Annotated in this window: 53 protein-coding genes, 1 tRNA gene, 1 pseudogene and 2 riboswitches; of the genes and pseudogenes, 35 read left to right on the top strand and 20 right to left on the bottom strand. The window is 72.6% G+C overall.

The genetic code is table 11. From position 1 onward, the window contains the following. Window positions 1-7 precede the first annotated feature (7 nt). From T328_RS20495 to T328_RS20465, 7 genes are all read left to right on the top strand, one after another. The gene (locus T328_RS20495) at window positions 8-1054 is read left to right on the top strand and encodes a transglycosylase family protein (protein ID WP_496497561.1); all 1047 of its coding nucleotides are present in this window, start codon (window positions 8-10) and stop codon (window positions 1052-1054) included. A 208-nt stretch (window positions 1055-1262) separates the two neighbouring features. Continuing rightward, window positions 1263-1427: riboswitch (cyclic di-AMP (ydaO/yuaA leader) on the top strand. 76 nt (window positions 1428-1503) lie between these two features. Beyond that, window positions 1504-2151 (top strand): LysM peptidoglycan-binding domain-containing protein, encoded by a 648-nt coding sequence (locus tag T328_RS20490; protein ID WP_496497560.1) that lies wholly within the window; start codon window positions 1504-1506, stop codon window positions 2149-2151. Between the two features lie 305 nt (window positions 2152-2456). Further along, the gene (eno, locus tag T328_RS20485; RefSeq protein WP_496497559.1) at window positions 2457-3743 is read left to right on the top strand and encodes a phosphopyruvate hydratase; all 1287 of its coding nucleotides are present in this window, start codon (window positions 2457-2459) and stop codon (window positions 3741-3743) included. Between the two features lie 373 nt (window positions 3744-4116). Next, window positions 4117-4584, top strand: coding sequence for an FtsB family cell division protein (locus T328_RS20480; protein WP_496497558.1), 468 nt, complete (start codon window positions 4117-4119; stop codon window positions 4582-4584). An 84-nt stretch (window positions 4585-4668) separates the two neighbouring features. Then, window positions 4669-5205, top strand: a complete 537-nt coding sequence (locus T328_RS20475) for a DUF501 domain-containing protein (RefSeq protein ID WP_496497557.1) — start codon at window positions 4669-4671, stop codon at window positions 5203-5205. Continuing rightward, on the top strand, window positions 5202-6134 hold the full coding sequence (locus T328_RS20470) for a Ppx/GppA phosphatase family protein (RefSeq protein ID WP_496497556.1): 933 nt from the start codon (window positions 5202-5204) through the stop codon (window positions 6132-6134). Before T328_RS20475 ends, T328_RS20470 begins: the two co-directional genes overlap by 4 nt. An 88-nt stretch (window positions 6135-6222) precedes the next feature. After that, complete coding sequence (locus T328_RS20465; protein ID WP_496497555.1) at window positions 6223-6870, top strand: hypothetical protein; 648 nt, start codon at window positions 6223-6225, stop codon at window positions 6868-6870. 30 nt (window positions 6871-6900) lie between these two features. On the opposite strand, the gene T328_RS20460 is transcribed toward T328_RS20465, so the two are convergent. Both T328_RS20460 and T328_RS20455 read right to left on the bottom strand, forming a co-directional pair. Continuing rightward, window positions 6901-7170: a type II toxin-antitoxin system RelE family toxin gene (locus T328_RS20460; protein WP_496497554.1), complete on the bottom strand. Its 270-nt coding sequence runs from the start codon at window positions 7168-7170 to the stop codon at window positions 6901-6903. Beyond that, entirely contained in the window at window positions 7167-7439 is a 273-nt protein-coding gene (locus T328_RS20455; RefSeq protein WP_496497553.1) for a type II toxin-antitoxin system Phd/YefM family antitoxin, read from the bottom strand. The genes T328_RS20460 and T328_RS20455 overlap by 4 nt, the downstream gene beginning before the upstream one ends. Before the next feature lie 76 nt (window positions 7440-7515). Here T328_RS20455 and T328_RS20450 point away from each other — a divergent pair. From T328_RS20450 to T328_RS20420, 7 genes and pseudogenes are all read left to right on the top strand, one after another. Beyond that, window positions 7516-7769: pseudogene (locus tag T328_RS20450) on the top strand (GntR family transcriptional regulator); the annotation flags it as partial. Continuing rightward, the gene (locus T328_RS20445) at window positions 7766-8431 is read left to right on the top strand and encodes a YdcF family protein (RefSeq protein ID WP_496497552.1); all 666 of its coding nucleotides are present in this window, start codon (window positions 7766-7768) and stop codon (window positions 8429-8431) included. The pseudogene T328_RS20450 and the gene T328_RS20445, both read left to right, overlap by 4 nt. Before the next feature lie 299 nt (window positions 8432-8730). Then, entirely contained in the window at window positions 8731-10257 is a 1527-nt protein-coding gene (locus T328_RS20440) for an NAD(P)/FAD-dependent oxidoreductase (RefSeq protein ID WP_496497551.1), read from the top strand. Between the two features lie 195 nt (window positions 10258-10452). Beyond that, complete coding sequence (locus tag T328_RS20435; RefSeq protein WP_496497550.1) at window positions 10453-11739, top strand: class I SAM-dependent methyltransferase; 1287 nt, start codon at window positions 10453-10455, stop codon at window positions 11737-11739. A gap of 383 nt (window positions 11740-12122) precedes the next feature. After that, window positions 12123-13379, top strand: a complete 1257-nt coding sequence (locus T328_RS20430; protein WP_496497549.1) for a helix-turn-helix domain-containing protein — start codon at window positions 12123-12125, stop codon at window positions 13377-13379. 417 nt (window positions 13380-13796) lie between these two features. Then, window positions 13797-14024, top strand: a complete 228-nt coding sequence (locus T328_RS20425; protein WP_496497548.1) for a hypothetical protein — start codon at window positions 13797-13799, stop codon at window positions 14022-14024. Continuing rightward, window positions 14021-14356 carry a hypothetical protein gene (locus T328_RS20420; protein ID WP_496497547.1) on the top strand — a complete coding sequence of 112 codons (336 nt, stop codon included), beginning with the start codon at window positions 14021-14023 and terminating at the stop codon, window positions 14354-14356. The genes T328_RS20425 and T328_RS20420 overlap by 4 nt, the downstream gene beginning before the upstream one ends. A 160-nt stretch (window positions 14357-14516) precedes the next feature. Here T328_RS20420 and T328_RS20415 read toward each other — a convergent pair whose 3' ends face one another. The 5 genes from T328_RS20415 to T328_RS20395 all read right to left on the bottom strand — a co-directional run bounded on the left by T328_RS20415 (window position 14517) and on the right by T328_RS20395 (window position 19025). Continuing rightward, a complete protein-coding gene (locus T328_RS20415) occupies window positions 14517-15185 on the bottom strand; it encodes a hypothetical protein (protein ID WP_496497546.1) in 669 nt (222 codons plus the stop codon). Continuing rightward, a complete protein-coding gene (locus tag T328_RS20410; RefSeq protein ID WP_496497545.1) occupies window positions 15178-15855 on the bottom strand; it encodes a hypothetical protein in 678 nt (225 codons plus the stop codon). Before T328_RS20410 ends, T328_RS20415 begins: the two co-directional genes overlap by 8 nt. Window positions 15856-15893: 38 nt before the next feature. Next, complete coding sequence (locus tag T328_RS20405) at window positions 15894-17228, bottom strand: hypothetical protein (RefSeq protein ID WP_496497544.1); 1335 nt, start codon at window positions 17226-17228, stop codon at window positions 15894-15896. Then, complete coding sequence (locus T328_RS20400; RefSeq protein WP_496497543.1) at window positions 17225-17533, bottom strand: DUF6317 family protein; 309 nt, start codon at window positions 17531-17533, stop codon at window positions 17225-17227. The genes T328_RS20405 and T328_RS20400 overlap by 4 nt, the downstream gene beginning before the upstream one ends. 103 nt (window positions 17534-17636) lie before the next feature. Further along, window positions 17637-19025, bottom strand: coding sequence for a cystathionine beta-synthase (locus T328_RS20395; protein ID WP_496497542.1), 1389 nt, complete (start codon window positions 19023-19025; stop codon window positions 17637-17639). Between the two features lie 340 nt (window positions 19026-19365). Here T328_RS20395 and T328_RS20390 point away from each other — a divergent pair, with 340 nt between their 5' ends. After that, the gene (locus tag T328_RS20390) at window positions 19366-20409 is read left to right on the top strand and encodes an SGNH/GDSL hydrolase family protein (RefSeq protein ID WP_496497541.1); all 1044 of its coding nucleotides are present in this window, start codon (window positions 19366-19368) and stop codon (window positions 20407-20409) included. A gap of 243 nt (window positions 20410-20652) precedes the next feature. On the opposite strand, the gene T328_RS20385 is transcribed toward T328_RS20390, so the two are convergent. Further along, window positions 20653-21504: a MurR/RpiR family transcriptional regulator gene (locus T328_RS20385; RefSeq protein ID WP_496497540.1), complete on the bottom strand. Its 852-nt coding sequence runs from the start codon at window positions 21502-21504 to the stop codon at window positions 20653-20655. A 138-nt stretch (window positions 21505-21642) separates the two neighbouring features. Between T328_RS20385 and T328_RS20380 the strand changes: the two genes are divergently transcribed. Together T328_RS20380 and T328_RS20375 are read left to right on the top strand one after the other, a co-directional pair. Further along, window positions 21643-22059, top strand: a complete 417-nt coding sequence (locus T328_RS20380) for a hypothetical protein (RefSeq protein WP_496497539.1) — start codon at window positions 21643-21645, stop codon at window positions 22057-22059. A gap of 265 nt (window positions 22060-22324) precedes the next feature. After that, complete coding sequence (locus tag T328_RS20375; protein WP_496497538.1) at window positions 22325-23683, top strand: SGNH/GDSL hydrolase family protein; 1359 nt, start codon at window positions 22325-22327, stop codon at window positions 23681-23683. 259 nt (window positions 23684-23942) lie between these two features. On the opposite strand, the gene T328_RS20370 is transcribed toward T328_RS20375, so the two are convergent. Next, a complete protein-coding gene (locus T328_RS20370; protein ID WP_496497537.1) occupies window positions 23943-24527 on the bottom strand; it encodes a hypothetical protein in 585 nt (194 codons plus the stop codon). Between the two features lie 268 nt (window positions 24528-24795). After that, window positions 24796-24877: transfer RNA gene (locus T328_RS20365), tRNA-Leu, on the bottom strand. 348 nt (window positions 24878-25225) lie between these two features. On the opposite strand from T328_RS20365, the gene T328_RS20360 reads away from it, so the two are divergent. Continuing rightward, complete coding sequence (locus T328_RS20360) at window positions 25226-26047, top strand: ABC transporter ATP-binding protein (protein WP_496497536.1); 822 nt, start codon at window positions 25226-25228, stop codon at window positions 26045-26047. Window positions 26048-26112: 65 nt separating this feature from the next. Next, a complete protein-coding gene (locus T328_RS20355) occupies window positions 26113-28680 on the top strand; it encodes an ABC transporter permease (RefSeq protein WP_496497535.1) in 2568 nt (855 codons plus the stop codon). 52 nt (window positions 28681-28732) lie between these two features. Here T328_RS20355 and T328_RS20350 read toward each other — a convergent pair whose 3' ends face one another. Beyond that, window positions 28733-29422 carry a VOC family protein gene (locus T328_RS20350; RefSeq protein ID WP_496497534.1) on the bottom strand — a complete coding sequence of 230 codons (690 nt, stop codon included), beginning with the start codon at window positions 29420-29422 and terminating at the stop codon, window positions 28733-28735. A 135-nt stretch (window positions 29423-29557) separates the two neighbouring features. On the opposite strand from T328_RS20350, the gene T328_RS20345 reads away from it, so the two are divergent. Then, entirely contained in the window at window positions 29558-30481 is a 924-nt protein-coding gene (locus T328_RS20345; RefSeq protein ID WP_496497533.1) for a LysR family transcriptional regulator, read from the top strand. A gap of 183 nt (window positions 30482-30664) precedes the next feature. On the opposite strand, the gene T328_RS20340 is transcribed toward T328_RS20345, so the two are convergent. After that, complete coding sequence (locus tag T328_RS20340; protein WP_047016108.1) at window positions 30665-30895, bottom strand: DUF4287 domain-containing protein; 231 nt, start codon at window positions 30893-30895, stop codon at window positions 30665-30667. A 117-nt stretch (window positions 30896-31012) separates the two neighbouring features. Between T328_RS20340 and T328_RS20335 the strand changes: the two genes are divergently transcribed. Continuing rightward, entirely contained in the window at window positions 31013-31321 is a 309-nt protein-coding gene (locus T328_RS20335; RefSeq protein ID WP_496497532.1) for a hypothetical protein, read from the top strand. A 97-nt stretch (window positions 31322-31418) separates the two neighbouring features. Here the strand turns inward: T328_RS20335 and T328_RS20330 are convergent, their stop codons facing one another. Both T328_RS20330 and T328_RS20325 read right to left on the bottom strand, forming a co-directional pair. Beyond that, entirely contained in the window at window positions 31419-32432 is a 1014-nt protein-coding gene (locus T328_RS20330) for a hypothetical protein (RefSeq protein WP_496497531.1), read from the bottom strand. 204 nt (window positions 32433-32636) lie between these two features. After that, window positions 32637-33869, bottom strand: a complete 1233-nt coding sequence (locus T328_RS20325; RefSeq protein WP_496497530.1) for an acetyl-CoA C-acetyltransferase — start codon at window positions 33867-33869, stop codon at window positions 32637-32639. A 240-nt stretch (window positions 33870-34109) separates the two neighbouring features. Between T328_RS20325 and T328_RS20320 the strand changes: the two genes are divergently transcribed. Beyond that, entirely contained in the window at window positions 34110-35012 is a 903-nt protein-coding gene (locus T328_RS20320) for a Bax inhibitor-1/YccA family protein (protein ID WP_496497529.1), read from the top strand. Between the two features lie 76 nt (window positions 35013-35088). Continuing rightward, window positions 35089-35760: a pyridoxine/pyridoxamine 5'-phosphate oxidase gene (locus T328_RS20315; RefSeq protein WP_496497528.1), complete on the top strand. Its 672-nt coding sequence runs from the start codon at window positions 35089-35091 to the stop codon at window positions 35758-35760. 319 nt (window positions 35761-36079) lie between these two features. On the opposite strand, the gene T328_RS20310 is transcribed toward T328_RS20315, so the two are convergent. Further along, window positions 36080-37450 (bottom strand): type III PLP-dependent enzyme domain-containing protein, encoded by a 1371-nt coding sequence (locus T328_RS20310; RefSeq protein ID WP_496497527.1) that lies wholly within the window; start codon window positions 37448-37450, stop codon window positions 36080-36082. Window positions 37451-37579: 129 nt separating this feature from the next. On the opposite strand from T328_RS20310, the gene hutU reads away from it, so the two are divergent. Genes hutU through hutI form a run of 4 tightly spaced genes read left to right on the top strand, consistent with a single transcriptional unit; the run spans window position 37580 to window position 43202 of the window. Further along, entirely contained in the window at window positions 37580-39247 is a 1668-nt protein-coding gene (hutU, locus tag T328_RS20305; protein ID WP_496497526.1) for a urocanate hydratase, read from the top strand. A 20-nt stretch (window positions 39248-39267) separates the two neighbouring features. Further along, entirely contained in the window at window positions 39268-40515 is a 1248-nt protein-coding gene (locus tag T328_RS20300; protein WP_496497697.1) for an allantoate amidohydrolase, read from the top strand. Then, a complete protein-coding gene (locus T328_RS20295; RefSeq protein ID WP_496497525.1) occupies window positions 40512-41936 on the top strand; it encodes a formimidoylglutamate deiminase in 1425 nt (474 codons plus the stop codon). The genes T328_RS20300 and T328_RS20295 overlap by 4 nt, the downstream gene beginning before the upstream one ends. A gap of 60 nt (window positions 41937-41996) precedes the next feature. Further along, a complete protein-coding gene (gene hutI, locus T328_RS20290) occupies window positions 41997-43202 on the top strand; it encodes an imidazolonepropionase (protein ID WP_496497524.1) in 1206 nt (401 codons plus the stop codon). A 5-nt stretch (window positions 43203-43207) separates the two neighbouring features. On the opposite strand, the gene T328_RS20285 is transcribed toward hutI, so the two are convergent. Together T328_RS20285 and T328_RS20280 are read right to left on the bottom strand one after the other, a co-directional pair. Next, window positions 43208-44572, bottom strand: coding sequence for an alpha/beta fold hydrolase (locus T328_RS20285; RefSeq protein ID WP_496497523.1), 1365 nt, complete (start codon window positions 44570-44572; stop codon window positions 43208-43210). A gap of 73 nt (window positions 44573-44645) precedes the next feature. Beyond that, window positions 44646-45611 (bottom strand): RNA polymerase sigma factor SigF, encoded by a 966-nt coding sequence (locus T328_RS20280; protein ID WP_496497522.1) that lies wholly within the window; start codon window positions 45609-45611, stop codon window positions 44646-44648. A 246-nt stretch (window positions 45612-45857) separates the two neighbouring features. On the opposite strand from T328_RS20280, the gene T328_RS20275 reads away from it, so the two are divergent. Together T328_RS20275 and T328_RS20270 are read left to right on the top strand one after the other, a co-directional pair. Beyond that, a complete protein-coding gene (locus tag T328_RS20275) occupies window positions 45858-46226 on the top strand; it encodes an STAS domain-containing protein (protein ID WP_496497521.1) in 369 nt (122 codons plus the stop codon). A gap of 201 nt (window positions 46227-46427) precedes the next feature. Next, window positions 46428-46988, top strand: coding sequence for an ATP-binding protein (locus tag T328_RS20270; protein ID WP_496497520.1), 561 nt, complete (start codon window positions 46428-46430; stop codon window positions 46986-46988). Between the two features lie 83 nt (window positions 46989-47071). On the opposite strand, the gene T328_RS20265 is transcribed toward T328_RS20270, so the two are convergent. Continuing rightward, on the bottom strand, window positions 47072-48103 hold the full coding sequence (locus T328_RS20265) for an alpha/beta hydrolase (RefSeq protein ID WP_496497519.1): 1032 nt from the start codon (window positions 48101-48103) through the stop codon (window positions 47072-47074). A gap of 223 nt (window positions 48104-48326) precedes the next feature. On the opposite strand from T328_RS20265, the gene T328_RS20260 reads away from it, so the two are divergent. Together T328_RS20260 and T328_RS20255 are read left to right on the top strand one after the other, a co-directional pair. After that, window positions 48327-49001 carry a response regulator transcription factor gene (locus T328_RS20260; protein WP_496497518.1) on the top strand — a complete coding sequence of 225 codons (675 nt, stop codon included), beginning with the start codon at window positions 48327-48329 and terminating at the stop codon, window positions 48999-49001. 27 nt (window positions 49002-49028) lie between these two features. Beyond that, complete coding sequence (locus T328_RS20255) at window positions 49029-50270, top strand: sensor histidine kinase (protein ID WP_496497517.1); 1242 nt, start codon at window positions 49029-49031, stop codon at window positions 50268-50270. Window positions 50271-50391: 121 nt separating this feature from the next. Here T328_RS20255 and T328_RS20250 read toward each other — a convergent pair whose 3' ends face one another. Beyond that, the gene (locus tag T328_RS20250; RefSeq protein ID WP_496497516.1) at window positions 50392-50979 is read right to left on the bottom strand and encodes a GtrA family protein; all 588 of its coding nucleotides are present in this window, start codon (window positions 50977-50979) and stop codon (window positions 50392-50394) included. A 157-nt stretch (window positions 50980-51136) separates the two neighbouring features. Here T328_RS20250 and T328_RS20245 point away from each other — a divergent pair, with 157 nt between their 5' ends. From T328_RS20245 to T328_RS20230, 4 genes are all read left to right on the top strand, one after another. After that, window positions 51137-52285 (top strand): 5-(carboxyamino)imidazole ribonucleotide synthase, encoded by a 1149-nt coding sequence (locus T328_RS20245; protein WP_496497696.1) that lies wholly within the window; start codon window positions 51137-51139, stop codon window positions 52283-52285. A gap of 7 nt (window positions 52286-52292) precedes the next feature. Continuing rightward, window positions 52293-52820 carry a 5-(carboxyamino)imidazole ribonucleotide mutase gene (gene purE / locus T328_RS20240; protein WP_496497515.1) on the top strand — a complete coding sequence of 176 codons (528 nt, stop codon included), beginning with the start codon at window positions 52293-52295 and terminating at the stop codon, window positions 52818-52820. 152 nt (window positions 52821-52972) lie between these two features. Further along, a complete protein-coding gene (locus tag T328_RS20235) occupies window positions 52973-54181 on the top strand; it encodes a dipeptidase (protein WP_496497514.1) in 1209 nt (402 codons plus the stop codon). 240 nt (window positions 54182-54421) lie between these two features. Further along, window positions 54422-54614, top strand: a riboswitch (cyclic di-AMP (ydaO/yuaA leader). Between the two features lie 3 nt (window positions 54615-54617). Next, window positions 54618-55826, top strand: a complete 1209-nt coding sequence (locus T328_RS20230; RefSeq protein WP_496497513.1) for a transglycosylase family protein — start codon at window positions 54618-54620, stop codon at window positions 55824-55826. 158 nt (window positions 55827-55984) lie between these two features. On the opposite strand, the gene T328_RS20225 is transcribed toward T328_RS20230, so the two are convergent. After that, window positions 55985-56278: UDP binding domain-containing protein (locus T328_RS20225; RefSeq protein ID WP_496497512.1), on the bottom strand; the 294-nt coding region annotated here is incomplete at its 5' end.

The following is a 56278-nucleotide window of genomic DNA, read 5'->3' as shown; positions in this document are numbered from 1 at the left end:
CACTCGCATGCGCTCGGGTAACGGACGCCACCGACGTCCCCGCCAGGCCCCCGCGTTCGTCGTCGCCGCCGGTGCGACCGGGGCGGGTCTCGCCCTGCCGCTGCTGGGCGCGAGCGGCGCGAGTGCCGCCGACGCCGGTACGTGGGACCGGGTCGCCGAGTGCGAGAGCGGCGGGCTGTGGAGCGCCGACGAGGGCAACGGGTACTACGGCGGCCTGCAGTTGACCATGCAGATGTGGCAGGAGTACGGCGGCGAGGAGTTCGCCTCGCAGCCCGACTTCGCCAGCCGGGCGCAGCAGATCACGGTCGCCGAGCGCATCCTCGCCGGCATGGGCGCCGACAAGGCATGGCCCGAGTGCGCCGACGACGCCGGGCTGGCCGGCGACGACACGCAGCCGGAGGTCAACCCCGGCGCCGAGCTGCCGCTGCCGCCCACGACGCCGCCCACGCTCGCCCCCGACCCCGGGGCCACCGACGACGCGGGCGGCTCGCAGGACGAAGACGAGAACGCAGACGCAGACGAGAACGAGGACGAGGCCGGGCGTACGGACGGCGAGGGCGACCGCGAGGACGGCGGCGGCAAGCACCGCGGCTCTCAGGACCCGTCCGAGGAGCCCAGCGAGGACGCCGAGGGCGCCGAGGGCGCAGACGCCTCCGAGGGCACCGGCCGGCACCGCGCCCCGGACTCCTCCGCGACCCCCACCCCCACCCCGTCCGACGCCCTGCCGTCGACCGGCGCCCCCGAGCCCCCGCGCGAGGCCGTCGAGACCCCGGGCACCTCCCAGTCGCCCGACGCGACGGAGCTGCCCGGCCCGGGCCGGGAGTGGATCGCCGAGATCCCCGGCGACGTGGAGGAGCCCGAGGACGACAGCGAGGCCGGCGAGTCCGGCGACAGCAGTTATACCGTCCGACCGGGTGACACCCTCACCGAAATCGCCACGGAGCATTCGCTTGATGGCGGATGGTCCGAGTTGTACGACGGAAACAAGAACTCCCTCGGCACGGACCCCGACAACATCCAGCCTGGTCAGGAACTCGAATTGAGCGGCAACTGACCCGGTAACAGGAGAAGTCCACGCGGATTAGTCATATTTGACGTAATCGGCTGACCGGGCTAGCTGACGGGCGGAAAACCGGGCGCGGCGCTTTCCGAGGTCTTTGAATCGCACACGCCTATGTGCTTACCGTCACATCGCTCGCCAACGCGAGCCCCGGTGATCGCCTCACGCCGAATCCTGTCGGCGTTCACCCGGGCCATCTGTGCTTGAAGCACCGCTGACAGGAGCGGGGGACCCACGGTAGGTGCCGGACCGGTCCAACGAGAAGGCGGACCGGACGGCTTGGGGTCAAGCCGCACGCTCGACGTACGGCCGGGCACTCACAGCCCGCACCCGACAGCTCACCTCGCAGGCGTCGGTGAGAAAAGAGCATCATGCTTATTCCTGCCGGAACGGGTAAGCACCGCCGCCCCGCCGCCGAGGCCCGCCTTGGCGCACACTCCCGCATGGCCGTTCTCGTGAGCGCCACCGGAACCGCCATCGGGCTGCCGGTAGTGGGCGCGCACGACACGGTCGCGGCCCCGATCGATACCTGGGAACGGGTGGCCGCCTGCGAGTCCGGAGGAAATTGGGCGACGAATACCGGAAACGGCTATTTCGGCGGCGTCCAGTTCTCCCAGTCGAGCTGGGAGGCCGCCGGCGGCAGCGGTTACGCCCCGCGCGCCGACCTGGCGACGAAAGAGCAGCAGATCGCCGTGGCCGAGCGGCTGCTGACCATGCAGGGTCCGGGGGCGTGGCCCAACTGCGGTCCGCGCGCCGGCCTGGCCGCCGGCGGTCCGGCGACCGGACGGATCGCCCCGCCGGCGCCCCAGGAGGCGCCGGAGCAGCAACCGCAGCAGCCGCAGGCCCCGCAGGAGGCTCCGCAGGAGGCCCCGCAGGGCACCGAGGCCCGCGGCGCCGGCGAGCAGACGCAGCCGGAGTCCCGCACGGTCTTCCGGGGCTTCTACTACGAGGTCCGCGAGGGCGACACCCTCGACGACATCGCCCGGCGGCACGGCGCGGACAGCTGGCAGCAGCTCTACGAGGAGAACAAGTCGGTCGTGGGCGCGGACCCGGACCTGATCCGCCCGGGCCAGAAGCTGAAGGTGAGTTAGTCCCGCGCCGGGCGGGCCGGGCCGGACCGGACCGGACTACGAACCGTGGCCCGCCCGCCCGCCAGCCAGCCGTGGACGCGCCCGCGCGGTGCGGCGCGGCCGTCCCGGCCCGTCCGGTGCGCGGGCCGGGACGACCAGGCCGTACGGCGCCCGCACCGTACGACGACCACGCCGTACGGCGCCCGCCCATACCGTCTCGTACCGCGGAATGCGGCCGGGTACGCGCCGGGTACGCGCCGGGGCCGTCACCCGGGGCGGCTAGGCTCAGGGCGGAACCCGTAGCGAATCGCTCCGAAGGAGACACCGTGCCGTCGATCGACGTCGTCGTAGCCCGCGAGATTCTCGACTCCCGCGGCAACCCCACGGTCGAGGTCGAGGTCGGCCTCGACGACGGCAGCACCGGCCGTGCTGCCGTCCCGTCCGGCGCCTCCACCGGCGCCTTCGAGGCCGTGGAGCTGAGGGACGGGGACAAGGCCCGCTACGCCGGGAAGGGCGTGGAGAAGGCCGTGCTCGCCGTCATCGAGCAGATCGGCCCCGAACTCGTCGGCTACGACGCCACCGAGCAGCGGCTCATCGACCAGGCGATGTTCGACCTGGACGCCACCCCCGACAAGTCGTCCCTCGGCGCCAACGCCATCCTCGGCGTCTCGCTCGCCGTCGCGCACGCCGCCTCCGAAGCCTCCGACCTCCCCCTCTTCCGCTACCTCGGCGGTCCCAACGCGCACGTGCTGCCCGTGCCGATGATGAACATCCTCAACGGCGGCAGCCACGCGGACTCCAACGTCGACATTCAGGAGTTCATGATCGCGCCGATCGGCGCCGAGTCGTTCTCCGAGGCCGTGCGCTGCGGCGCGGAGGTCTACCACCAGCTCAAGGCCGTCCTCAAGGAGCGCGGCCTGTCCACCGGCCTCGGCGACGAGGGCGGTTTCGCGCCGAACCTCGACTCCAACCGGGCCGCGCTGGACCTGATCATCGAGGCGATCCAGAAGGCCGGCTACACCGCCGGCCAGGACGTCGCCCTCGCGCTCGACGTCGCCGCCTCCGAGTTCTACAAGGACGGCGTGTACGTCTTCGAGGGCAAGGAGCGCTCCGCCGCCGAGATGACGGAGTACTACGAACAGCTCGTCGCGGACTACCCGCTGGTCTCCCTGGAGGACCCGCTGTTCGAGGACGACTGGGCCGGCTGGGTCGTGCTGACCGAGCGCCTCGGCGACAGGGTCCAGATCGTCGGCGACGACCTCTTCGTCACCAACCCCGAGCGGCTGCAGCGCGGCATCGACGAGAACGCGGCGAACGCCCTGCTGGTCAAGGTCAACCAGATCGGCTCGCTCACCGAGACCCTGGACGCCGTCGAGCTGGCCCAGCGCAACGGCTTCAAGTGCATGATGTCCCACCGCTCCGGCGAGACCGAGGACGTCACCATCGCCGACCTGGTCGTCGCCACCAACTGCGGCCAGATCAAGTCCGGTGCCCCCGCCCGCTCCGAGCGGGTGGCGAAGTACAACCAGCTGCTGCGCATCGAGGAGATCCTCGACGACGCCGCCGAGTACGCGGGTCGCAGCGCCTTCCCCCGCTTTCGAACGCTTGACTAGTTTTCACGCTTCAGGGTGGAGGCGAAGGGCGTTCTGGCCCTGGCGTCCCGTGGGCCGCGACGCCGCTGCTACGGTCGGCTTGTCTGACAACGGAGTTTGGCGGACCTACCGCCGGACGGGCGGAAAGTAACGCCTGTGGAGGCCCATGTAAGACCCGCTCCTCTCGGGGAGACGGCAAGGGCCCGCGAAGCAGGAACCCAAGGGGGCACCACGCAGTGGTGCCGGCCGAAATCGCCTGCCGCCAGGCAGACGAGGGCGTCAAAAGAACGGCTGACCGGCGACATCGGCGGCGGACGCACCCGGCCCCGGCCGCACCGCGTAAGGTGCGACCGGGGCCGACCACCGCCTGCTGCCCGGGGAGGACGCGACGCACATGGCCAGGGAGCGCTTCTCCACCACCACCCGGCTCAGGCTGCTCGGCGAGCAGGCCGTCAGCCGGGTCTCGGAGCGCGTCTACCGGGCGCGCCCGCCGCGGCGCAGCCGGCTGACGGGGCGGGCCGCGGTGCTCGCGCTCGTCGTCTGCTCGCTGGTGGTGGCGCTCGCGTACCCGCTGCGCCAGTACATCGCCCAGCGCGCCGAGGTCGCCGAGCTGGAGCGGGAGAAGGCGCAGGCCGAGCGGCGGGTGGAGGAGCTGCGGGACGAGAAGGCGCGCTGGGAGGACCCGGAGTACGTACGCCGGCAGGCCCGCGAGCACCTGCACTACGTCCTGCCCGGCGAGACCGGCTACCTCATGCGCGACGGCTCCGGCTCCGCCCGCTCCGGCGACGCGGGGGAGGCGGTGGACCGGCCGTGGTACGAGAACCTGTGGGACGGTCTGGACGCCGCGGACGGCAAGCGCTGAGGCTCGTACCCGTACGCCGTACGCCGTACGCCACGCGAACCCGCCCGCCGCATGCCCCTTGCGGGCACCGGTCGAAGAGGAGAGATGGACAAGCCCCCGCCGCCCACCGAGCACACCCCCGCCACCGCCGCGGACGCCGCGGCCGTGGCCGAGCAGCTGGGCCGCGCCCCGCGCGGCCTGCGCGCCGTGGCGCACCGCTGCCCGTGCGGCAACCCCGACGTGGTGGAGACCGCGCCGCGGCTGCCGGACGGCACCCCCTTCCCGACGCTGTACTACCTGACATGCCCGCGCGCGAACTCCGCGATCGGCACCCTGGAGGCGGACGGCGTGATGAAGGAGATGACGGCCCGGCTGGCGGCGGACCCGGAGCTGGCGGCGGCGTACCGCGCGGCACACGAGGACTACGTCGCCCGCCGCGACGCGATCGCCGAGCTGCCCGGCTTCCCGAGCGCGGGCGGGATGCCGGACCGGGTGAAGTGCCTGCACGTGCTCGTCGCGCACGCGCTGGCGGCGGGGCCGGGGGTGAACCCCCTGGGGGACGAGGCGCTGGAGATGCTGCCGGAGTGGTGGCAGAAGGGCCCGTGCGTCACGGGTGGGACTTCCGGGGAGGATGAGGCATGACCCGAGTGGCAGCCGTCGACTGCGGTACGAACTCCATCCGCCTGCTCGTCGCGGACATCGACGCGGCGGCCGGTGAACTGAAGGACCTGGACCGCCGGATGGAGATCGTCCGGCTGGGTCAGGGCGTGGACCGCACGGGCCGGCTGGCGCCCGAGGCGCTGGAGCGCACCTTCGCCGCGTGCCGCCGGTACGCGGAGATCATCGAGCGGCTGGGCGCGGTCCGTGCCCGGTTCGTCGCCACGTCGGCGTCCCGGGACGCCGAGAACCGCGCGGACTTCGTACGGGGCGTGGAGGAGATCCTGGGCGTCCGGCCCGAGGTCATCAGCGGCGACGAGGAGGCCGCGCTGTCCTTCACCGGCGCCACCGGTGAGCTGGCCGGCAAGGTGCCGGGCCCGTACCTGGTAGTCGACATCGGCGGCGGCTCGACGGAGTTCGTCGCCGGCACCGACCGCGTCGAGGCGGCCCGCTCGGTGGACATCGGCTGCGTCCGCCTCACCGAACGCCACCACCTCGCCGACCCCCCGACCGCGGAGCAGGTCGCGGCGACCCGGGCCGACATCGCCGCCGCCCTCGACACGGCCGAAGCGGCGGTCCCGCTCCGCGACACCGCCACCCTGGTCGGCCTCGCCGGCTCGGTCACCACGGTCGCGGCCATCGCCCTGGGCCTCCCCGCGTACGACTCGGTGGCCCTGCACCACGCCCGCATCCCGGTCGACCAGGTCCGCGAGGTCACGAAGTCCCTGCTCACGGCGGACCACGCGGAACGCGCCGCGATCCCGGTGATGCACCCCGGCCGGGTCGACGTGATCGGCGCGGGGGCGCTGGTGCTGCTGTCGGTGATGGAGCGCACGGGCGCCCGCGAGGTGGTGGTCAGCGAGCACGACATCCTCGACGGCCTCGCCTGGTCTCTGGCGCTGGAACCGCGGTAAGCGGCACCCCTCGACGGGATCGTCGCGGCTGCGAAAATCACCCCGGACCCCACACTCGTCGCATGCGGCGGTCAGCGGAGCGGAGGCCATGGAAGCAGGAGACCTCGCGACCTGGGCGAGCGCCATCGCCGGGTCGGCAGTCGCCGCTCTGGGGGTGGTGGTCGCCGCCAGGATGCTGCGTGTGGAGCGCGACCGGGACGCAGCCTCCGGGAAGTCCGACGCATCGCTGCAGGCAGACCAGGTCTCCGCGTGGATCGAGATGAGCAGGACCAGCGATCCCGATGCGGTGGTGACGACCGCTGCGCTCCCCGACTATCCGGACGTGAAGCTGTTCAACGCCTCACCGCTGCCGGTCTACGACGTCCACGTCTTCCTGTGGGTGCAGATGTCGGCGTCGCCCGGCGGCGGCCCGCCCTGGGAGAACGTGCCGGTGCTCTGGCAAGTGCGGAAGCTCTGCCCGCCGGTCAAGGAGCCCGAAGTGATCAGCCACTACCTCCGGGCAGACCACCGGCAGGCGCATCTCATGCATCACAGCCTGGGGATATCGCTGTCGTTCAAGGATGCGGGCGGACGACGCTGGCACCGGACCATCGACGGCGTGCTGCGCCGCGCCGAGTCCGCGGCCGGCACCGCGTTGCACGTCGACGGGGCCAGTGTGAGGCACGTGAGGTATCAGCGCGTGGAGCAGGCGGCCATGCACGCCAGACGGGTGCGTGTGAACCCGCCGCCGCGCTGAGCCGCCTGAGGAGGGCGAGCGCCTCGTGCCTCACAGGTTTCGGTAAACGTCGCGCCGGTTGCCCACCTTGACGACGAGGATGACGAGTTCACCGTCATTGATCTGGTAGGCGACCCGGTAGTTGCCGACCCGCAGTCGAAAGAGGCCCGAGGGTCCGGCGAGCTTCTTGACGTCGGCGTCTTCGCGGTACGGATCGTCACCGAGCGCGGTCAGCGCGGTGAGGATGCGCATGGCGTCGAGCCTGTCGATGTCCCGGAGCCGCCGCTGTGCCGCCGCGGTGAATCGGAACGCGTACTTCACGCCGCGCCGTCACCGCGCTCGCTGAACAAGTCCGCCAGCATCTCGGCCATCGAAACGGTGGGCCCGCCGTCGGCCAGCACCGCCTCCGCCTCGCGGGCCAGCAGCACGTCGGCCGCCTCCTCCAGCGCTTCGAAGTCGGAGATCGGCACGACCGCGGCGACCGGGGCGCCGTTACGTGTGATGACTGTCGGGGTACCGTCCTCGGCGCGGTTGATGTGCTCCGCAAGGTGTGCGCGAGCTTCCCTGACGGTCACGGTGTCATCGGCCATAGAACGAGTGTACACGATTCTGTGTACGCAGATCGCGGCACTGCGGGGAACGAACCCGATTTCACGTGGAGTCACACTGCCGGAAGGTGCGGAGGTCTACGCGCGCATGCGCCTGGTCAAGGAACGCTCACAGCCGACGCACAAGCTGACCAGCTACCGTCCCGAGCATGTGGAAGGGGCGAATGGGTGGTAGAGCTGCACCGGACGACTTATACCGCAGACGGCACCGTGGTCGAGTTCGCGATCGGCGTACACGCGGCGACGCGCTTCGCATGGACCTACGACTTCAAGGTCCCCGACTCGTCGAAAGCGGAGAGCGAGGACAAGTGATCTCAGCGCAGGCATGGGCAGACGCTCAACGACTCTGGGACTTCCAGCAGATGGGCCACGAGCTGCGCCCGTGCTCTGTTGCGATCGGACTCGGCAGTCATGACCTGGGAGTCGCGGACACAACCGCTGATCTCTACCAGCGGGACATGATGCCGCTGATCGTCTTCACCGGGGCGACCAGCCGCACCACACGCGACCGCATGCCGCGTGGAGAGGCTGAGCACTACCGTGCGCGGGCGATAGAGCTGGGGGTGTCGGCCGGCGCGATCCTCGTGGAGCCGCGGGCCCGGAACACGGGGGAGAACATCCGGTTCTCCCGCACGCTGCTCGAAGAGCAGCATGTCCCTGTGTCGTCTGTCCTGCTGGTCAGCAAGCCGTACGAGGAACGACGGGCCTACGCGACCGCACGCAAGCTGTGGCCCGAAGTCGAGTGGGTCAGCGCGTCCACATCCATGACCCTGACCGCATACGCCGACTCCATCGGGGACGCGCGCTTGGTGCTCGACATGCTGGCCGGCGCACAGCAGCGGCTCATGATCTACCCGCAGCAGGGATTCATGATCGAGCAGCGCATCCCCGACGACGTGGCCGCAGCCTACGAGCGCCTGCGCGATGCCGGTTTCACGAGCCGACTCGTGCCGGACACCCCGGAGCGGAGGTGACGGAGTCGAGCACGGGAGAAAGTTCGTGAAGATATTCACATGCTCCGCGGGCAGATTTGGCCGCTGTGCTCGAATCCTGGACCCCCAGGCCCCGCGCGGGGTGTGACGGACGCTTTGCGTCAGAGTGACATCTGCGGGTCGTGACCCGGAAACCGCAGCTCAGCGGGGTGCGGCCGGAATTCGGCCGCAGACGCGCGACGAGCGCGCTAGGTGTGGCGGCGCAGTATAGCACCATGGGGGGTAGAGCTTGTGAACCCCCTCACGAGCATGCCTCCGACCCCGGGGGGATACTCGGAAACATGAGCACTACGGAGCGTCCCAGGATCCTCGTAGTAGGCGGCGGTTACGTCGGCCTTTATGCGGCGCGCCGCATCCTGAAGAAGATGCGGTACGGGGAGGCGTCGGTCACCGTCGTCGACCCGCGCTCGTACATGACGTACCAGCCCTTCCTCCCCGAGGCGGCCGCCGGCAGCATCTCCCCCCGGCACGTCGTGGTCCCCCTGCGCCAGGTTCTCCCCGGTGCCGAGGTGCTCACCGGCCGGGTCACCTCCATCGACCAGGACCGCAAGGTCGCGGTCGTCGCGCCCATCGTCGGCGGGCCCTACGAGGTCCCGTTCGACTACCTGATCGTCGCCCTCGGCGCCGTCTCCCGCACCTTCCCGATCCCCGGCCTCGCCGAGAACGGCATCGGCATGAAGGGCGTCGAGGAGGCCATCGGGCTGCGCAACCACGTGCTGGAGCAGCTCGACAAGGCGGAGTCCACCAACGACACCGACGACCGGCGCAAGGCCCTCACCTTCGTCTTCGTCGGCGGCGGCTTCGCCGGCGCCGAGACCATCGGCGAGATCGAGGACCTGGCGCGCGACGCCGCCAAGTACTACCCCTCGATCAAGCGCGAGGACATGCGCTTCGTCCTCGTCGACGCCGCCGGCAAGATCCTCCCGGAGGTCGGCCCGGTGCTCGGCAAGTGGGGTCTGAAGCACCTCCAGGAGCGCGGTATCGAGGTCTACCTCAACACCTCCCTGGAGTCGTGCGTCGACGGCCACGTCGTCCTCACGAACGGCCTGGAGGTCGACTCCAGCACCGTCGTCTGGACCGCCGGCGTCAAGCCGCACCCGGTGCTCAAGGAGTACGGCCTGCCGCTCGGCCCCAAGGGGCACGTCGACACCGCCGCCACCCTCCAGGTCCAGGGCAGCGACCACATCTGGGCCGCGGGCGACAACGCCCAGATCCCGGACCTCGCGGCCCGCGCCGCCGGCGTCGAGAACGCCTGGTGCCCGCCGAGCGCGCAGCACGCCCTGCGGCAAGCCTGGCTCCTCGGCGACAACGTCGTGGCGGCGCTGCGTGGCTTCCCGCAGCGCGCGTACCGGCACAAGAACAAGGGCGCCGTCGCCGGCCTCGGCCTGCACAAGGGCGTGGCGATGGTCACCGTGTTCGGCCGGACCCTGAAGTTCAAGGGCCGCCTCGCCTGGTACATGCACCGCACCTACCACGGCATGGCCGTGCCGACCTGGAACCGCAAGATACGGGTCCTCATGGACTGGACGCTCGGCGTCTTCCTCAAGCGCGAGGTGGTCTCGCTGGGCGCCATGGAGTCGCCGCGCGACGAGTTCTACGAGGCCGCCGCGCCGGTCACCGCCGCCGCGCGGGCGCAGCACGACCAGTCCGTACGCGACGGGGAGGCGACGCGGGAGCAGGAGCGGGCCCGCGGCGCCGCGGGCCTCCCGCCCGCCGAGGACACCGGCGGGAAGCACAGCGACGGGGAACACAGCGGCGGGGAACACAGCCGCGGGGAGCGCAGCCGCGAGGCGGCAAGGGCCTCCTGACACTGCCGGCACCCGCGAGTACCCCTGGTACCAGCCGGTCAGGCGTCCTCCCGGTCCACCGGGCAGGGCGCCTGACTGCTCTTTTCGGCTGGAATCAGCGCGCAACGGGACTTCCCGGGGTGGGCATTGGTGTTTACGTGGAGTCCAGCAACGGAGGAACACGTCGACCACCTGCCCATCTCACGGAGGTGTGCCATGCCCGACGCCGCCGCCCCCCGGCTCGCCGCGCTCGCGGAAGAGCTGCTCGGGGGCCCGCTGCCGATCCGTATCCGCGCCTGGGACCGCTCCGAAGCCGGCCCCGAGGGCACCCCCGTCCTCGTCGTACGCCACCGCCGGGCGCTGCGCCGCATCCTGTGGCGCCCCGGTGAACTCGGCCTCGCCCGCGCCTGGGTCGCCGGCGAACTCGACGTCGAGGGCGACCTCTACACCGCGCTCGACCGCCTCGCCGGCCTGCTCTGGGAACGCGACCCCGACGCCCCCCGGCCCCGCCCGGCCCGCCTCGCCGCCCTCGCCCCCCGCGTGCTCGCCCTCGCCCGGCCGCTGCCCCCGCCCCCGCCGCCGCCCGAGGAGGTGCGCGGGCACAAGGCCCGCGGCGCCCTGCACACCCTGCGCCGCGACAAGGCCGCCGTCAGCCACCACTACGACGTCGGCAACGACTTCTACGCCCTCGTCCTCGGCCCGTCCATGGTCTACTCCTGCGGCTACTGGGACGACGGCGGCACCCTGGAGGACGCCCAGGCCGCCAAGCTGGACCTCGTCTGCCGCAAGCTGGGCCTGAAGGAGGGCGACCGGCTCCTCGACGTCGGCTGCGGCTGGGGCTCGATGGTGCTGCACGCGGCCCGCGAGTACGGCGTACGCGCCGTCGGCATCACGCTCTCCGCCGAGCAGGCCGCGTACGCGCGCAAGCGGATCGCCGACGCCGGACTCGGCGACCGCGTCGAGATCCGCGTCCAGGACTACCGCGAGACCGCCGACGGCCCGTACGACGCGATCTCCTCCATCGGCATGGCCGAACACGTCGGCTCCCGGAGCTACGGCGAGTACGCCCGAGTACTCCACCGGCTGCTCCGCCCCGGCGGCCGGCTGCTCAACCACCAGATCGCCCGCCGCCCGATCACCGACGAAGACGACTACGCCATAGACGAGTTCATCGACGCCTACGTCTTCCCCGACGGCGAGCTGTCGCCGATCGGCACGACCGTCGGCCAGCTGGAGCGCGCGGGCTTCGAGGTGCGCGACACCCAGGCGCTGCGCGAGCACTACGCGCTGACGCTGCGCCGCTGGGTGGCGAACCTGGAGGCCCGCTGGGCGAAGGCGGTGGCGCTCACCACGCCGGGGCGGGCGCGGGTGTGGCGGCTGTACATGGCCGCATCGGCGCTGTCCTTCGAGCGCAACCGGATCGGCGTGAACCAGGTGCTGGCGGTACGGACGCCGGAGTCGGGCCACTCCGGGCTGCCGCTGCGGCAGCCCGGGTGGCGGTGACCCGGGCGACCCGGGCCCGCGGAGCGTGATTCCGCAAACGGTACGAGGGCGTCACGCCCGCGCAGCACGGGGTTAACACGGGTCGGGCACATTAGAGGACATCGGAAAGGACGACACCACCGATACCCGAGTACGGCGCCAGTGACCTCCGGAGCGGCTCCCGGACCTCCTGGTCGCCGGACGTAGGGCACGGACCTGAACCGGCCCGCGTCCCACGCGGGGACCGCCGTCGTCCCGCCCTTGGTGCGTGCACCAGGGTGCGGCGGTCCCCGCGCACACTCCTCTGCCTGCAGGTGCACAAGCGAGTGCGGGGAGGATTCGCCGTTCCCCGGTGGCTGATCAGGGGTACCGTTCTGAGTGTCGCAGTCAGGACGGAGTTCAGCATGCCCGATACGACTGACCGGTATATCGGCGCGCGGATTGCCGAACGGCGCGCGGACCGGGATCTTACGCAACAGGGGCTCGCCATACGCGCCCACGTGTCCGTGTCGCTGCTCTCAAAGGTGGAGTGCGGACAGAAGCCAGCTTCACCTGAATTCGTTGCTGCGTGTGCGAGGGCGCTTGGGGTCACGCCCGCTGACCTCATCGGGCAGCCGTATATCGGCGAGCTGCGCAGAGACCGAGTAGATCAGCTAATCCAGCCGATTCGGGAAGCCCTCAACGTTCATAATATCGGGCACGACCCGCCGGTTCGGCCCCGGTCGTTGGGCGAACTCTCCAATGAAAGAGACCGCATCTGCACGCTCATCCATGAGACTGACTTGCGCACCGCGGCGGTCGAGTTGCCCGCTCTGCTGCGTGAGGCTGTTTCCGTCGCTCACGAATCCAACGAACCTCGGGCGTGGGCATTGCTGGTCGGCTTTGATCGCGTAGCGTTCAACGTCACTTCGAAACTCGGGTTCCATGACCTCTCGCTGGTTGCTGCAAACTGCGGTGAATTCGCTGCCGACCGGAGCGATGACCCCGCCCTCGTGGCCATGACCAGGGACGTGCACGCGATTGCGTGCCTGCGGTCCGGTGAGTTCGACACCGGAAAGCGACTTGTGGCGCTCAGTGCACGCTGTCTGGAAGATGCGAGAGAGGGAATCGAGCGTGAGGCGGCGGCCGGCAAGCTTCACCTGACTTCTGCAATCCTGGAAGTCCGCAGCGGCAATAAGTCAGAAGCCGAGCATCATTTTGACCTGGCGGAGCGCCACGCGCAGCAGACGGGCGAAGCCACGCCGGAGCGATGGTTGCGGGCCGGTCCGCAGGCTGAACCTGTCCCGAATGATCCGATCGGCTTCCGGGACCGGGGCGTCCACTGGGTTGTGTTCGGCCCGACCAATGTTGCCGCTCACCGTATCGGCGCTCTTGCCGACCACAACGAGCATGCCGAAGCGCTTCGGATCGGCCAGACCCTTCGTATTCCGAAGAACTGGCCCCCGATGCGGGCGGGGCAGATTCATATCGATATGGCTCGCTCGCGTCTGTGGACGCGCCAAGACGACGCGGCATTCAGGAGTCTGTTGCAGGCTCAGAAAGTCGCCCCGCAGCAGACTCGTTACCACCCTCAGGTGCGGGAAACGGTCGTGCAGCTACGCAAGCGGGAGCGATCGAAGCGCGGGAGCCTCACCCACTTCGCAGAGTGGGTCGGCGTCTGACATCCGCGTGGTAACGGGGAGTTGCACGGTTCTGTGCAACTCCCCGTCGCCCTGCAGGTGCACTCTTTGACAGTCGACAGACCCCCGCGACCGCTGACACGGCCCGGGGGCTTGGCCAACGCTGACAAGGAGCGCTGACGCGTCCCACAGTATCGCTAATCTGTTCGTGCGCTTGTTCCGGTTACTCGCTCCCGCCTCTGGCCGTCATCGCTGTGCCGGGCCGTCTGCGGTGACGTTGCCCGTGGACCGGCCGACCGTGCCTGTGTCGTGTGTGCGCGTGGTGAGCGGTGCGTACGTGGTGGCGCATGAGCGGCGTGAGGAAGCGCGTCGGCAGCGTGCCCGGCGGCGCGTCCTGGTGCTCGCGACGCGCGGCGTTGATGTGGGTCCGCGCTGGATTCACGAAGCGGCGGTGCCCGCATGAGTGCAGGGGAACACGGCAGCGACAAGTTGCGTGAGGCGGAGGCGGCTCGGGATGAGTTGTCGGCGGCGCTGCGGGAGGCGGGTATCAATTTTCCCGCTATGGACGTCAAGCCGCAGGGGGTGAAGGGCGGCAGGCCGTCTTACGGCATGGTCGAGTTGGGCGCGGTGTCGCCGCCGGTGGCGCGTTGCCTCGCGCAGTGCATCGCGCGGGGAGCGGAGAGGTGAGCGCGCACCCGCCGGAGTTGCGGCTGCTGCCGTGGACCACGCCGGAGGGCCGCCCGTGCTACGTGCCGACGGACACGGGGTGGCTGTCAGCGTACGCCGATGCGATCGAGGGCCAGCAACCCATCTGGGGCCACGATGTGTTGGAGCGCTCCGCGTATGTGCTTCAGGGCGGGGCGTCAGAGACCGAGTTGCGGTTCCCGGTGCAGCGGCTGAGTGAGGCCCTGCGCGGCGCCCTGAGGATCGCCGCGGAGAGCCGCACGGGTCGGATAGCCGAACCGGGCGGTGATGGCCCGCCAGGTGTCGGCGGCCCCTCGGCTGAGGCGTTCGGGTGAGCGCCCCGAACGGCCCCGCCGCCCTGTCCGGCGACTCCGCCGGGAGCGCCAAGGCCCCCGGTGCGGTGCTGTAGAGGGTCCTGCGGCGGGCATTCTGTGCGCCCTGTGCCGCTCCGCTGCCGTACCTCGGTGCACGTCCCGGGGTACGGCGGTCCCCGCCTCACACGTCTACCTGCACGTTGACCAGCGGGTTGTCGAAGCTGACGTGGTCGGCGACGTCGCGCAGCATCGCGCGGTAGTGCGCGCGGCGATAGGGATCGGGCGTGGTGAGCGTCAGCACGGCGAGCCGGCTGCCGTCCGGGTGGGGCAGGTAGGCGTGGAGCTGGAGCAGCCGGTCGACGGGCAGCCCGAGATCCGGCGCGACGGACTTCGTCTCCTCCCCGATGGCGGCGGGCCCGCAGGGAAGGTCGAGCACCTCGATCCGCTCGTGCCCGGCGGCGACGGCGCGAGCGGCGGTGAGGTGCCGTGGAGCGCGGCTGATCTCCTGCCAGCGGAAGGTGAAGAGCGAGGTGAGGATGCGGCCGTCGCCGTCGTCGTCGCGGTGCGTGCCGAGGGAGCAGTGGACGACGCCTTCCTCGCAAAGGGCGAGAATCATGCGCTGAGCGGCGGCCAATTGGCCGATAAGTTGCTGCCGGAGAGCCTCGTCGGGGGCGGAGGCGAGGATGGGGTCGACGGCGTCCCGGAGCTTTGCGGCGTCGGGGCTCCCGGGGGGAGCGGTGAGGGCGTCAAGCGGCAGGGTGGTGAACCCCGCGGGCAGGGCGAACCAGGCTTCGCGGTCGGGGGCGGTGGCGGAGCCGCTGAGAATGTAGGTGGGCTGGTCCTCAGTCACGGGGGCCTCGCCAACCAATGGCTTGCCGTGCGTGGGCTAGGTCTTCGGGGGAAGCTTGCCACGAGTTGACGTCGATGGGTGCCGTTTGCTTCGTCTCTCCGACCTGGACGATGAGGTGCATGCGTTTTGGTGCTGGGATTTTTGGGGTACTTCCGGGTTTGGTGACGGCGATGACGCCGAAGAAGCGCGGATCGCCGACGAACCAGATGGGCTTCAACTGAGCCTTCAGCTCAGGCTTGGCGCGGGGTCCCATGCGCCTGGTCCACCATGTGGGCACGTAACGCAGGTGTTGGTACATCAGGATCGTTTCTCCCGGCTGTGCGGGGTGGGGGATTGTGAGGCAGAGCTTTGTTGGCGTTCCTTCGGGGTGGTGGGGGAAACTGTATGGGATATCGTCGAGACGCCAGGGATAGGCCCGAAGGATTCTGCGGATTCGGATGTTGATGAGGATTTGAGCAGGCTGAATTTTGGCGCGATACGCGCCATAGCACATCGGAAGAGCAAAGACGAAGACGAACGCCTTGGAAAGGAAGACGACAAGCAGGCACAAGAGGCACCAAGGGCTGAGGAACCACCCGATGAGGGCAAGGATGCTGATCGTTGTCTGCCTGGCCCAGACACGTCGGGTCAGCGGGTGCTCCCAGGCGGTGGCGTAGTCGGACGGGTACACGCGAGAGACCTCATTCGAGATTGCTGCTAGGGCTGTTGTCAGGGGAAAACGCGGGGTATGAGGGCGATCAGCTCTCCACTGCCGATCCCTGCGATCTCCAGGCCGCCAATGGCAGTACCTGAAATGCCGACACCCTCGTTGTCAGTGAGCAGGCCAGCTCCCCCAGAGAGCACACCGCTGGAAGTTGCGGCGATCTGAATCACATCTTTCGCCGAATCAGGCAGCCGCACGCCATGGACAATGCGAGTCAGCACGGGGTTGTCCAGCGCGGCGATTCCTTGCGCTTCTGTCATGACACGGCTGCCCACAGTGCCGAACTTCTGGCCGAGTGTCAGAGCCTCGGTACCTGTCCGAATAGCGCCCGCGCCGAGTCTGATTCCCTGCCCTACTGCAGTCAAGCCGGGAATCACGCCCAGCGCATCGGCGCTCACGCTTACCAGGTTGGAGAAGAAATCTGAGTCGAATTGGCCTTTCGTGAAGCCATCCACCAGGGACGACCACACCTCCGAGTTGGTCAACCGGAGCACCAGCGCGCCCAGGCTCAGCCCTGCCGCCACCAGCAGCAGCACTGCCGTGGCCGTGCCGCCCGTGACGATCGTCAGGGCGGCCAGGGCCACCACGCCTGCCGCGATGCTGAGGATGTCCGGGAGGTTCTCCGAGATCCAGGCCGCGGCCTTGGCGAAGAAGCCCGGTTCCTGCGGGGCCAGTTTGTCCGTGGCGTCGCGGATCCGTGCCGCGCGGTCGCTGGCTTTGTTCTCGTGTTCCCAGGCGAGGTTGCGGGCGCTGGACAGGATGCTTTCGAGGTCCGCCTGGGCTTGGGCCACTGCCGCGTTGAGGCGGCGCATCGTAGCCTTCGCCTCGTCCTCGTCGTCGGACTTCTCTCCGCCGCCGGCGTCCCGCTTGGCCGCGTCGGCGTTGGATTCCGCGTCGCCGAGGGTCTCGCGCGCTTCGCGGGCCTTTTCGTTGAAGCGGTTGGCGCGGTCCTGGAACTCGCCGAGGTCGAACTCCCAGCGGTCGAGTTGCTTGGCGGCCTTCCTGATGGAGTGGGCGGCGTTCTTGAGGTTCAGCGGGAGCGGGCCGTCCTCTAGCTGGTCCCGGAAGGCGGTGGCCGCGTCGCCCTTCCAGTAGCTGCCGTCCATCAGCTTGGTGATCATGTCGCGGGTCTCTTCGAGCACGTCCGCGCACTTGATGAGCTTGGCCCGGAGGGCCTTGACGGTGTCCGTGCTGCCCGGCGCGGGGTTGAAGCCCAGGTGCGGATACGTGTCGGGGACCGTGCCCGGCTGGAGTCCCTGGGGCTGGGTCATAGGTAAGTCGGCGAACATGCCGCGCGGTCGCCGGTCGCCGTCTAAGCCGGGAATGTCGCCGTTCATCATGTGCCGCCTCCCTGGGAAGCCTTCGTCAGATTTTCCTCCAGGGCCTTGTCGACCTCGGCGTAACTCTCCTTGCTGTCCTCGACGATCTTCGCCAGTTCCTCCACCTGCTCACCGATCTGCCCGGTCCCGTACTTCCAGTCGTCCTGGAAGTCCTGGCAGGCGTCATCGAGGTCGTCCGTGCCGAGTCCGGTGATGGTGGAGTCGCGCAGGGCCTTGTGCACTCCTTCGAGCAACCGCACCGAGCGCTTCAGTAATCGCATGAAGCGCTCCAGTTCGTCGCCGTCGACGGCGAGGCGATCCGACAATCTTCCCCTCCCAAGGTGTCGTTATCCCCCGATACGAACGCATCGTAGCGGTGAGTAGTGACACACATGCGAAGGGTGTGGATAACTGGGGCGAGATCAGTCCTCAGGCCCGCCCGGCACCCTTCGCCAGGTACGCCAGCAGGTCCGTCCGCGACACCACGCCCGTCGGCTTCCCCGCCACCAGCACCACCGCCGCGTCCGCGCCCTCCAGCACCGCCACCAGGTCGGCCACCGGCTCGCCCGAGCCCACCTGCGGCAGCGGCGGGCACATGTGCTGTTCCAGCGGGTGGTCCAGCTCCGCCTTGCGGGTGAACAGCGCGTCCAGCAGTTCGCGCTCCACGATCGAGCCGACGACCTCCGCCGCCATCACGTCCGGGTGTCCCGCCCCCGGCTTGACGACCGGCATCTGCGAGACCCCGTACTCGCGCAGCACCTCGATCGCCTCGCCCACTGTCTCCTCCGGGTGCATGTGCACCAGCGACGGCAGGCTGCCCTCCTTGTCCCGCAGCACGTCCGCGACGCTCGCGGTGCCGGCCTCCTCCAGGAAGCCGTAGTCCGCCATCCAGTCGTCGTTGAACAGCTTCGAGAGATAGCCGCGGCCGCTGTCCGGCAGCAGCACGACCACCACGCCGTTCTCGTCCAGCCGTTCCGCCACCCGCAGCGCGGCGACCACCGCCATCCCGCAGGAGCCGCCGACGAGCAGGCCCTCCTCGCGGGCCAGCCGCCGGGTCATGCGGAAGGAGTCCTTGTCGGAGACCGCGACGATCTCGTCCGCCACTCCGCGGTCGTACGCGTCCGGCCAGAAGTCCTCGCCGACGCCCTCGACCAGGTACGGGCGGCCGGAGCCGCCGGAGTACACCGAGCCCTCCGGGTCGGCGCCGATGATCTGCACGGCGCCGTCGGAGACCTCCTTGAGATACCGGCCGGTGCCGGAGATCGTGCCGCCGGTGCCGATGCCGGCGACGAAGTGGGTGATGCGGCCGTCGGTCTGCGTCCACAGCTCGGGGCCGGTGGAGTGGTAGTGGGACGCCGGGTTGTCGGGGTTGCTGTACTGGTCGGGCTTCCAGGCGCCGGGGGTCTCGCGGACCAGGCGGTCGGAGACGTTGTAGTACGAGTCGGGGTGCTCGGGGTCCACGGCGGTCGGGCAGACGACGACTTCCGCGCCGTACGCCCGCAGCACGTTGATCTTGTCGGTGGACACCTTGTCCGGGCAGACGAAGATGCACTTGTAGCCCTTCTGCTGGGCCACCATCGCCAGCCCCACGCCGGTGTTGCCCGACGTCGGCTCGACGATCGTGCCGCCGGGGCGCAGCGCGCCCGAGCGCTCGGCCGCCTCGATCATGCGCAGCGCGATGCGGTCCTTCACCGAGCCGCCGGGGTTGAAGTACTCCACCTTCGCCAGCACCGTCGCCCGGATGCCCTGGGTGACGCGGCCCAGCCTGACCAGGGGCGTGTTGCCCACCAGATCGGTGATCGACTCGTGAAACTGCATCGTTCACTCCAGGGTCCGGGGCTGTCAGGGCGAGCCCAGCGTAAGGCTTCCCGGCAGGTGATTGAGGCGGCCACCTGGCCGGGCAACACAGTGTTAGCACGCGCGTAGACCGCCGCCGGCGCTGGGTGCCCGCGCGCCGCGGGGCGGGGGGCCGGGAGACGGCGTAGACAGAGACGTAGGCATAGGCATAGGCAGAGCAGGCAGGGAGCGGTACGGGCCGCGGGGTGGGCAGGAACGAAAGGGCCGGCGGCGGCGTTACGGGCTCACAGCACGGGACACGGCGGGACACGACTGGGCATACGGCACGCACACACGGGGGCCGGCCCGGAACGGAGAGGCGATGTCGATGACCAGGGCGAGGGCGGCGCGCCGGATCGCCGCGGCGGCGGCGTACGGCGGCGGGGGCATCGGCCTCCTCGGCGGCGCGACGCTGGGCGTGCTGGTCGCGGAGGTGCACCTGGCGCGGCGCCGGGTCGGCGGCAGCGACGAGGAGCCGCCGCGGGCCGACGGGCGGTACGGGGCGGCGTTCGGCCGGCGGCGCGGGGTGCGGCCGGTGCAGCTGGCGTTCCTCGGTGACTCCACCGCCGCCGGCCAGGGCGTCTACCGCCCCCGGCAGACCCCGGGGGCGCTGCTGGCCTCCGGCCTCTCGGCCATCGCCGAGCGGCCGGTGGACCTGCGGAACGTGGCGCTGTCCGGGGCGCAGTCCGACGACCTGGACCGGCAGGTGACGCTGCTGCTGGACGAGGAGGGGCTGCGGCCCGAGGTCGCCGTCATCATGATCGGCGCCAACGACGTCACCCACCGGGTGCCGCCGGCGGTGTCGGTGCGCTGCCTGTCCGACGCCGTCGCGCGGCTGCGCGACGCCGGCGCGGAGGTCGTCGTCGGCACCTGCCCCGACCTGGGCACGATCGAGCCGGTGCAGCAGCCGCTGCGCTGGCTGGCCCGCCGGATGAGCCGGCAGCTCGCCGCGGCGCAGACCATCGCGGTGCTCGACCGCGGCGGGCGCACGGTGTCGCTGGGGTCGCTGCTGGGGCCGGAGTTCGAGGCCAACCCGCGGGAGCTGTTCGGGCCGGACAACTTCCACCCGTCGGCGGAGGGGTACGCCACCGCCGCGATGGCCGTGCTGCCGACGCTCAGCGCGGCGCTGGGGCTGTGGCCGGCGGAGGAGGAGCGGCCGGACGTCCGCCGCGACGAGGGCTACCTCCCGGTGGCCAAGGCCGCGGCGCAGGCCGCGGGGCGGGGCGGCACCGAGGTCGCGCCGGCCGGGCCGACGGGTGGCCGCGCGCCGTGGGCGCTGCTGAAGCACCGGCGCAGGCGGCGGGTGACGACGGAGCCCGCGGCGGACTCGGAGCCGGCGGCCCGGCCGGTGGGGGAGCGGGGGTAGGGGCGCGCCGCCCCGGTCCGCCCGGCCGGCCCGGCTTGTACGGCTCGCCCGGTCCGTATGGCTCGCCCGGTCCGTACGGGCCCGGGACCCCGGTGCGCATGGCCCGCCCGGTCCGTACGGGCCCGGGACCCCGGTCCGCATGGCCCGCCCGGTCCGTACACGCCCGGGACCCCCGGTCCGTACGGACCCGTACGGACACCGGGGGCGCGCTCCCCTTCCCCGGGCCACGGACGACCCCCCTCCTCAGTCCAGGAACAATCCCCGCTCCGCCGCCCGCGCGTCGAACTCCTCCAGCCGCGCCTGCGCCTCCGGCAGCGCGTCGCACATCGCCTCCAGCAGCACCCGCCCCAGCAGCATCGGCCCGCACGCCGTGTCGAACGACAGCCCCGTGCCCACCGCCGCCGGGAGCAGGACGTCGCTGTCCTGCGCGACCGGCGTGAATGAGCTGTCCGCCACCGTGACCACTGTCAGCCCCGTCGCGCGCGCCGTGCGCAGCGCGTCCGCCAGCTCCCGCGGGTGGCGGGGCAGCGCGAAGCACAGCAGCGCCGTGGCGCCGGCGCGGGCGGCGGCGTCCACGCGGTCGTCGAGCATGGAGCCGGCCTCGTCGAGGACCCGGACGTCCGGGTGCACCTTCGCCGCGAAGTACGCGAAGCCGCGCGCCTGCGCCGCGGCGGCGCGCAGCCCGAGCACGGGCAGCGGCCGGGAGGCGGCGAGCAGCCGGCCGGCGTCCTCGACCGGGGCGGGGTCGGCGAGCAGCGCGGAGAGGTTGTGCAGGTTCTCGATCTCGGCCTGGACGGCCTGCTGGTACTCGTTCCGATCCGCTCGTCCCGCCGGCTCGCCGAGCCCCGCCTCGCCGAGACCCGCCTCGCGCAGCGCGCGGCGCAGCGCCGGGTAGCCGTCGAAGCCGAGGGCGACGGCGAAGCGGGTGACGGACGGCTGGCTCACCCCGGCCAGCTCCGCCAGCTCCACGCTGGACAGGAACGGCGCGTCGGCGGCCCTGCGCACCATGCAGTGCGCGATGCGGCGCTGGGTCGGCGTCAGCCGGCGCCCCTCGAAGAGCTTCTGCAGCCGGGCGCCCGCGTCGGCGGAGACCATCCCACCTCCGGATCCGATGTGCTATTCACTGCACGACGACTCTGCATGACCGTATGCACGACGGCAAGGGCGCACCGGATCGAATTGGGGGGGTAGCACTACTGCACGTTTGCGCGCGGGCTCCGTACCGTACGGGGTATGAGTGCGCAGGACCCGGAGATCAAGAAGGAACTCGACGCCACCCTGCAGACCCGCAGGGATCTCGGCCCCGAGTACGAGGAAGAGCTGATCGAGGGCTTCCTCGAAAAGGTGCAGCAGCGGATGGACGGGACGTTCGACACCCGGCTGCGCCGCCAGCTCGCCGAGCAGCAGATGCAGGTCGCCCGGGGCACGCAGCCGGGTGCCGGTTCGGCGGAGGGCACGTTCGGCGAGCGCTTCGGGTTCGCCGCGGTCTCGATGCTGCTGGCGATCCCGCTGTCGGCGATCGGCGTGGTCAACGAGGGGCTGCCCGGGCTGCTGGTGACCTGGGGCGGCATCGTCGTCGTGAACGCGGTGCACGCCACGGGACTCTTCCGCCGCCGCCGCGCGGAGAAGAGCCGGTCCGACTGGGAGTAGAGAGTCCCGGCGCACGGGGTGGTTCGGGGGCTCGGGGGGCGGCAGGGCCCGGCCGACTTGGCCCGCGGAGCGGTCCGGATTCGCTGACGACGTCCTGTACCGGCAGGGAACACCTTCCGCGCGCCCGGGGATCACCCCGGGTCCTATTGGCATGTACTCGTCCGGGCGTCGCCGTTGACCGAGGCGGCGGGCGACCGTAGCGTACGAGCTGAAATTTTCGGCACTGCTTTCGAAATATTTCGCCCTCACGCTCCGGGAGCCGCTGATGCCCCAGCTCGTGTACCGACGTCCCCGTGACCGCCGCCCCGCCCTGCGCCCCTGGCTCGCCGCCGCCCTCGTCATGGCCCTCGTCGCGGCCGTGGCGGTGGCGGCCCACGCGCTACGCGGCCTCGCCCCCGCCGCCGCCGGCCCCCCGGAAACGGCAGCCGCCGCGCCCGGCGACCAGGCGCCGTGGGTCGCCGCCTGGACCTCGATGCCGCAGCTCACCGAGCCGGCGAACATGCCGCCCCCGCCGTTCACCCAGGACGACGGCGTGCTGGCGGACGCCACCCTGCGCCAGACCGTGCGCGTCACCGTCCCCGGCGACCAGCTCCGGTTCCGCTTCTCCAACGCCTTCGGCGGCGCCGACCTGCCGATCACCCGCGCCGCCGTCGCCCTCCCCGCCGGCGGCGCGGCCGGCGTCGACGGCATCGTGCCCGGCAGCTCGCGCCCGCTGACGTTCAGCGGCCGGCCGGCCGCGACGGTCCCCGTCGGCGCGCAGGTCGTCTCCGACCCCGTACGCCTCGACGTCGCGCCCGGCGCCAACCTGACCGTGACCCTGTACCTCGCCGACGGTCAGGCATCGACGGACGTCACCTCGCACCCGGGCTCTCGCACCACCTCGTACCTGCTGGCCGGCGACCACACCGACGCCGCCGCGCTGCCCGGCGCGACGGCCACCGACCACTGGTACTTCCTCAGCGGCGTCGAGGCCCAGGTCCCCGACGGCGCCGCCGCCGTCGCGGTCCTCGGCGACTCCCTCAGCGACGGCCGCGGCTCCACCACCAACGGCAACGACCGCTGGCCCGACCAGCTCTCCGACCTGCTGCGGGAGAGCGGCGACGGTCCGCCCGTCGCCGTCGTCAACCAGGCGGCCGGCGGCAACCGCGTCCTCGACGACGGCCTCGGCCCCAACGCCCTCGCCCGGCTCGACCGCGACGTGCTGGCGACGAGCGGCGTGCGGTGGCTGCTGGTCTTCGAGGGCGTCAACGACATCGGCACGGCGCCGGCCACCGAGGAGGCGCAGCGGGCGGTCGAAGACGAGCTGACGGCCGCGTACGACCAGATCGTCACGCGCGCGCACGCGCAGGACATCCGCGTCTACGGGGCCACGCTGACGCCGTTCGGCGGCAACGAGCTGTACGACGACCCGGCCGGGCTGCGTGAGGAGACCCGGCAGCGCGTGAACGACTGGATCCGCACCAGCGGGCGCTTCGACGCCGTCGTCGACTTCGACGCGGCCACCCGCGACCCGGCGAACCCCCGCGCCCTGCTGCCCGCCGTCGACACCGGCGACCACCTCCACCTCAACCCCGAGGGCTACGCGCTCCTCGCCCGCACGGTCCCGCTCGGCCTCTTCCGCTGACGTTGTTTCGACGCGTTCACGGTGATATTGGCGGCAACTACGCGGGTAATGCGGAACGTTGTTATTCACTTAACGCCGCCAATTCTTGTGCCGTTGAATTGGGTGTAAGCGGTGCCGCGAACGGTGCCAGGAGTGCGGAATTTCCGGAACGTGAATATCGCCGGCCCTGCGTACCGCGCATCCCGCACCGGAGCCCGTCGCCGGATCCGGCCGCCGGATCCGGCCAGGGCGCGGGCGGGCGCCCGCCCGCGCCCCGCCGTCAGACGGCCGCCGGCGAGCCCCGCCGCACGCCGCCGCCCGGCAGCGCGTCGCCCGCGGCTATGCCCGTACGGGCATACGCCGCGCCCCCGCCGCCCGTGCCCGCACCCCGGCGGGTGACGGCGTCGACCGGCAGCCACAGCAGCGCCTCCTGCTCCCGCTCCCAGCGCCCGAGCCACGCCGCCTTCGCCCGCAGCCCCGCACCGGCCCCGGCCAGTGCCAACCCGCCGGCGATCGGCACGGCCGCGGCCGAGCCGGCCGCGACGGCGAACGCCGCCGCCAGCCACCACCGCCGGGCCCGCCGCCATGCCCGTACGGTCACCGCCCGGTCCTGCAACACCGCGCCGCGGCCCGCCCGTTGGGCCTTCTCCGCCGCCGCCAGGCAGCGCCCGCGGCGCACCGCCCAGACGGCCGGGGCGACGACGAGGAACAGCGCCGCCCCGGCGTAGAGCCCGATCCACTGCCCGGTCAGTCCGTCCTGCCAGGCACCCGCCGCCGCGGCGGCGATACCCAGCCACCACAGCGGTGCCGCGCCCGCGCGCACCACGACCGCCGCCCGCGCCAGCGCCACCATCCCGCGCGCCACTTCCGCTCCTCCCGCCGAGGGTTGCCCATCGCGTGCGCGGGAGGCTACCTGCGGATTCTGAGGAACCGATGAGAAGCGGCGGCCGGGCGCCCGGGGCGCCGCGGGGGCTCCGGAACGGGGGCGGCGACGTAGGAGTGAACGTTTCCGCCGAGTGGCCGGTTCCGGACTGCCGGGGCGAGGCCGAACCGGGCGTCAGCGGTGCCCCGGAGGGGCGGGGTCACCGTGCTGACCAGTCGTCTTCGCAGGTCGACGACCTCTTGCCGGGAGGTGCCCGGAGCCGGACTTGAACCGGCACGGCCCGAAGGCCAGCGACTTTTAAGGTCGCCGTGTCTGCTTTCCACCATCCGGGCAGGACTTCCGGCCCGCACACGCTGCGTACGGGCCGCCGCATGGCGCGTAACCAGAGTAGCGGTGCGGATGGGCCGAACTGGCCATCTACGGACTGATGTTGGCTTGAATTAGGCCCGAGTTGTCGAAGAAGTCCTCGGATGAAATTCCACGACCCTAAATGCCCCTCTGGAGACCCTCGTCCGTCTCTTCTCTCAGGGTGCGGGTCATACCCGAGGAGGAGCCGGCGGGCACCCGAGTACCTCCTCGGTCGCGCCCGGAACCGGAGTGCGGGCTGATCCGGTCCACCGGATCCGCCGAGACGATGGACGGGACAGTTGCACCCCACCGTCCGACAGGAGCCCACCGCCGTGACCACCACCATCCCCGGCACCTCCGGCCGCGGTACCGCCTACGCCCCCGTAGCGGCGGCCAGCGCCACCGAGCTGACGAAGGTCTACGGCGAGGGCGAGACGAAGGTCGTCGCCCTCGACCGCGTCTCCGTAGCGTTCATGCAGGGCGAGTTCAGCGCGATCATGGGGCCGTCCGGCTCCGGCAAGTCCACCCTCATGCACTGCATGGCCGGCCTCGACACCATCTCCGGCGGGTCCTCCCGCATCGGCGAGACCGAGCTGACCGGCCTGAAGGACAAGAAGCTCACCCAACTCCGCCGCGACAAGGTCGGCTTCGTCTTCCAGGCGTTCAACCTGCTGCCGACCCTCAACGCGCTGGAGAACATCACGCTCCCCATGGACATCGCCGGCCGCAAGCCCGACCAGCAGTGGCTGCAGCAGGTGGTGGAGACCGTGGGCCTCGCCGGCCGGCTCAAGCACCGCCCGAGCCAGCTCTCCGGCGGTCAGCAGCAGCGCGTCGCCGTCGCCCGGGCGCTGGCCGCCCGGCCCGAGATCATCTTCGCCGACGAGCCCACCGGCAACCTCGACTCCCGCTCCGGCGCCGAGGTGCTCGGCTTCCTGCGCAACTCCGTGCGCGAGCTGGGCCAGACCGTCGTCATGGTCACCCACGACCCGGTGGCCGCGGGGTACGCGGACCGCGTCGTGTTCCTCGCCGACGGCCGCATCGTCAACGAGCTGCGCGACCCGAACGCCGAGCAGGTCCTCGACACCATGCGGCACCTTCCGGGGGGCCCGGCCCCCCAGACCCCCCGGGTTTCGACGCCGGACCGGGTCAGCTGAGCCTCGCTCGCCGACCCAGAAGGCCGCCCGCTACCGGCTTCTCACCCCAACAGGACTGACCCCATATGCTTCGCACCGCCTTGCGCAACGTGTTCGCGCACAAGGCCCGGTTGCTGATGACCGTGCTCGCCGTCATGCTCGGCGTGGCCTTCGTCTCCGGCACCCTGGTCTTCACCTCCACCATCTCCGACGCCTACACCAAGAGTTCGGAAGAGGGTTTCGACCACGTCGACGTACGCCTCCAGCCCGACGACGACGCCGACGAGGGCCGCCCCGGCGAGCCGCCCGCGCTCACCCAGAAGCTGCTGGACGACGCCGCCGCACTGCCCGGCGTGAAGTCCGCCACCGGCAACGTCGCAGGTTTCGCCGCACTCGCCGACAAGGACGGCGACCTCGTCGGCAACGGCTGGTCCACCAGCGGCGCCAACTACTACGCCGGCGAGGGCGGCGACGGCCGTCGGGGGGAGGACCCCCGCTACCCGATGCGCGCCGGCCGCGCCCCCGAGAACGCGAACGAGATCGCCATCGACGCCAAGACCGCCGAGCGCACCGGCTACGAGGTCGGCGACACCCCGCGGATGTCCGTCGACGGCCCCGTACTCGAACCGAAGATCACCGGCATCTTCACCACCGACGACGGCAACGTCGCCGCCGGCGGCAGCCTCGTCCTCTTCGACACGAAGACCGCGCAGGACCTCTTCACCAAGCCCGGCGAGTACACCGAGATCGACCTCGCCGCCGCCCCCGGCACCTCCGAGAAGCAGCTGCGGGCCGAGGCCGGGAAGATCCTGCCCGCCGAGGCCGAGGCGCTCACCGGCACCAAGCTCGCCGACGACCAGGCCAGGGAGATCGAGCAGGGCATGGAGGGCCTGCGTACCGGCATGCTCGCCTTCGCCGGCATCGCGCTCTTCGTCGGCATCTTCCTGATCGCGAACACCTTCACCATGCTCGTCGCCCAGCGCACCAAGGAGCTGGCCCTGCTCCGGGCCGTCGGCGCCAGCCGCCGCCAGGTCACGCGCTCGGTGCTCTTCGAGGCCACCGCCGTCGGCACGGCCGCCGCGCTCGCCGGGCTCGCCGCGGGCGCCGGCATCGGCGCCGGGCTGCGCTCGCTGATGGGCCAGTTCGGCGGCGCCGTGCCCGACGGGCCGCTGATCATCTCGCCCACGACGGTGATCATCTCGCTCGCCGTCGGCATCGTCGTCACCGTGCTCGCCGCCTGGCTGCCCGCCCGCCGGGCCGCGAAGATCCCGCCGGTCGCGGCGATGAGCAGCGTGCACGCCCAGGCGACCACGCGCAGCCTCGTCGTACGCAACACCATCGGCGCGCTCATCGCGGCCGGCGGCGCGCTGATGGTCGTCGCCGGCACCACCTCCGACGACGGCGAGGCACTCATGGGCGGCGGCGCCGCGGTGCTGCTCGTCGGCATCTTCGTCCTCACCCCGCTGCTGTCCCGGCCGCTGATCGCGCTCTCCGCCCCGCTGCTGCGGATGTTCGGCGTCTCCGGCAAGCTCGCCCGCCAGAACGCGGTACGCAACCCGCGGCGCACCGCCGCCACCGCCTCCGCGCTGATGATCGGGCTCACCCTCATCACCGGCCTGACGGTGATCGGCAGCGGCGTCTCCCACGCCATCGACAAGATGGCCACCGACGCCATGAAGGCCGACTACTCGGTCTCCATGTCGAACTTCACCCCGCTCAGCCCGGAGGTGGAGAAGAAGCTCTCGGAACTCGACGAGGTCACCGCCTCCTCCCCGCTGCGCGCCGTGCCCGTCGACATCGGCGGGGACGAGGAGGACCTCACCGCCGTCCGGGGCGAGAACATCGGGCAGTTGCTCGAACTGGACTTCACGGAGGGCTCGTTCGACGGCCTCGCCGAGGGCGTCCCGGCCGGCGGCGGCGCCGCCAAGGCGATCGTCGACGAGGACACCGCCGAGGACGAGGGCTGGAAGAGGGGCGACACCATCGAGGTGACGTACCAGGACGGCGCCAAGGGCACGCTCACCGTCTCCGGCCTCTACCACGGCAACGAGATGATCAAGGGCATCATCCTCGACACCTCGGTCGTCAACGCGCACCTGGACAAGATCGCCGACTTCGAGGTGTGGCTGAAGACCGAGGGCGGCGAGAGCGACGCCATGAAGGACAAGCTGGAGGCCGCCCTCGGCGACAACCCGGCCATCGCGGTGATGAACGAGGAGGACGTCTCCGAGGCCATCGCCGGGCTCATCAGCATGATGCTGAACATCCTCTACGCCATGCTCGGCATGGCCGTCCTCGTCGCGGTCCTCGGCGTGATCAACACCCTGGCCATGTCGGTCTTCGAACGCTCCCAGGAGATCGGCATGCTGCGCGCCATCGGCCTGGACCGGCGCGCGGTCAAGCGCATGGTGCGGCTGGAGTCGCTGGTCATCTCGCTCTTCGGCGGGGTGCTCGGCATCGGCCTCGGGGTCTTCCTCGGCTGGGCTGCCGGCGAGTTGATCTCCAGCTCGCTGGACACGTACACGCTGGTGCTGCCGTGGGAGCGGATGGCCTATTTCCTCGCCGGCGCGGCCCTGGTGGGCACGCTGGCGGCGCTGTGGCCCGCCCGCAGGGCCTCGCGGCTCAACATGCTCGCGGCCATCAAGAGCGAGTAGGAGAAGGGCCGTACGGCCGATCCTTCGACCGCGGCCCGGGCCGTCGGCCGGATCAGCAGGACAAAGGGGGCATGGTCGCGCCGTCCGGATCCCAGGACTCCAGGAACTCCGGCTGGACCGAGACGTCGACGAGTTCGAGCCGCAGACCGATGTCGCCGGGCATGCGGTGGTAGGTGAAGGGACGGCCGTGGGGGCGGGCGTCGAAGTCCAGCGGGAAACCCGCCGCGACGAGGTGCTGCGCACAGGCGTCGATCGCGCCGGCCCAGAAGCCGAGGTGGTCGCAGCGGGCGCCCGCGGAGGAGTCCCACGGGCTGCCCGGGGGCCCGTCGATCAGCTCGGTGTAGAGCGGGCCGTGGCGGGAGAAGACGATGCGGTAGTCCCAGTCGCCCAGCGTGCTTTCGCGCACCTCGTTCCACTCGGTGCCGACGGCCCCGGTGAGGTCCCGCATGGTGCGCTCGATGTCCGGTACCACGAAGCCCAGGTGGTACGGGCCGACGCTCCCGTCGGCCAGGCACGGCACCGTCCCCCCGGCCGGCTCCGGTGCCGCCGCCGGTCCCGCCGCCCCCGCCGCCCCCGCGGCGGCCCGCGGCCCGCGGTCGGCCGCGGCGGCAGCCGGGGCGCCCGCGCCGGCGCTCGCGGCGGCGAGCAGCGCGCCGAGCCCGGCCGCGCCGCCGGCGACCAGCGCGTGGCGCCGGCCGACCGGCGAGCGTGGCTTCTCGTCCTTGCCTGCGTCCGTGCTCATGATCTCCTCCCGGCGGGTCCGAGCGTGCTCACCCGGCCCGCCGGCCCGTCGTGACCGTGTCGGTGCGGCCCACCGTAGGCTTGACGCCCGATCAGAGACCAATAGCCAGACATCACCGCTGCCATCGGATAACCGATGGCACACCAGCCCGACGGGAGCGCGATGGACCTGTTTCTGCTGCGTACTTTCCTCGCCGTCCACCGCGCCGGCTCGATCACCGGCGGCGCGGAGCACCTCGGCTTGGCGCAGCCGACCGTCAGCGCGCACATCAAGGCGCTGGAGTCGGCCCTCGGCATGGAGCTGTTCCAGCGGCTGCCGCGGGGCGTGGCGGCCACCTCGGTCGCCGACGAACTCGCCCGCGAGATCGCCCCGCATGTCGACGCACTGGATGCCGCCGGCGCGCGCCGCCTCGGCCCGCGCGACCCGCTCGCCAAGCCCGTGCACCTGGCCGGCCCGGCGGAGCTGACCGCCGCCCGCGTGCTGCCGGCGCTGGCCGGCCTCACGGGCCGGGGCCTACGGCTGCGGGTCACCCACGGCCTCGCCGAAGACCTGCTCGCCGGCCTGGCCGCGGGCCGGTTCGACCTGGTCGTCTCCACCCTCCGCCCGCGCCGCCGCGCCGTCACCGCCACCGCCCTGGCCGACGAGGAGTTCGTCCTGGTCGCGGCCCCCACCTGGGCGGAGCGGATCGACTCCGACCGGCTCACCCACGCCCCTGCCCGTGCACTGCGCGACGTGCCGCTTGTCGCCTACGCCGAGGACCTGCCCATCATCCGCAGATACTGGCGGACGATCTTCGGCACCCGCGCCACGGCGAGCGCCGCGGTGATCGTGCCCGACCTGCGTGGCGTACAGGCCGCGGTCGCCGCCGGCGCCGGGATCAGCGTGCTGCCCCGCTACCTGTGCGCCGCCGACCTGGCCTCCGGCAGGCTGGTGCAGTTGCTCGACCCGGAGCTGCCGCCGATCAACACGCTCTACCTCGCCACCCGTACGGCGACGGCCTCGCTCCCGCACATCGCCGCGGTACGCGCCCACCTGCTGGCCCAGGCTCGCTCGTGGTGAGCGGGCGCGCGGCAGGGCCTGGATACCCGCGGTGTGCCGGGGATGAGCCAAGGGGGCGGGGGAGACGGGCCGTCGCGCCCGTGTGGGAAGGGCCCGCGCGGAGGGGGGTCGCCCTCCCGCGGGCCCTTCGCCGTGCCGTGTGCCGGTGTTCGGTTGTTGCGCCAGGGGTGCGCTCGTCCCCTCCTAGAGCAGTTTGCGCGCGGCCCGCCTCAGGTCGTACTCGTGGATGATCGCTTTGGCGTGGCCGTACGCCAGGTTGTGCTCGCCACGGAGCCAGCTCACTTTCTCCTCGAAGCGGAGGAGACAGGGACCGTCTTCGACGGTCTGCAGCCAGTCGGAGACTTCACGGCCGGTGCAATGGGGGATGCGGGAGAGCAGGTTCCGGTGGGTTTCTGCGGAGAAGACTTGGGACATCGGCGCCTCCGGTATGCAGTCCTTCTCAGCACCGTGCCTGAGGGTGCGCCGATTGACAACCACCTGGAGCGGGCCGGCTCGAACCTCCGAGGGCTACCGGCGGGTTAGGCTCGGCTCGTGCTCGACGTGCTCGACTTCGTGACCGCCGTTGACCGGGTCGCCGACCGCCTGCGGTCGCTGCCGCAGAGCCGGCTGCGCGCGGGGGCGGCGGCCACCGGGCTGGCGCTGGCGCGTGAGCTGACCGCGCGGGCGCAGCGGCTGGAGGCGCCGGGGCGTACGCCGTACGAGATGCCGGCGGCGGGGGAGTTCGCGGTGGGGGACCAGGTGGCCGTCGCGGGGCGGGACCTGGCGGAGGCGTTGCGGGCGGCGGGGGATGCGGAGGGGCTCGCGGAGGCGCTGGCGGTGGTACGGGACGTACGGCTCTGAACGGGGCGCCGGCGGGCGGCTGACGGGCCCGTACGCCTCGGGGTCGTACGCTTCGGGGTCGTACGCCTCGGGTCCGTACGCCTCGGGAACGTACGGCTCAGAGGGAGGCGATGACGCGGTCCGCGAGGATGTAGACGCTCTCGCCCGCGCAGTCGAAGGTCAGCGCGAACGCCCCGCTGATCGCCGAGCCGCCGAGCAGCACCGGCTCCGCGCCGCCGTCGAGCGCGTCCGCCAGCCGCTCCGCGGTGTCGCGGTGGCCGGGGGAGAGGCAGAGCGTGGTGCCGTCGGCGAAGACGTAGACGTCGAGCGTGCCCAGCGGGCCCAGCCGCACGTCCGTCAGCGGCGTACGGCCCGCGGCCAGGTCCTCCAGCCGGTTCACGGTGTGCTCGTGGTCGGCTCCCTCCGATCGGGACTGCTGCGGGCGGAAGTCGGGGTGTGAGGGGTGGCGCCGGCGGGCGGCGGCCAGTTCGGCCGACTCGCCCTCGGCGGGCGGCGCGTCCGCGGCGGCGGCGATGTCGTCGGGCTCGGTGGGCTCGGCGGGCTCCACGTGATCCGGCCGGTCCAGCCGGTCCATCCGGTCCATGGGGTCGAGCAGCGGCTCGAAGCCCGCGAAGTCGGCCTGGCGCGGTATGAACACCTCGCCGCCGAAGTCGACGGGGTCGCCCGGGAACGGGCTCGCGTCGATGCTGTCGCGCGCCTCCTGCTCGGCCCAGAACGCCCGCGCCTCGGCCAGTTCGCGCTCCCGCTCGTCGGCGAGCGCCTGGGCGACGGCGATGCGTATCTCCGCGGCCGGTACGGACCGGGCGGCCGGCACCGCGGCCTCGGCGGCTGCCTCAGCGGCCTCGCCCACGGCGCGCAGCTCGTCGGCGGTGGCGGCGTCAGCTGTGGCCGCGGTGTCCGCGGTGGCCGCCGCCGACCCCGTGGCCGTCTTCGGGGCCGCCTGCGCCCGCTCTCCGACGTTCCGCGCCGCGGCCTGCGCCGTCAGGTCGGCGCGGAGCCGGACGACCTCGCGGCGCAGCCCGCCCACCGCCCGCAGCACGGCGGCGCCGAGCATGGCAGCGCCAAGCAGGGTTGCGGCGGCCAGCAGGACGGCGAAGTTGGTGGCGCTCACTGTCGGACTCCCGATTGCTGTAGGACCCCCTTGTTCTACCTCAGCCTGCCGGAGCGTAGAACCCCACCCCTAGCGGAAAATGGCATGAATAGGGCGGGCCTTTGGTCCTACCGCCGCGCGACGGGGCGCGGCACGCGTCTCGCGCGCCCCACGCGTCCGTTCCGCAACAACGGGTACGAACTCGGGGAACCAACGGGGAACTAACTAACTCAGCCTTTCCAGCACCATCGCCATCCCCTGGCCCCCGCCCACGCACATCGTCTCCAGCCCGAACTGCTTGTCGTGCCACTGCAGGGAGTTGATGAGCGTCGTGGTGATCCGCGCGCCCGTCATGCCGAAGGGGTGCCCGACGGCGATGGCGCCGCCGTTGACGTTCAGCCGGTCCAGGTCGACGCCCAGATCCCGGTACGAGGGGATGACCTGCGCGGCGAACGCCTCGTTGATCTCCACCAGGTCGATGTCGCCGACCGTCATCCCGGCCCGCGCGAGCGCCTGCTTGCTCGCCTCCACCGGGCCCAGGCCCATGATCTCCGGCGACAGCGCGGACAGGCCGGTCGAGACGATCCGGGCGAGCGGCGTGAGACCCAGCTCACGCGCCCTGGTGTCGGACATCACGACGACCGCGGCGGCGCCGTCGTTCAGCGGGCAGCAGTTGCCCGCGGTGACCAGCCCGTCGGGGCGGAACACCGGCTTCAGGCCCGCGACCCCCGCCATCGTCACGCCGGGCCGCGGGCCGTCGTCCTTACTGATAACGGTCCCGTCCGGAGTGGTGACGGGCGTGATCTCGCGCTCCCAGAAGCCCTCCGCGATGGCCTTCTCGGCGAGGTTCTGCGACCGTACGCCGAACTCGTCCATGTCCTGTCGGGTGACGCCCTTGGCCCGGGCCAGGTTCTCGGCGGTCTGCCCCATCGCGATGTACACGTCCGGCGCCAGGCCGTCCTCGCGCGGGTCGTGCCAGCCGCCCCCGTCGAAGGCCGAGCCCTTCTCCTGGCGCTCCGCGGTACGCGCCTCGGCCTCGGCGAAGAGGGGGTTGTGGGTGCCGGGCATGCCGTCGGAGGACCCGTTCACGAACCGCGAGACCGTCTCCACGCCCGCCGAGACGAAGACGTCGCCCTCGCCGGCCTTGATGGCGTGGAACGCCATCCGCGTGGTCTGCAGCGACGAGGAGCAGTAGCGGGTGATCGTGCAGCCGGGGAGGTGGTCCATGCCGAGCTGCACGGCGACCACCCGGCCGAGGTTGTGCCCCTGCTCGCCGCCGGGCAGGCCGCAGCCGAGCATGAGGTCGTCGATGTCCCCGGGGGCCAGCCCCGGCACCTTGTCGAGGGCGGCCCGGACGATCCCCGCGGTGAGGTCGTCCGGACGGACGTCCTTCAGCGAGCCTTTCCCGGCCCGGCCGATCGGGGAGCGGGCGGCAGAGACGATCACGGCTTCGGGCATCACGGCTCCCAGGGGGACGCGGAGGGGCAGGGTCCTGGGGCGAAGTTACCCGTACGTAGTGAGGGGGTCACGGTTCTCGTACTGTGACGCGGGCCTCAATTAATGAGCGCTTGCTTACCCGGCCCCCGGGAAAGAGTTCGGAAAAGCCTCGTGAAAGATCCTCCTGAGGTCTGGCGCGATGTCTTTGCCCACCCATTACTCTTGTCTCAAGGCCGCGCAGTGCGGCCATGGAGGAGTGAGATGAGGAGCAGCAACCCGGTCTTCACGCGACGGGGGTTCAGCCGCGAGGGCGGTTCGGCAGGCTTCAACGCGCCGTCGCAGGCCGGGGGCCCCGCTGTCGCCCAGGGCAACAACCCGTACGCCGCTCAGCCCGGCACCAACCCGTATGCGCAGCAGCCGGGTGCCGCCCCGCGGAACCCGTACGCGCCCGCGGACCAGCAGCAGGGCCAGTGGGCGCCGCACGCGGCACCCGCCGGCGGCCGTATGACCATGGACGACGTCGTGTCCCGTACGGGCATGACGCTCGGCCTGGTGATCGTCGCCGCCGTCGCCTCCTGGATCACCTTCGACGGCGAGAAGTCGCTCGGCATCGGCCTGGTGGCCATGCTCGGCGCGTTCGGCCTGGCGATGGTCCAGGCGTTCAAGCGCCGCCCGGTCCCCGCCCTGATCCTGTCGTACGCCGTCCTTGAGGGCGTCTTCCTCGGCATCATCAGCGAGTACTTCAACACCTACGTCGACGGCGCGGTCATGCAGGCCGTGCTCGGCACGATGGCGGTGTTCTTCGGTGTGCTCGTGGCGTACAAGCTGCGCATCATCCGGGTCACGGCCCGGTTCCAGCGGTTCGTCATCGGCGCGGCCATCGGCTTCGTGCTGCTGATGGCGGTCAACCTGTTCGCCGCGCTCATCGGCGGCGGCGACGGTATGGGCCTGCGCAGCGGCGGCCTCGGCATCCTGTTCGGCATCATCGGCGTCGTGCTCGGCGCGTGCTTCCTGGCCCTGGACTTCAAGCAGGTCGAGGACGGCATCGCCTACGGCGCCCCGAAGAACGAGGCGTGGCTCGCCGCCTTCGGGCTGACCCTGACCCTGGTCTGGATCTACCTGGAGATGCTGCGCCTGGTGGCCATCTTGCAGGGTGGCGACTGACAGGACCGGCAACGACTGACCGTGTGGCCCGGCCGGGTGTCTTCCGGCCGGGCCACCGGCATGAAGGGGCACCGGCATGAAAGGGGAAGGGAACGTGGGCGAGCTGAGGCGGCTGCTGCGCGGGATCGAGGTCTTCGAGGGCGACCTGCCGTCGTTCGATCCCCGGGACACACCGGACGAGCCGGTCGCACTCTTCGAGAGCTGGCTGCTGGCGGCCGTACGGGCGGGGGTGCGCGAGCCGCACGCGATGACCCTGTCGACGGCGGACGCGGGCGGCGACCCGTCGGCGCGGGTGCTGATCCTCAAGGACGTCGGCCCGGACGGCTGGCAGTTCGCCTCGGACGCGGGCAGCCCGAAGGGCCGGGAGCTGGCCAAGCGGCCGTACGCGGCGCTGACGTTCTACTGGTCGTCGCTGGCCCGCCAGGTACGGGTACGGGGCCCGGTCGGCACCGCGGACCCGGAGCTGAGCGCCGCGGACTTCCTCGCCCGCGGCGCCGGGGCCCGCGCGGAGGCCCTGCTCGGCCGCCAGTCCCGCCCGCTGGCGGACCCGGCGGAGCGGGACGCGGCGGTCCGCGAGTCGCTGACCCGGGTGGAGGCGGACCCGGGGCTGGTGGCCTCGGGCTGGACGCTGTACGCGGTGCGCCCGGAGACGGTGGAGTTCTGGCAGGGCGACAAGTCGCGCCGCCACACCCGGCTCGTCTACGAGTCCACGCCGCCGGCGTGGACGAAGCGCATGCTGTGGCCGTGAGGATCACGTCGCCGGGGCCGCCCGCAGGGCCGGTCGACGATCCACAGCCCGATGGAAGTCCGCTGGTGTATGCCGTTGGCGGGTCCGGTTGCCGGTCAGCGTTGCGTCAGACGGCTGCACATGCGCGCCGCGCAGCCATCCGACGAGTGCGGACCGCTGCATGTCTCCGTTCATGGCCGGCCCTGTCTGCCCGGGGGCCGGCCGCGCCCCGAAGTTCGCGACGCAGCCGGTACCGACGTGTCCGGTCGTGGGCTGATTGGTGGACTCGCTCGCCGACGGTTGGGGAGTCGAGGACCGCGTCCGGAGGGCGCCGGCGGGGTCAGGTCAGGGTGGTCAGGGATGTGGCGTGGAGGGCGCCGGACTCGGTGGCGATTTCTGCCAGCGTCTGGGCTGTTCTGACCGTGGCGAAGCGGACCGTGTGCGCGGCGCTGTCCGTGGTGAAGCCGTGGACGGCGGGGCGGGGGAGGCTGTTGTAGGAGAAGGGGTTGGAGAAGTAGTACGCGCCCGTGTCGAGCAGGGCGACGTGGTCGCCCGCCGCCAGCGGGGGGAGTTCGCGGGCGCGGGCCACCAGGTCGCCGGCGAAGCAGCACGGGCCCGCCACGTCCTGGGCGACCGGCGTGCCCGTCTTCGGGCGGCCCTCCGCGTCGTACGCCGCCACCCGCAGGGGCCACGAGTCGGGGGCGAAGACGGTGCGTACGGCGACCTGGACGCCCGCGTGGGTCACCGCGATCGGGCGCCCGCCGGCGGATTTCGCGTACTCCACGCGCGCCAGGACCAGCCCGTTCTTCGCCAGCAGCGACCGGCCGAACTCCGTGACCAGCGCGTAGCGGCCGTCGAAGAGGCCCGGGACCTCGGCGCGCAGCAGCCGCGCGTAGTCGTGGAAGGACGGCGTGGTCTCGTCGGAGTCGAAGTTGACCGGCAGGCCGCCGCCGATGTCCAGCGTCGTGACCTGCCGTCGGCCGGCGGCGGCGTTGATCTCCTCCGCCAGCTCGTACGCCGCCCGCACCCCCGCCGCCATCAGCGGCAGCGGCACGCCCTGCGAGCCCGTGTGGGTGTGCAGGGCGGTCAGCCAGGGGCGGTCGGCGTAGGTCCGGACGAGCCAGTCGCGGGCGCCCTCGTCCCGCAGCGTCACGCCGAACTTCGACGTGGCCGTCGCCGTGCTCATCGCGCCGATGCTGCCGCCGCCGACCTGCGGGTTGACCCGTACGCCGATGGTGGAGCGGGTCGGCGCGGAGCGGACCAGGCCGTCGATGCGGGCCAGCTCCTCGGGGTTGTCGGCGTTGACCGCGATGCCCACGGCCAGCGCGCCGCGCAGCTCCGCGGCGGTCTTGGCGGGGGAGTCCAGCACGGTGCGCTCCGGGGGGATGTCCGCGGCGCGGGCCAGCTCCAGCTCCCCGGGGCTGGCCACCTCCGCGCCCAGGCCCTCGTCGGCGAGCAGCCGCAGCACCGGCACCAGCGCCGCGGCCTTGACCGCGAAGGAGTGCAGCACCGGCGCCCCCGGCGCGACCACCTCGTCGAACGCGGCGCGCAGCGCGCGCGCCGACTCCCGGATGCCCGCGACGTCCAGCAGCCCCACCACGGGCTCGGCCCCGGAGACCAGTCCCTCGGCCAGTGCGGCGCGTACGGCCAGGTCGCGGCGAGCGGCGAGCGGGAGGTTCTGCGGTGCGTGCGCGGACTGATCGTCGGACATGGCGGCAGTCAATCATCCGTCCGCAAATGCTGTCGTACGGCGTCCAAGTGTCGGACGTCGGGCGCCCTTGACTAGGGCAATTCAGTCGCGTCAGGATGTGTTGTTGTTCATTCAGTCTGGGAGGCAGGCATGGCAGGACCCCGACCCGTCCGGGCCCCGCGCGGCACCCGGCCCAGCGCCCGCGGGTGGCAGCAGGAAGCGGCCCTGCGGATGCTGCAGAACAACCTCGACCCCGAGGTCGCCGAGCACCCCGACAAGCTCGTCGTCTACGGCGGCACCGGCAAGGCCGCCCGCGACTGGGGCTCCTTCGACGCCATGGTGCGCACGCTCACGACGCTCGGCCCGGACGAGACCATGCTCGTCCAGTCCGGCCGCCCGGTCGGCGTCATGCAGACCCACGAGTGGGCCCCCCGCGTCCTCATCGCCAACAGCAACCTCGTCGGCGACTGGGCCACCTGGGAGGAGTTCCGCCGGCTGGAGGCCCTGGGCCTGACGATGTACGGCCAGATGACCGCCGGCTCGTGGATCTACATCGGCACGCAGGGCATCCTCCAGGGCACGTACGAGACCTTCGCCGCCGTCGCCGCCAAGCGGTTCGGCGGCACCCTCGCCGGGACGATCACCCTCACCGCCGGCCTCGGCGGCATGGGCGGCGCCCAGCCGCTCGCCGTCACCATGAACGGCGGCGTCGCGCTCTGCGTCGAGTGCGCCCCGTCCCGCATCGAGCGCCGCCTGCAGCACGGCTTCCTGGACGTACGCGCCGACAGCCCCGCACACGCGCTACGCCTCGCCACCGAGGCTCGCGACGCCCGCCGCCCGCTGTCCGTCGGCGTCCTCGGCAACGCCGCCGAGCTGGTGCCGCGGCTGCTCGCGGAGGGCGCGCCCGTCGACATCGTCACCGACCAGACCTCCGCGCACGACCCGCTCGCGTACCTCCCCCTCGGCGTCGACTTCGCCGACATGGCCGCGTACGCCGCCGAGAAGCCCGCCGACTTCACCGCCCGCGCCCGCGAGTCGATGGCCCGGCACGTCGAGGCCATGGTCGGCTTCCAGGACGCCGGCGCCGAGGTCTTCGACTACGGCAACTCGATCCGCGGCGAGGCCAAGCTCGCCGGCTACGCGCGCGCCTTCGACTTCCCCGGCTTCGTACCCGCCTACATCCGCCCCCTGTTCTGCGAGGGCAAGGGCCCCTTCCGCTGGGCCGCCCTCTCCGGCGACCCCAAGGACATCGCCGCCACCGACCGCGCGATCCTCGACCTCTTCCCCGAGAACGAGTCGCTGGCCCGCTGGATCCGGCTGGCCGGCGAGCGCGTCCACTTCCAGGGCCTGCCCGCCCGCATCTGCTGGCTCGGCTACGGCGAACGCGACCGGGCCGGCGAGCGGTTCAACGACATGGTGGCGAGCGGCGAGCTGGCCGCGCCCCTCGTCCTCGGCCGCGACCACCTCGACTGCGGGTCGGTGGCGTCCCCGTACCGCGAGACCGAGGGCATGCGCGACGGCTCCGACGCGATCGCGGACTGGCCGCTGCTCAACGCCATGGTCAACGTCGCCTCCGGCGCGTCCTGGGTCTCGGTCCACCACGGCGGCGGCGTCGGCATGGGCCGCTCGCTGCACGCCGGCCAGGTGACGGTCGCCGACGGCACGGCGCTCGCGGGCGAGAAGATCCGCCGGGTGCTGACCAACGACCCGGGCATGGGGGTCATCCGGCACGTCGACGCGGGCTACGAGCGGGCCGAGGAGATCGCGGCGGAGCGGGACGTGCGCGTACCGATGCGGGAAAGCGACCCCGCGCCGTGAGCCCGTCCTCCTTCCAGGAGATGTGGCGCGACCTGCTGCCCCTCGGGCGGTACGCGCCCTCCGGCGGCTACCGCCGGTTCGCCTGGACGGCGGCGGACGCCGACTGCCGGGCCTGGTTCCGCGCGCAGGCCGAGGCGCGCGGGCTCGCGTACGAGACCGACCGCAACGGCAACCAGTGGGCCTGGCTCGGCGATCCGGCCGCCGGCGGCGCCGTCGTCACCGGCTCCCACCTCGACTCCGTACCCGACGGCGGCGCCTTCGACGGCCCCCTCGGCGTCGTCTCCGCCTTCGCCGCCCTCGACGAGCTGCGCGCCCGCGGCGTCCGCCCGGCCCGCCCCCTCGGCGTCGTCAACTTCGCCGACGAGGAGGGCGCCCGCTTCGGCCTGGCCTGCGTCGGCTCCCGGCTCACCGCCGGGCACCTGTCCACCGCCGCCGCCCACGGACTGCGCGACGCCGACGGCGTCACGCTGCCGCAGGCGATGGAGCGCGCCGGCCACGACCCCGCCGCCCTCGGCCCCGACCCGGAGCGGCTGGCGCGCGTCGGTGCCTTCGTCGAGCTGCACGTCGAGCAGGGCGTGGCGCTCGCCGGTACGGACCACGCGGTGGGCGTGGCGTCGGCGATCTGGCCGCACGGCCGCTGGCGGTTCGACTTCCGCGGCGAGGCCAACCACGCGGGCACCACCCGCATGGAGGACCGCCACGACCCGATGCTGACCTACGCCCACACCGTCCTCTCCGCCCGCAAGAAGGCCGCCCAGGCCGGCGCCCGCGCCACCTTCGGCAAGGTCGCCGTCGAGCCCAACGGCGTCAACGCCATCCCCGCGCTCGTCCGCGGCTGGCTCGACTCCCGCGCCGCCGACGAGGAGACCCTGCACACCCTCGTCGCCGCCGTCGAGCAGGCCGCGCGCGAGCGGGCCGGCCGCGACGGCACCGCGGTAGAGGTCACCCGCGAGTCGCTGACGCCGGTCGTCGACTTCGACCACGCCCTGCGCGACCGCCTCGCCGCGCGCCTCGGCGGCGCGCCCCTGCTCCCGACGGGGGCGGGACACGACGCCGGGATCCTGTCCGGCACGGTGCCGGCGGCCATGCTGTACGTACGGAACCCGACGGGCGTCTCGCACGCGCCGGCCGAGTCGGCGGCCGAGGAGGACTGCGCGGCGGGTGTGCTGGCGCTGGCGGACGTGCTGGCGGACCTGGCCGGCGACGAGGGCGCGGCGGGGCAGGCGGAACGGGCGGGACAGGCGGAACGGGCGGAAGGGGCCGTGTGACGGCGTACTGGGCGGAGCAGGCGTGGGTCGGCGGCGTCGTCGAACCCGGCGTCGTCCTGCAGACCGGGACGTCCGGCGGGCTGCTCGCCGCGGTACGGACCGGGGTCGCCGCCCCGCCGCCGGGCGCCACCGTGCTGCGCGGCCTCACCCTCCCGGGCCTGGCGAACGCCCACAGCCACGCCTTCCACCGCGCCCTGCGCGGCACCGTCCAGGTCGGCTCCGGCACGTTCTGGACCTGGCGCGAAGTGATGTACGGCGTCGCCGACCGGCTCACCCCCGGCACGTACTACGACCTCGCGCGCGCCGTCTACGCCGAGATGGCGCTCGCCGGGATCACCTGCGTCGGCGAGTTCCACTACGTCCACCACGCCCCCGGCGGTGCCCGCTACGACGACCCCAACGCCATGGGCCACGCGCTGATCGCCGCCGCGGCGGCGGCCGGGATCCGCCTCACCCTGCTCGACACCGTCTACGTCGCCGCCGGCTTCGGCGAGGCGCCGGGCAGGCAGCAGCTCCGCTTCAGCGACGGCGACGCGGAGGCGTGGGCGGAACGCGCCGCAGCCCTCAGCTCCGCCAACGCCCCCGCTCCCGACGCCGCTCCCGCCTCCGACGCCGCTTCCGCCTCGGCCTCCGACCCCGCCCCCGACGCCGACGCCCCCGACCCCACCCTCCGTATCGGCGCCGCCGTGCACTCCGTACGCGCCGTCCCCGCCGACCAGCTCGCCACCGTCGCCCGCTGGGCCGCCGACCGCCGCGCCCCCCTCCACGTCCACCTCTCCGAGCAGCCCGCCGAAAACGAGGCATGCGCCGCCGCCCACGGCGTCACCCCGGCCCGCCTCCTCGCCGACCACGGCGTCCTCGGCCGCCGCACCACCGCCGTGCACGCCACCCACCTCACCGCCGACGACGTCGCCCTCCTCGGCCGCAGCGGCACCGGCGTGTGCATGTGCCCCACCACGGAACGGGACCTCGCCGACGGCATCGGCCCGGGCGTGGCCGTGGAGCGGGCGGGCAGTCCGCTGTCGCTGGGCAGCGACAGCCATGCCGTCGTCGACCTCTTCGAGGAGGCGCGGGCGATGGAGCTGAACGAGCGGCTGCGCACCCGCCGCCGCGGCCACTGGACCGCCCACCACCTGCTGCGCGCCGCCACCGAAGGCGGCTACGCCGCCCTCGGCTGGGACGCGCCGGCCCGGCTGGAGCCGGGCGGGCTCGCGGACTTCACCACGGTCGCGCTGGACAGCGTGCGCACGGCGGGCGCGATGCCACGGCTCGGCGCGGAGACGGCGGTGTTCGCGGCGACGGCGGCGGACGTGCGGCACACGGTGGTGGGGGGCCGGCACGTCGTACGGGACGGGGTGCACGCGCTGGTGGACGACGTGCCGGGGGCGCTGACGGCGGCGATCGGCGCGCTGCGCGGCTGACCCGTACCCGCACCCGGACCTGGACCCGCACCCGGCAGCCCACCGACCCGAGGCAGGAACATGACCACCACCGCCACCGCCACCACCGCCATCGTCAACATCGGCAGCCTCGTCACCAACGACCCCGCCCTCGGCGAGGGCCCGCTCGGCCTGGTGGAGAACGCGGCCGTCGTCTTCGAGGACGACCGGGTGGCCTGGGCCGGTGCGACCGACGCGGCGCCGGCCGCCGACGTGTCGTACGACGCGGCGGGCCGGGCGCTGCTCCCGGGCTTCGTCGACTCGCACTCCCACCTCGTCTTCGCCGGCGACCGCACCCGCGACTTCCACGCCCGCATGTCCGGGCGTCCCTACACTGCCGGCGGCATCCGCACCACCGTCGCCGCCACCCGCGCCGCCACCGACGGGGAACTGGCCGCGAACCTCGCCCGCTTCGTACGGGAGACGCTCCGCCAGGGCACGACGACGCTGGAGACCAAGTCCGGCTACGGCCTGACGACGGCGGACGAGGCGCGGGCGCTGCGGGTCGCGGCGGGGCAGGTGCCCGAGGTGACGTACCTCGGTGCACATGTCGTCGCGCCGGAGTACGAGGACGATCCGGGCGCGTACGTCGAGCTGGTCACCGGCGAGATGCTGGACGCCTGCGCGCCGTACGCGCGCTGGATCGACGTCTTCTGTGAGAAGGGCGCGTTCGACGGCGACCAGGCGCGGGCGATCCTCGCGGCCGGCAAGGCCCGCGGCCTGACCCCGCGGGTGCACGCGGGCCAGCTGTCGTACGGGCCGGGGGTGCAGCTGGCCGTGGAGCTGGAGGCGGCGTCCGCGGACCACCTGACGCACCTGACCGACGCGGACGTGGACGCGCTGGCGTCCGGGGTGACGGTGGCGACGTTCCTGCCGGGCTGCGAGTTCTCGACGCGGGCGGTCTACCCGGACGTGCGGCGGGTGCTGGACGCCGGGGCGACGGTGGCGCTGTCGACGGACTGCAACCCGGGTTCGTCGTTCACCAGCTCCATGCCGTTCTGCGTGGCCGTCGCCGTACGGGAGATGGGCATGACGCCGGACGAGGCGGTCTGGTCCGCGACGGCGGGCGGTGCGGCGGCGCTGCGGCGCACGGACGTGGGGCGCCTCGCGCCGGGCGCCCGGGCGGACGCGGCGCTGCTGGACGCCCCGAGCCACGTGCACCTGGCGTACCGGCCGGGGGTGCCGCTGGTGGCGGAGGTGTGGCAGCGGGGCGTGCGGGTACCGGTGGACCGCGGGGCCGGCAACTGACGTGGTCAGCAACTGATATCGACGTCCGGGTCCGCCGCGGGACGTGCCGTCAGGTGGTCCACCGCCGCGCGCTCCGCGCACTCGTTGCCGAACCCCACCAGCCCGTGCCGCCTGCCCGGGACCGTCAGCAGCGGCGCCCGGAACCGCATCGCCACCCGCTCCGCGCCCGCCGCCGGCGTGCGGATGTCGTGCTCGCTGTTGACCAGCAGCAGATCGGCCCCGAGGCCCGCACCGGCGTCCTCGTCCGCGTCCGCCGGGCGGACCGCGCCCAGCGGCTCCCCGCGCCCCGGCCAGTGGACGCAGGGCGCGTAGTCACGTGCCACGGTCCACGTACGCCACCGTGCCTCGTCCGCGTCGTCCAGCTCCCGCAGCAGCGCCCGCAGGTTGCCCGGCCACCGGAAGTCCGTGCAGTGCACCCCGAGGAACAGCGCCAGCGGCGGCGGGCCGGGGTCCAGTTCGTCGAACGCCGCCCGCACGTCCGGCGGTACTTCGCGCGGTACGGACCTGGCCGCCGGTTCCGGCACCTGTTCGTCGTCCAGCTCCGCGCGCGTGTGCAGCGTTCTCAGTACATAGGACGTGCCCGGCCGGTCCGGGTCGACGACGCCGTCGAAGACCGCCGCGCGCACCCGCTCCGCGTGGCGGGTGACGTAGACCTGGCCGGCCACCGTGGCGTACGAGTGCAGCAGCAGGCTGATCCGCTCCTCGCCCAGCGCCCGCCGGACCCGCTCCAGGTCGGTCGCGGCGGCGCGGGAGCCGAGGCGGCCCAGCAGCGGGCCGTAGCCGATGCGGCAGGACTCGACGTAGTCGCGGGCGGCGGCGTCGGCGGCGGTGACGTCGCGTGCCAGCCGGGGGCCGCGCGCGGTACCGAGGCGGTCCAGCGCGCCGCGGGGCTCGCCGCAGTCGACGCGGTGGCTGCGGCCGGTGCCGCGGCGGTCGTAGCCGACGATGTCGAAGCGGTCGCGCAGCTCGCGCGGGTAGTCGACGCCGGCGGAGACGGCCTCCTGGAGGCCGGACAGACCCGGGCCGCCGGGCGCGAGGACGAGCGCGCCGATGCGGCGGTCGGGGTCGCGGGCGGGCAGCCGGGAGAGGGCGAGGCGGAGGGTCTCGTGGCTGTCACCGCCCACGGGTACGGTGACGCCGCGGCACTCGCGCCGCTCCATGCCCGTCAGCGGACAGGGGGTCCACGCGTCGCCGCCGGTGTCCGGTTCGTACGACGCGGCGGCGGAGCCGGGCGGGTCAGGCTCGCTCCCGCCGCGCGGCGCCTCGCATGCGCTCGTCCACACCAGCGCCGGCAGCAGCGCCGTGAGCAGGGCGAGCGCCGGGGCCGGGCCGCCGGCCCGCCGCCGGGAGGGGGCCGTGGGGCGATCCATGCGGCGATCATGGCACCGCCGCCCGGGAAACCGGGGGAGGCCGCCCGCGGCCGGCCCCCGGCCTACCCCCGGCCTAATCCTCGACCATCAGCCCCTTGCGCAGCCGCACCAGCGTCCGCGACAGCAGCCGCGAGACGTGCATCTGCGAGATGCCCAGCTCCTCGCCGATCTCCGACTGGGTCATGTTGGCCACGAACCGCAGTGACAGGATCTTCCGGTCGCGCGCCGTCAGCTCCGCTATCAGCGGCTTGAGGGACTCGACGTACTCGATGCCCTCCAGGCCGTGGTCCTCGTAGCCGATGCGGTCGGCGAGGGCGCTCTCGGAGTCGTCCTCCTCGGGCTGCGCGTCCAGCGAGCTGGCGGTGTAGGCGTTCGAGGCGGCCATGCCCTCGACGACCTCGTCCCTGCCGATGTCCAGCCGCTCGGCCAGCTCGTCGACCGTGGGGGCGCGGTCGAGCTGCTGCGCCAGCTCGTCGCCCGCCTTCGCCAGGTCGAGGCGCAGCTCCTGCAGCCGCCGCGGGACGCGTACGGACCAGGAGGTGTCCCGGAAGAAGCGCTTGATCTCGCCGACGATCGTCGGCATCGCGAAGGTGGGGAACTCCACGCCGCGGGCGGGCTCGAAGCGGTCGATCGCCTTGATGAGCCCGATGGTGCCGACCTGGATGATGTCCTCCATCGGCTCGCTGCGCGAGCGGAACCGGGAGGCGGCGAACTTCACCAGCGCCAGGTTGAGTTCGATCAGGGTGTTGCGGACGTACGAGTACTCGTGGGTGCCCTCTTCGAGGGTGCCGAGCCGGTCGAAGAGCGTCTTCGACATGGCCCGCGCGTCAGCGGGGGCGACCTCGTCGAAGGCGATGCCCTCCAGCTCGTCGAGGCTCCCCGTGAACGGGATCGCGGGCTCGCCGTCCGCGCCGTCGGCGCCGTCGGAGACGGAGTACTCGCCGATGTCCGCGCCGTGGTGCTCAATGTGGTCGTCGCCGTGCTCGGCGTGGGGTCGTGCCGGCGGCGTGCTGGCCGCGGCGTCGAGCCGGGGTGACATTTGTCCTCCATCGTTCTCGGCATGTGGCTGCCGATGCCATCTCTTTCCGCTACGGTCTTGCGGCGCCTCCCGAGGCCACGTGTTTTGTGAGTGCCTCTAGGCCTACCGGCTTCTCCTCTCCGGTGCAAGAATCGTGTGTCCATATTTGCCCTATTTTGCAGGCTGTTCGGGTGCCGAACATGTGACCAAAGGCGTAGGGTCGATGCTGCATCGCACGACAGCCCGAAGGTCAGGAGACATGCGCGCATGGACGCCGGAACCGCCGGAAGCCAGAGCCGCGGCCGACTGCACGTCGACGTGCGGGTCTACGGCGGAAGTGCCGTCCTCACACCGGCGGGCGAACTGGATTATCACACCGCCGAGGTGCTGCGAGAGCCGCTTGAGCGATGTATCGCCGGCGGCCGCAGCCGGCTCGTACTCGACTGCTCACGCCTGGAGTTCTGCGACTCGACCGGGCTGAACGTGCTCCTCGGCGCCCGCCTCAAGGCCGAGGCCGACGGCGGCGGCGTGCACCTCGCCGGCCTGCAGCCGGTCGTGGCCCGGGTCTTCGAGATCACCGGTGCGGAGGCCGTCTTCTCCCTGCACGACACGGTGGAGGCCGCTCTCGTGGAGTGACCTCCTGGCCGCCGGCCGTCGGGTGGGGCCGGTGCGACAGGTGATGCGCGTCACAGCTTCCTGAGGAAACTCGGGGGTGTTTCCGCGATCTCGTAGGGCAGAAGCCCAGGCGAAAACTTCTGGAACGAGCAGGATGGGCGCGAATGCGCGGACGGGTGCGCGAACGGGCGTGCGGTTGCGCGAAGGGGGTGTCGTGAGGCGATGAGCTTCAGGTCGTTGCCGCCGGGCGTGTCACCGTCGGAGGGCGAGGCCGGGAGCGGCGCCGCGGCGCCCGCGCGCCGGGGCGGCGGCGCCTCGGCCGCGGCCACCCCGGCCGCGGCCACCCCGGCCGGTGACCCCGCCCCCGCCGGTCAGGTGCAGGTGCGCCGGCTGCGGCTCGTCGGCGCCAGCGGCATGGTGCCGCGGGCCCGCGACTTCGCCCGCCGGGCCCTGGAGGACTGGGGCTGGCTGCCCGCGGTGAACGCGGAGCAGCGCGCGGCTGCGGAGGACGTCCTGCTCGTCGTCTCGGAGCTGGTGACGAACGCCTGCCTGCACGGCGGCGGCCCGGACGAGCTGCGGCTGCGTACGGCGGGGAAGGTGCTGCGGCTGGAGGTCAGCGACTACGGTACGGGCACGCCGGAGCCGCGCACTCCGCACCGGGCCAGCAGGCCGGGCGGGCACGGGATGTTCATCGTGCAGCGGCTGTGCCTCGACTGGGGCGTGCAGCGGGCGGCGGGAGCGGCGGGGAAGACCGTCTGGGCGGAGCTGTCGGCGCCGCTGTAGCGCCGCGTACGTATCGCGTACGCCCCTGGCTCCGTACGCCCCCGGCCCCTCGCTCCGTACGCCCCCCGACCGCCGCGATCGCGCTAGCCGATCCGCTCCCGCAGCCACCCCTCGATCTCCCCCACCACCCCCCGCCCCGCCAGCAGCCGCATGCCGTGCCGGCTGCCCGGCACCACCCGCACCCGGACGTCCCGCGCCCGCATCCCCCGCGCCCGCTCCGCCGCCGCCACCGCCTCCGAGTGGTACGACGGCACCCAGTCCGCCGCCGAGTGCAGCAGCAGCATCGGGGCGTCGTCCCGCCCGGACGCCGCGCGCCGCGGGTCCAGCGACCGCCACGCCCGCCGGCAGGCCGGGTCCGCGGACAACGCCGGCGTGCCCTCCGGTACGCACCCGGCCAGCCGCTCCGCGCTCGCCCGCAACCGCCGCCCCGCGGCCGTCGCGTCCGGCGCGCCGCCGTCCAGCCAGGCCCGGTACGGCGACGCCACCGGCGACAGCGCCACCACCCCGGCGGTGCGCGCCGCCCCGGCGCCGTGCGTGGCGGCGGCCACCGCCAGCTGCCCGCCCGCCGACGAGCCGAGCACCGCGACCCGGACCGGGTCCACGGCGTACGCGGCGGCGTTGCGCCGTACCCAGCGCAGCGCCGCCACCACGTCGTCGCGCTGGGCCGGCCAGGGGTCGCCGGGGGCGAGCCGGTAGCCGACCTCGAAGACGCCGTAACCGCGGCGGGCGAAGGCCCGCGCCCAGCCGCTCCAGTCGGTGTCGTACGACCAGTAGCCGCCGTGCAGGATGACGAGCCCGCCGCGGGGCGCGCGCCGCGGCTGCCAGTGGACGGTGACCTGCTGCCGCGGATGTCTCCCGTACGCCTCGACGCCGGTCCGCAGCGGCCGTTCCGCCGCGGCCCGTTCTCCGGCGGCCCGCTCTCCGCCGGCCCGCTCTCCGGCCCGCTCCGCCGCCGCCCGCCGCGCCGTCTCCGTCCGCGCCGCCGTCTCCGTACGCCCCGCCCCGTGCTCCGGCGCCGCGCCGCCCGGCGGTACCAGCCCCGCGGTGACCGTCGCCGCGACGCCCAACACGGCGCCCGCGAGCAGCCGCCCCCGCCGGACCCGTACCGCAGCCATCGCACCGCCTCTCCGCGGACCGGCCGGCCCGGTGACCTCATGGTCGCCGACAACGTCCCGCCCCGCGATCCGGCGGCACCTCCGCCCCGGCGGCACCTCTGCTCCGGCGGCCCGGGGGAAAACCGGCGCACGGTGCCGCGGCGGCGTTCGACCACGTACCGGGAGGTGAGCGAACCCGACGCCACCGGCCCACTCTCGGTGACGGGAGGTCTACCATCGCACCATGACCCGAGTACTGCTGGCCGAGGACGACGCGGCCATCTCGGAACCGCTGGCCCGCGCGCTGCGCCGGGAGGGGTACGAGGTGGAGGTCCGAGAAGACGGTCCCACGGCGCTCGGTGCCGGACTCCGCGGCGGCGTCGACCTCCTCGTGCTCGACCTCGGCCTGCCCGGCATAGACGGCCTGGAGGTGTGCCGGCGGCTGCGCGCCGACGGGCACGGCTTCCCCGTGCTGGTGCTCACTGCCCGCGCGGACGAGGTGGACACCGTCGTCGGCCTCGACGCGGGCGCCGACGACTACGTCACCAAGCCCTTCCGCCTCGCCGAGCTGCTCGCCCGGGTCCGCGCCCTGCTGCGCCGCGGCGCCACCGAGGCGCAGCCGCCGGCCACCCACGGCGTACGCATCGACACCGACTCGCACCGCGCCTGGCTCGGCGAAGAGGAACTGCAGCTCACGGCGAAGGAGTTCGACCTGTTGCGGGTGCTGGTGCGCGACGCCGGCCGGGTGGTCACGCGCGAGCAGCTGATGCGCGAGGTGTGGGACACCACCTGGTGGTCGTCGACGAAGACGCTCGACATGCACATCTCCTGGCTGCGCAAGAAGCTCGGCGACGACGCCGCGAACCCCCGCTACATCGCGACGGTCCGCGGGGTGGGCTTCCGCTTCGAGAAGAGCTAGGCCGGCCGCCCGCGGCCCCCGGCAGCCATGCGCAGAAGGCTCATCAACAGCACCCTGGCGGTCGTGCTCGTCGTCATCGCCGTCTTCGGCGTCTCGCTGGTCATCGTCGAGACCCGCACCATCGAGGCCGCTGCGCACGACCGGGTGCAGGCCGAGGCCGTGCGGCTGTTCAGCCTCGTCGAGGGCAAGATCGCCGACGACGAACGGGTGACCCGCCAAGCGCTCGCCGGCCAGGTCACCGACGGGCGGTACGCGGAGGTGGACCTGCCGGGCGGACCGGTGCTGAAGATGGGGGAGCGGCCCGAGGGGTCGGTGATCGAGGTCACCGAGACCGGCCGCCGGGGCGAGCGGGTCACGGTCATGGAGCCCCGCGACCGGGTCAACGACGAGCTGGGCCAGACGCTCCTGATCATCTTCGCCGTGGCGCTGCTGGCCGTCGGCGCCGCCGTGCTGCTCGCCGTACGCCAGGCCAACCGCCTCACCGCCCCGCTCACCGACCTTGCCGAGACCGCGGAACGCCTCGGCTCCGGCGACCCGCGCACCCGCCACCGCCGCTACGGCGTCCCCGAGCTGGACCGGGTCGCGGACGTGCTGGACGCCAGCGCCGAGCGGATCGCGCGGATGCTCACCGCCGAGCGGCGACTGGCCGCGGACGCCTCGCACCAGCTCCGCACGCCGCTGACCGCGATGTCCATGCGGCTGGAGGAGATCGCGCTCACCGACGACCCGGCGACGGTCAAGGAGGAGGCGGCCGTCGCGCTCACCCAGGTCGAGCGGCTGACGGACGTCGTGCAGCGGCTGCTGACCAAGTCCCGCGACCCCAAGGCCGGCTCGGGCATGGGCTTCGACCTGGACGAGGTCGTCAAGCAGCAGATCGAGGAGTGGCGGCCGGCGTACCGCGGCGAGGGGCGGGCGATCGTCCGCTCCGGCAAGCACGACCTGCGCGCGGTGGGCACGCCGGGGGCGGTGGCGCAGGTGCTCGCGACGCTGATCGAGAACGCGCTGATGCACGGCGCCGGCACCGTCGCGCTGCGTACCCGGGTGACGGGCAACCAGGTGGTGGTGGAGGTCACGGACGAGGGCCCGGGCGTGCCCGCGGACCTCGGCTCCCGGGTCTTCGAGCGCACGGTCAGCGGGCGCAACTCGACGGGTCTGGGCCTCGCGGTCGCCCGTGACCTGGCGGAGGCGGACGGGGGGCGGCTGGAGCTGGTGCTGCAGAAGCCGACGACGTTCGCGCTGTTCCTCGCGCGGGAGCACGAGCACCACTGAGAGGCGTACGAGGGGGCGCACGCACACCGCTGAGCGGTCGTACGGGCATCGCTGTGGGGGGCGTGCGGGGCGCGCGCCGGGCTTGCGGGGGGCGTGGGGGGGCTCGTACGGAACGGAGGTCCTACCCGCGCGCTCCGACCGCCTCTTCCTGCGCCTCGGGTTCCTCCGGCCCTGCCGGCTCTCCCGGTTCCTCCGGCTCCCGCCGGCTGCCGGGGATCCGTACGTCACCCGCGACGGCTATGTCGCCCGGCTCGCCCGCGTCGGCGGTCTCGGCCACGGGCACCACGCGGAACACCCAGCTGCGGTACGACCAGAAGCGGAACAGCGACGCGACCCCGATGCCGAGGAACTTGAAGACGTTGTTCTGCAGCGGGGTGTCCCAGTCGAACCCGTACGTGGCCACGTACAGCACGCCGTTCTCGATCACGAGCCCCGCGCCGCTGAAGACCAGGAACAGGGTGAACTCGCGCGGCGGCCGGGTCTTGTCCCGGTCGCGGTAGGTGAAGTACCGGAAGCCTATGTAGTTGAAGACGATCGCGACGGCCGTCGCGATGATGCTGCAGCGGACCACGGGCAGCTCCGTGGTGTTCCGCACGAGGTTGAAGACCGCGAGGTTGACCAGGACGCCGATGCCCCCGACGGCGGCGAACTCGGCCACCTCGCGGCTCAGGCGGCGCAGCCGCGATACCGCCGGGTGCCGTGCACTCATAAAGATTCTCAGACTCCGATGGTCGGTTTGCGTTCCCCTGGTCCTGGTCTTCTCCGGCGCACCGGAGATCTCATGCTAACCGGCCCGACGACTTCAGGGAGCGGGTCCGGCCACCCCGCCCGATACGCTGGGGTGCGTGACATTCCCGGTAGTCGGCATGATCGGCGGCGGACAGCTCGCCCGGATGACCCACCAGGCAGGCATCCCCCTCGGCATCAGGTTCAAGCTCCTCAGCGGCACCACCAAGGACTCCGCGGCCCTGGTGGCGGGTGACACGGTTGTCGGGGACCACGACGATCTGGACACGCTGCGTGAGTTCGCGCGCGGCTGCGACGTGATCACCTTCGACCACGAGCACGTACCGACCGGACATCTGCGCGCTCTGCAGGCCGAGGGCGTCGTGGTCCGGCCGGGCCCGGACGCGCTGGTGTACGCGCAGGACAAGGGCGCGATGCGGGCCCGGCTGACGGAGCTGGGCATCCCCTGCCCGCGGCACCGGATCGTGACCGACCCGGCGGACGTGGCGCGCTTCGCGCGCGAGGGGCGTGAGGGGCGTGAGGGGGACGGCTTCCCGGTCGTGCTGAAGACGGTCCGCGGTGGGTACGACGGCAAGGGCGTCTGGGTCGTACGCCGCGCGGAGGACGCCGCGGAGCCGTTCCGCGCGGGCGTGCAGGTGCTGGCCGAGGAGCTGGTCGACTTCCGCCGCGAGCTGGCCGCGAACGTCGTCCGCTCGCCCAGCGGGCAGGCCGTGGCGTACCCGGTGGTGGAGTCGATCCAGGTCGGCGGCGTCTGCGACACCGTCATCGCGCCCGCGCCCGGGCTGCCGCCCGAGGTCGCGGTGCGTACGCAGCAGCTCGCGCTGAAGATCGCGATGGAGCTGGACGTCGTGGGCCACCTCGCGGTGGAGCTGTTCGAGGCGGCCGACGCCGCGGGCGAGCCCCGGATCCTCGTCAACGAGCTGGCCATGCGCCCGCACAACTCCGGCCACTGGACCCAGGACGGCGCCGTCACCTCGCAGTTCGCCAACCACGTGCGCGCCGTGCTCGACCTGCCGCTCGGCGACCCGCGCCCGCGCGCGCCGTGGACGGTGATGGCGAACGTCCTCGGCGGCGACTACCCCGACATGTACCCGGCGTACCTGCACTGCATGGCCCGGGACCCGGGGCTGAAGATCCACATGTACGGCAAGGACGTGAAGCCCGGCCGCAAGGTCGGCCACGTCAACACCTACGGCGACGACCTGGACGAGGTGCGGGAGCGCGCCCGCCACGCCGCCGACTACCTGCGGGGGACGATCACGGAATGAGCATCGTATGAGTACAGGGGGCGTGGAAAGCGGCCCGCTGGTCGGCATCGTCATGGGCTCCGACTCCGACTGGCCGGTGATGGAGGCGGCGGCGCAGGCCCTCGCCGAGTTCGAGATCTCGTACGAGGTCGACGTCCTCTCCGCGCACCGGATGCCGCGCGAGATGATCGCCTACGGCGAACAGGCCGCCGCCCGCGGCCTGCGCACCCTCATCGCCGGCGCCGGCGGCGCTGCCCACCTCCCGGGCATGCTGGCCTCCGTCACCCCCCTCCCGGTGATCGGCGTCCCGGTCCCGCTGAAGCACCTCGACGGCATGGACTCCCTGCTGTCCATCGTGCAGATGCCCGCGGGCGTCCCGGTCGCCACGGTCTCCGTGGCCGGCGCCCGCAACGCGGGCCTGCTGGCGGCCCGCATCCTGGGCACCCACGACGAGGAGCTGCGCGCCCGGATGGCGGCGTTCCAGGAGGAGCTGAACGGCCTCGCCCGGGAGAAGGGCCGCCGGCTGCGCAAGCGGGCGGAGGAGACGGCGCCGTAGCCGGCGGATGCCCTCGTTCCGTAGTGCGTACCAGTTCCGCCACCGGGAGTTCCAGCGGCGGCTCGCCGCGCACCCGGACCCGGTCGTTCGCGGGGACTCCCTGCGCGGATAGCGTGGCCTTGGCCACGCTATCCGCGCAGGGAGGACCACCCATGACCGGCGAACTGATCGCGCGTGCGCGCGACGTGCTGCGTGCACACCCCGTCGTCGACGGGCACAACGACCTCCCCTGGGCCCTGCGCGAGCAGGTGGCGTACGACATCGACAAGCGCGACATCGCCGTCGACCAGAGCGCGCGGCTGCACACCGACATCCCGCGGCTGCGGGCCGGCGGGGTGGGGGCGCAGTTCTGGTCCGTGTACGTGCCCACCGAGCTGGCGGGGGACGCCGCCGTGAGCGCGTGTCTGGAGCAGATCGACGTGGTGCGGCAGCTCGTCGACCGCTATCCCGGGGACCTGCGGCTGGCCACGACCGCGGACGAGGTGGAGGCCGCTCGGGCCGCCGGCCGGATCGCCTCGCTGATGGGGGCCGAGGGCGGGCATTCCATCGCCAACTCGCTCGCCACCCTCCGCGCCCTGCACCGCCTCGGCGTGCGCTACATGACGCTCACGCACAACGACAACACCGACTGGGCCGACTCCGCCACCGACGAGCCGCGGCACGGCGGGCTCACCGCCTTCGGCGAGGAGGTGGTGCGGGAGATGAACCGGGTCGGCATGCTCGTCGACCTGTCCCATGTGGCGCCGGCCACCATGCGCGACGCGCTGCGCGTCACCGAGGCGCCGGTCGTTTTCTCCCATTCGTCCGCTCTCGCCCTATGTGACCATCCGCGCAACATTCCTGACGATGTGCTGGAAATGCTCCCCGCCAACGGCGGTGTGGCGATGGCCACGTTCGTGCCGAAGTTCGTCCTGCCGGCCGCCGTGGCGTGGACCGCGGAAATCGACGAGCACATGCGCGCCCGCGGTCTGGACCCGTTCGACGCGGGCGACGAAGCGGACCGCGTACGCCGTGCGTTCGAGGAGGCGAACCCGCGACCGCGGGCGACGGCCGCCACCGTGGCGGACCATCTGGACCATATGCGCGAAGCGGCAGGAATCGACCATATCGGTATCGGCGGCGACTTCGACGGCACCCCGTTCACCCCCGCCGACCTCGCCGACGTGGCCGGTTATCCGCACCTCGTCGCCGAGCTGCTGCACCGCCGTTGGTCGGAAGAAGACCTGGCCAGGCTGCTGTGGCGGAACGCGCTGCGGGTGCTGCGCGACGCCGAGTCGGCCGCCCGCGAGGTGGCCGCGCGGCGCGGTCCGTCGATCGCGACCATCGAACAGCTCGACGGTCCCGCGGACGCCCGGGGTTGAGCAGAGTGACATAAGTCACTCACGGAATTCTCATGTCATGGGGCAATGTGTCCGACTCCTCTGGAATCGATAAGTCTCCACCCGCGAGGGGGGATTGAGGAGCGGCGCGGGATGTGGCGATTGTCGGGCTGATTCCCATGTGACGTGGGAAACGGCCTTGACGGCGGTTTACAGCTTGTTCTGGTTTCGGCTGTGTGTTTACGGTGCTCGCCGTGCTCGCGCCACCGATGCGGGCACCTCGTCGCCGTAACGCCGAATCCTGTCGGCGGGGACGGGCAGGCACTTCAGTTTTCACGGCAGGAGCGGGGGACCCAGGTAAGTGCCGGACTGCGCGCAAGCGCGGGACGGCTTGGGGTGAAGCCATGCTCCGCATGGCCGGGCATCTCCAGCTCGAACCCGACAGCTCACCTCGCAGGCGTCGGAGAGGAGCATGTCCATGTCCGCACGCGGACGTCACCGTCGCCTGGGCCGGATAGCCCGGGGCAGCAGGGCCCTCGTCATCACCGCCGGCAGCGCCGGCGTCGCCATCCCCCTCATCGCCGGCGGCCACGCCCAGGCCGCCTCCGTCGACACCTGGGACCGAGTCGCCCAGTGCGAGAGCACCGGCGACTGGAGCATCAACACCGGTAACGGCTTCTACGGCGGCCTGCAGTTCGTGCAGAGCACCTGGGAGGGCTACGGCGGCCTGCAGTACGCGCCGCGCGCCGACCTGGCCACCAAGGAGCAGCAGATCGAGATCGCCGAGAAGGTGCTCGCGTCCCAGGGCCCCGGCGCCTGGCCGGTCTGCTCCGTGCAGGCCGGGCTCACCCAGGGCGGCCCCGCCCCCGACCTCTCCACCGGCGGTGGCGAGGCGGCTCAGCCGGAGAGCGAGCCCGCGGCGCAGCCCGAGTCGGCGCAGCCCGCCCAGCAGGAGCAGGCCCCGCAGCAGGACCCGGCGCCGGAGAAGAAGTACGAGAAGGCCGGCACCTACACCGTCGTCTCCGGGGACACCCTGTGGGACATTGCTATCAAGCACGGCATCGAGGGCGGTTGGCAGTCGATCTACGAGACCAACAAGGACGTCATCGGCGACGACCCGGACCTGATCTTCCCCGGCCAGGAGTACGTCTTCGACGGCGGCGAAGAGGTCACCCTGGAGGAGCCGGAGTCCGCTCCGGCCCAGCCCTCCGCACAGGAGGAGAAGCCGGCCGCGGAGCCGCAGCAGGAGCAGCCCGCCGCGGACGCTTCGGCGAGCGGTTTCTCCGCTCCGGTCGACGCCCCCGTGTCCACCCCGTACCGGGCCGCCGGCGGCTCGTGGTCCAGCGGTTACCACACCGGTGTCGACTTCTCCGCCGGCTCCGGCACCCCGATCAAGGCCGTCAGCTCCGGCACCGTCGTCAAGGCCGGCAACGGCGCCGACGGCAGCGCGTACGGCATCGCCGTCGTGATCGAGCACGACGACGGCCACTACAGCCAGTACGCCCACCTGTCGTCCACCTCGGTGAGCGTGGGCCAGTCCGTGGGCGCCGGCGAGCAGATCGGCCTGTCCGGCTCCACCGGCAACTCCACCGGGCCGCACCTGCACTTCGAGGTGCGCACCAGCCCGGACTACGGTTCGGATGTCGACCCCGTCGCGTACCTGCGCGACAACGGCGTCACCGTCTGAGGGTCCCCCGTAGGCACGGCGCAGCCCCCCGTTTCCGGCGGAACGGGGGGCCTCGCCGTGTACGGGACGGGACGGGCCCGGGCGCGCGCCAGCGGGGGCGCGCGCCGATCGCCGGGGCTACGCCGCCGGGCGACGGGCTACGCCGCCGGGCGACCGGGCTACGCCGCCGGGCGGCCCATGGCGCGGAACGTCCAGCCCGCGGCGCGCCAGGGCGCCGGGTCCAGGGTGTTCCGGCCGTCGATCAGGTGCGGCCGGGAGACGACCGCCGCCAGGTGCTCCGGATCGAGGTCGCGGAACTCCGGCCACTCGGTGAGGTGCAGCACGATGTCGGCGTCGCGCAGCGCGTCTTCCGCCGACTCGGCGTAGCGCAGGGTGGGGAAGACGCGGCGGGCGTTGTCCATGCCTTTGGGGTCGTAGACGGTGACCTGGCCGCCCTGGAGGTGGATCTGTCC

It is taken from the genome of Streptomyces sp. CNX435 (assembly GCF_059570575.1).
Note: the sequence above shows the minus strand (reverse complement) of the source record. Positions and strands in the feature narration are given on the sequence as shown.

Coding starts and splice junctions, on each gene's coding strand:
- T328_RS20350 (WP_496497534.1), bottom strand. CDS start 29,422: ATGAGCACGGACGCAGGCAAGGACGAGAAGCCACGCTCGCCGGTCGGC.
- T328_RS20325 (WP_496497530.1), bottom strand. CDS start 33,869: ATGCCCGAAGCCGTGATCGTCTCTGCCGCCCGCTCCCCGATCGGCCGG.
- T328_RS20385 (WP_496497540.1), bottom strand. CDS start 21,504: ATGGTCTCCGCCGACGCGGGCGCCCGGCTGCAGAAGCTCTTCGAGGGG.
- T328_RS20340 (WP_047016108.1), bottom strand. CDS start 30,895: ATGTCCCAAGTCTTCTCCGCAGAAACCCACCGGAACCTGCTCTCCCGC.
- T328_RS20455 (WP_496497553.1), bottom strand. CDS start 7,439: ATGGCCGATGACACCGTGACCGTCAGGGAAGCTCGCGCACACCTTGCG.
- T328_RS20430 (WP_496497549.1), top strand. CDS start 12,123: ATGCCCGATACGACTGACCGGTATATCGGCGCGCGGATTGCCGAACGG.
- T328_RS20495 (WP_496497561.1), top strand. CDS start 8: ATGCGCTCGGGTAACGGACGCCACCGACGTCCCCGCCAGGCCCCCGCG.
- T328_RS20395 (WP_496497542.1), bottom strand. CDS start 19,025: ATGCAGTTTCACGAGTCGATCACCGATCTGGTGGGCAACACGCCCCTG.
- T328_RS20355 (WP_496497535.1), top strand. CDS start 26,113: ATGCTTCGCACCGCCTTGCGCAACGTGTTCGCGCACAAGGCCCGGTTG.
- T328_RS20310 (WP_496497527.1), bottom strand. CDS start 37,450: ATGTCCGACGATCAGTCCGCGCACGCACCGCAGAACCTCCCGCTCGCC.
- T328_RS20440 (WP_496497551.1), top strand. CDS start 8,731: ATGAGCACTACGGAGCGTCCCAGGATCCTCGTAGTAGGCGGCGGTTAC.
- T328_RS20380 (WP_496497539.1), top strand. CDS start 21,643: ATGAGTGCGCAGGACCCGGAGATCAAGAAGGAACTCGACGCCACCCTG.
- T328_RS20300 (WP_496497697.1), top strand. CDS start 39,268: ATGTGGCGCGACCTGCTGCCCCTCGGGCGGTACGCGCCCTCCGGCGGC.
- T328_RS20320 (WP_496497529.1), top strand. CDS start 34,110: ATGAGGAGCAGCAACCCGGTCTTCACGCGACGGGGGTTCAGCCGCGAG.
- T328_RS20260 (WP_496497518.1), top strand. CDS start 48,327: ATGACCCGAGTACTGCTGGCCGAGGACGACGCGGCCATCTCGGAACCG.
- purE (WP_496497515.1), top strand. CDS start 52,293: ATGAGTACAGGGGGCGTGGAAAGCGGCCCGCTGGTCGGCATCGTCATG.
- T328_RS20230 (WP_496497513.1), top strand. CDS start 54,618: ATGTCCGCACGCGGACGTCACCGTCGCCTGGGCCGGATAGCCCGGGGC.
- T328_RS20255 (WP_496497517.1), top strand. CDS start 49,029: ATGCGCAGAAGGCTCATCAACAGCACCCTGGCGGTCGTGCTCGTCGTC.
- hutU (WP_496497526.1), top strand. CDS start 37,580: ATGGCAGGACCCCGACCCGTCCGGGCCCCGCGCGGCACCCGGCCCAGC.
- T328_RS20390 (WP_496497541.1), top strand. CDS start 19,366: ATGTCGATGACCAGGGCGAGGGCGGCGCGCCGGATCGCCGCGGCGGCG.
- T328_RS20265 (WP_496497519.1), bottom strand. CDS start 48,103: ATGGCTGCGGTACGGGTCCGGCGGGGGCGGCTGCTCGCGGGCGCCGTG.
- T328_RS20275 (WP_496497521.1), top strand. CDS start 45,858: ATGGACGCCGGAACCGCCGGAAGCCAGAGCCGCGGCCGACTGCACGTC.
- T328_RS20465 (WP_496497555.1), top strand. CDS start 6,223: ATGGAAGCAGGAGACCTCGCGACCTGGGCGAGCGCCATCGCCGGGTCG.
- T328_RS20235 (WP_496497514.1), top strand. CDS start 52,973: ATGACCGGCGAACTGATCGCGCGTGCGCGCGACGTGCTGCGTGCACAC.
- T328_RS20280 (WP_496497522.1), bottom strand. CDS start 45,611: ATGTCACCCCGGCTCGACGCCGCGGCCAGCACGCCGCCGGCACGACCC.
- T328_RS20475 (WP_496497557.1), top strand. CDS start 4,669: ATGGACAAGCCCCCGCCGCCCACCGAGCACACCCCCGCCACCGCCGCG.
- T328_RS20270 (WP_496497520.1), top strand. CDS start 46,428: ATGAGCTTCAGGTCGTTGCCGCCGGGCGTGTCACCGTCGGAGGGCGAG.
- T328_RS20425 (WP_496497548.1), top strand. CDS start 13,797: ATGAGTGCAGGGGAACACGGCAGCGACAAGTTGCGTGAGGCGGAGGCG.
- T328_RS20480 (WP_496497558.1), top strand. CDS start 4,117: ATGGCCAGGGAGCGCTTCTCCACCACCACCCGGCTCAGGCTGCTCGGC.
- T328_RS20375 (WP_496497538.1), top strand. CDS start 22,325: ATGCCCCAGCTCGTGTACCGACGTCCCCGTGACCGCCGCCCCGCCCTG.
- T328_RS20490 (WP_496497560.1), top strand. CDS start 1,504: ATGGCCGTTCTCGTGAGCGCCACCGGAACCGCCATCGGGCTGCCGGTA.
- T328_RS20285 (WP_496497523.1), bottom strand. CDS start 44,572: ATGGATCGCCCCACGGCCCCCTCCCGGCGGCGGGCCGGCGGCCCGGCC.
- T328_RS20315 (WP_496497528.1), top strand. CDS start 35,089: ATGAAAGGGGAAGGGAACGTGGGCGAGCTGAGGCGGCTGCTGCGCGGG.
- hutI (WP_496497524.1), top strand. CDS start 41,997: ATGACCACCACCGCCACCGCCACCACCGCCATCGTCAACATCGGCAGC.
- T328_RS20250 (WP_496497516.1), bottom strand. CDS start 50,979: ATGAGTGCACGGCACCCGGCGGTATCGCGGCTGCGCCGCCTGAGCCGC.
- T328_RS20470 (WP_496497556.1), top strand. CDS start 5,202: ATGACCCGAGTGGCAGCCGTCGACTGCGGTACGAACTCCATCCGCCTG.
- T328_RS20405 (WP_496497544.1), bottom strand. CDS start 17,228: ATGATGAACGGCGACATTCCCGGCTTAGACGGCGACCGGCGACCGCGC.
- T328_RS20435 (WP_496497550.1), top strand. CDS start 10,453: ATGCCCGACGCCGCCGCCCCCCGGCTCGCCGCGCTCGCGGAAGAGCTG.
- T328_RS20245 (WP_496497696.1), top strand. CDS start 51,137: ATGATCGGCGGCGGACAGCTCGCCCGGATGACCCACCAGGCAGGCATC.
- T328_RS20345 (WP_496497533.1), top strand. CDS start 29,558: ATGGCACACCAGCCCGACGGGAGCGCGATGGACCTGTTTCTGCTGCGT.